Annotated in this window: 59 protein-coding genes (2 of these 59 only partly in view); 35 read left to right on the forward strand and 24 right to left on the reverse strand. The window is 36.5% G+C overall.

Going from position 1 to position 57,671, the window contains the following annotated elements; translation table 11 throughout:
- From ACFQU5_RS11295 to ACFQU5_RS11310, 4 genes are all read left to right on the forward strand, one after another.
- Positions 1–286, forward strand: the 3' portion of a protein-coding gene (locus tag ACFQU5_RS11295) for a hypothetical protein (RefSeq protein ID WP_390287797.1). 260 nt of this gene lie to the left of the window's left edge; only the last 286 of its 546 coding nucleotides appear in the window; its start codon lies beyond the left edge, outside the window; its stop codon occupies positions 284–286.
- A gap of 106 nt (positions 287–392) precedes the next feature.
- Entirely contained in the window at positions 393–947 is a 555-nt protein-coding gene (locus tag ACFQU5_RS11300) for a GNAT family N-acetyltransferase (RefSeq protein WP_390287799.1), read from the forward strand.
- Between the two features lie 228 nt (positions 948–1,175).
- Complete coding sequence (locus tag ACFQU5_RS11305; protein WP_390287801.1) at positions 1,176–2,180, forward strand: acyltransferase family protein; 1,005 nt, start codon at positions 1,176–1,178, stop codon at positions 2,178–2,180.
- A gap of 161 nt (positions 2,181–2,341) precedes the next feature.
- Positions 2,342–2,959 (forward strand): CarD family transcriptional regulator, encoded by a 618-nt coding sequence (locus tag ACFQU5_RS11310; RefSeq protein ID WP_390287803.1) that lies wholly within the window; start codon positions 2,342–2,344, stop codon positions 2,957–2,959.
- A gap of 48 nt (positions 2,960–3,007) precedes the next feature.
- Here the strand turns inward: ACFQU5_RS11310 and ACFQU5_RS11315 are convergent, their stop codons facing one another.
- Positions 3,008–3,691 (reverse strand): VOC family protein, encoded by a 684-nt coding sequence (locus ACFQU5_RS11315; protein WP_390287805.1) that lies wholly within the window; start codon positions 3,689–3,691, stop codon positions 3,008–3,010.
- A gap of 419 nt (positions 3,692–4,110) precedes the next feature.
- On the opposite strand from ACFQU5_RS11315, the gene ACFQU5_RS11320 reads away from it, so the two are divergent.
- A complete protein-coding gene (locus ACFQU5_RS11320) occupies positions 4,111–4,674 on the forward strand; it encodes a DNA-3-methyladenine glycosylase I (protein ID WP_390287807.1) in 564 nt (187 codons plus the stop codon).
- Positions 4,675–5,061: 387 nt separating this feature from the next.
- Here ACFQU5_RS11320 and ACFQU5_RS11325 read toward each other — a convergent pair whose 3' ends face one another.
- On the reverse strand, positions 5,062–5,607 hold the full coding sequence (locus ACFQU5_RS11325; protein WP_390287809.1) for a metal-dependent hydrolase: 546 nt from the start codon (positions 5,605–5,607) through the stop codon (positions 5,062–5,064).
- A 251-nt stretch (positions 5,608–5,858) separates the two neighbouring features.
- Here ACFQU5_RS11325 and ACFQU5_RS11330 point away from each other — a divergent pair, with 251 nt between their 5' ends.
- The 3 genes from ACFQU5_RS11330 to ACFQU5_RS11340 all read left to right on the forward strand — a co-directional run bounded on the left by ACFQU5_RS11330 (position 5,859) and on the right by ACFQU5_RS11340 (position 8,252).
- Positions 5,859–6,641, forward strand: a complete 783-nt coding sequence (locus tag ACFQU5_RS11330; protein ID WP_390287811.1) for a DUF817 domain-containing protein — start codon at positions 5,859–5,861, stop codon at positions 6,639–6,641.
- 108 nt (positions 6,642–6,749) lie between these two features.
- A complete protein-coding gene (locus ACFQU5_RS11335) occupies positions 6,750–7,352 on the forward strand; it encodes a hypothetical protein (protein WP_390287813.1) in 603 nt (200 codons plus the stop codon).
- A 123-nt stretch (positions 7,353–7,475) separates the two neighbouring features.
- Complete coding sequence (locus ACFQU5_RS11340) at positions 7,476–8,252, forward strand: class I SAM-dependent methyltransferase (RefSeq protein WP_390287815.1); 777 nt, start codon at positions 7,476–7,478, stop codon at positions 8,250–8,252.
- A gap of 67 nt (positions 8,253–8,319) precedes the next feature.
- On the opposite strand, the gene ACFQU5_RS11345 is transcribed toward ACFQU5_RS11340, so the two are convergent.
- The 4 genes from ACFQU5_RS11345 to ACFQU5_RS11360 all read right to left on the reverse strand — a co-directional run bounded on the left by ACFQU5_RS11345 (position 8,320) and on the right by ACFQU5_RS11360 (position 14,536).
- Positions 8,320–10,128, reverse strand: a complete 1,809-nt coding sequence (locus ACFQU5_RS11345) for a prolyl oligopeptidase family serine peptidase (protein WP_390287817.1) — start codon at positions 10,126–10,128, stop codon at positions 8,320–8,322.
- A gap of 158 nt (positions 10,129–10,286) precedes the next feature.
- Complete coding sequence (locus ACFQU5_RS11350) at positions 10,287–10,616, reverse strand: hypothetical protein (RefSeq protein ID WP_390287819.1); 330 nt, start codon at positions 10,614–10,616, stop codon at positions 10,287–10,289.
- 332 nt (positions 10,617–10,948) lie between these two features.
- Positions 10,949–13,345, reverse strand: coding sequence for a sensor domain-containing protein (locus ACFQU5_RS11355; RefSeq protein WP_390287821.1), 2,397 nt, complete (start codon positions 13,343–13,345; stop codon positions 10,949–10,951).
- Positions 13,346–13,357: 12 nt separating this feature from the next.
- Positions 13,358–14,536 (reverse strand): beta-ketoacyl synthase N-terminal-like domain-containing protein, encoded by a 1,179-nt coding sequence (locus tag ACFQU5_RS11360; protein WP_390287823.1) that lies wholly within the window; start codon positions 14,534–14,536, stop codon positions 13,358–13,360.
- Between the two features lie 626 nt (positions 14,537–15,162).
- On the opposite strand from ACFQU5_RS11360, the gene ACFQU5_RS11365 reads away from it, so the two are divergent.
- The 7 genes from ACFQU5_RS11365 to ACFQU5_RS11395 all read left to right on the forward strand — a co-directional run bounded on the left by ACFQU5_RS11365 (position 15,163) and on the right by ACFQU5_RS11395 (position 21,255).
- Positions 15,163–15,312: a hypothetical protein gene (locus ACFQU5_RS11365; RefSeq protein WP_390287825.1), complete on the forward strand. Its 150-nt coding sequence runs from the start codon at positions 15,163–15,165 to the stop codon at positions 15,310–15,312.
- A gap of 321 nt (positions 15,313–15,633) precedes the next feature.
- Positions 15,634–16,764, forward strand: coding sequence for an NADH-dependent flavin oxidoreductase (locus ACFQU5_RS11370; protein ID WP_390287827.1), 1,131 nt, complete (start codon positions 15,634–15,636; stop codon positions 16,762–16,764).
- 48 nt (positions 16,765–16,812) lie between these two features.
- The gene (locus tag ACFQU5_RS11375; protein ID WP_390287829.1) at positions 16,813–17,562 is read left to right on the forward strand and encodes a YqjF family protein; all 750 of its coding nucleotides are present in this window, start codon (positions 16,813–16,815) and stop codon (positions 17,560–17,562) included.
- A gap of 408 nt (positions 17,563–17,970) precedes the next feature.
- Positions 17,971–18,528: an isochorismatase family protein gene (locus ACFQU5_RS11380; RefSeq protein ID WP_390287831.1), complete on the forward strand. Its 558-nt coding sequence runs from the start codon at positions 17,971–17,973 to the stop codon at positions 18,526–18,528.
- A gap of 64 nt (positions 18,529–18,592) precedes the next feature.
- The gene (locus ACFQU5_RS11385; protein ID WP_390287952.1) at positions 18,593–19,180 is read left to right on the forward strand and encodes a nucleotidyltransferase family protein; all 588 of its coding nucleotides are present in this window, start codon (positions 18,593–18,595) and stop codon (positions 19,178–19,180) included.
- Between the two features lie 210 nt (positions 19,181–19,390).
- Positions 19,391–20,263 (forward strand): YitT family protein, encoded by an 873-nt coding sequence (locus ACFQU5_RS11390; RefSeq protein WP_390287833.1) that lies wholly within the window; start codon positions 19,391–19,393, stop codon positions 20,261–20,263.
- 131 nt (positions 20,264–20,394) lie between these two features.
- Positions 20,395–21,255, forward strand: coding sequence for a GNAT family N-acetyltransferase (locus tag ACFQU5_RS11395; protein ID WP_390287834.1), 861 nt, complete (start codon positions 20,395–20,397; stop codon positions 21,253–21,255).
- On the opposite strand, the gene ACFQU5_RS11400 is transcribed toward ACFQU5_RS11395, so the two are convergent.
- Positions 21,248–22,213, reverse strand: a complete 966-nt coding sequence (locus tag ACFQU5_RS11400) for an NAD(P)-dependent alcohol dehydrogenase (protein WP_390287836.1) — start codon at positions 22,211–22,213, stop codon at positions 21,248–21,250. The genes ACFQU5_RS11395 and ACFQU5_RS11400 overlap by 8 nt on opposite strands.
- A gap of 169 nt (positions 22,214–22,382) precedes the next feature.
- On the opposite strand from ACFQU5_RS11400, the gene ACFQU5_RS11405 reads away from it, so the two are divergent.
- Both ACFQU5_RS11405 and ACFQU5_RS11410 read left to right on the forward strand, forming a co-directional pair.
- Positions 22,383–22,850: a GNAT family N-acetyltransferase gene (locus tag ACFQU5_RS11405; RefSeq protein ID WP_390287838.1), complete on the forward strand. Its 468-nt coding sequence runs from the start codon at positions 22,383–22,385 to the stop codon at positions 22,848–22,850.
- 35 nt (positions 22,851–22,885) lie between these two features.
- On the forward strand, positions 22,886–23,602 hold the full coding sequence (locus ACFQU5_RS11410) for an AAA family ATPase (RefSeq protein WP_390287840.1): 717 nt from the start codon (positions 22,886–22,888) through the stop codon (positions 23,600–23,602).
- A 60-nt stretch (positions 23,603–23,662) separates the two neighbouring features.
- On the opposite strand, the gene ACFQU5_RS11415 is transcribed toward ACFQU5_RS11410, so the two are convergent.
- On the reverse strand, positions 23,663–23,842 hold the full coding sequence (locus ACFQU5_RS11415; protein ID WP_390287842.1) for a hypothetical protein: 180 nt from the start codon (positions 23,840–23,842) through the stop codon (positions 23,663–23,665).
- Positions 23,843–23,873: 31 nt separating this feature from the next.
- A complete protein-coding gene (locus tag ACFQU5_RS11420; RefSeq protein WP_390287844.1) occupies positions 23,874–24,080 on the reverse strand; it encodes a hypothetical protein in 207 nt (68 codons plus the stop codon).
- 176 nt (positions 24,081–24,256) lie between these two features.
- Between ACFQU5_RS11420 and ACFQU5_RS11425 the strand changes: the two genes are divergently transcribed.
- Both ACFQU5_RS11425 and ACFQU5_RS11430 read left to right on the forward strand, forming a co-directional pair.
- Positions 24,257–24,541 carry a VOC family protein gene (locus ACFQU5_RS11425; protein WP_390287846.1) on the forward strand — a complete coding sequence of 95 codons (285 nt, stop codon included), beginning with the start codon at positions 24,257–24,259 and terminating at the stop codon, positions 24,539–24,541.
- Positions 24,542–24,628: 87 nt separating this feature from the next.
- Positions 24,629–25,021, forward strand: a complete 393-nt coding sequence (locus ACFQU5_RS11430) for a VOC family protein (protein ID WP_390287848.1) — start codon at positions 24,629–24,631, stop codon at positions 25,019–25,021.
- Positions 25,022–25,062: 41 nt separating this feature from the next.
- Here the strand turns inward: ACFQU5_RS11430 and ACFQU5_RS11435 are convergent, their stop codons facing one another.
- Positions 25,063–25,242: a small acid-soluble spore protein H gene (locus tag ACFQU5_RS11435; protein WP_390287849.1), complete on the reverse strand. Its 180-nt coding sequence runs from the start codon at positions 25,240–25,242 to the stop codon at positions 25,063–25,065.
- A gap of 284 nt (positions 25,243–25,526) precedes the next feature.
- Between ACFQU5_RS11435 and ACFQU5_RS11440 the strand changes: the two genes are divergently transcribed.
- Positions 25,527–25,730 carry a hypothetical protein gene (locus ACFQU5_RS11440; protein WP_390287851.1) on the forward strand — a complete coding sequence of 68 codons (204 nt, stop codon included), beginning with the start codon at positions 25,527–25,529 and terminating at the stop codon, positions 25,728–25,730.
- A 76-nt stretch (positions 25,731–25,806) separates the two neighbouring features.
- Here the strand turns inward: ACFQU5_RS11440 and ACFQU5_RS11445 are convergent, their stop codons facing one another.
- Entirely contained in the window at positions 25,807–26,361 is a 555-nt protein-coding gene (locus tag ACFQU5_RS11445) for a GNAT family N-acetyltransferase (protein WP_390287853.1), read from the reverse strand.
- 278 nt (positions 26,362–26,639) lie between these two features.
- Here ACFQU5_RS11445 and ACFQU5_RS11450 point away from each other — a divergent pair, with 278 nt between their 5' ends.
- Complete coding sequence (locus tag ACFQU5_RS11450) at positions 26,640–26,894, forward strand: hypothetical protein (protein WP_390287855.1); 255 nt, start codon at positions 26,640–26,642, stop codon at positions 26,892–26,894.
- A 178-nt stretch (positions 26,895–27,072) separates the two neighbouring features.
- Here ACFQU5_RS11450 and ACFQU5_RS11455 read toward each other — a convergent pair whose 3' ends face one another.
- Entirely contained in the window at positions 27,073–29,070 is a 1,998-nt protein-coding gene (locus tag ACFQU5_RS11455) for a methyl-accepting chemotaxis protein (protein ID WP_390287857.1), read from the reverse strand.
- Positions 29,071–29,362: 292 nt separating this feature from the next.
- Between ACFQU5_RS11455 and ACFQU5_RS11460 the strand changes: the two genes are divergently transcribed.
- The 5 genes from ACFQU5_RS11460 (at position 29,363) to cyoE (ending at position 33,367) form a co-directional block, all read left to right on the forward strand.
- Positions 29,363–30,007 carry an HAD hydrolase-like protein gene (locus ACFQU5_RS11460; protein WP_390287859.1) on the forward strand — a complete coding sequence of 215 codons (645 nt, stop codon included), beginning with the start codon at positions 29,363–29,365 and terminating at the stop codon, positions 30,005–30,007.
- A 101-nt stretch (positions 30,008–30,108) separates the two neighbouring features.
- Positions 30,109–30,474, forward strand: a complete 366-nt coding sequence (locus ACFQU5_RS11465) for a VOC family protein (RefSeq protein ID WP_390287860.1) — start codon at positions 30,109–30,111, stop codon at positions 30,472–30,474.
- Between the two features lie 224 nt (positions 30,475–30,698).
- Positions 30,699–31,136, forward strand: a complete 438-nt coding sequence (gene aac(6') / locus ACFQU5_RS11470; RefSeq protein ID WP_390287862.1) for an aminoglycoside 6'-N-acetyltransferase — start codon at positions 30,699–30,701, stop codon at positions 31,134–31,136.
- Positions 31,137–31,207: 71 nt separating this feature from the next.
- Entirely contained in the window at positions 31,208–32,281 is a 1,074-nt protein-coding gene (locus tag ACFQU5_RS11475; protein ID WP_390287864.1) for an AbrB family transcriptional regulator, read from the forward strand.
- 201 nt (positions 32,282–32,482) lie between these two features.
- Positions 32,483–33,367, forward strand: coding sequence for a heme o synthase (gene cyoE, locus ACFQU5_RS11480; protein ID WP_390287866.1), 885 nt, complete (start codon positions 32,483–32,485; stop codon positions 33,365–33,367).
- 698 nt (positions 33,368–34,065) lie between these two features.
- On the opposite strand, the gene ACFQU5_RS11485 is transcribed toward cyoE, so the two are convergent.
- Together ACFQU5_RS11485 and ACFQU5_RS11490 are read right to left on the reverse strand one after the other, a co-directional pair.
- Positions 34,066–34,320, reverse strand: coding sequence for a hypothetical protein (locus ACFQU5_RS11485; RefSeq protein WP_390287868.1), 255 nt, complete (start codon positions 34,318–34,320; stop codon positions 34,066–34,068).
- A 273-nt stretch (positions 34,321–34,593) separates the two neighbouring features.
- Complete coding sequence (locus tag ACFQU5_RS11490; protein ID WP_390287870.1) at positions 34,594–35,976, reverse strand: dipeptidase; 1,383 nt, start codon at positions 35,974–35,976, stop codon at positions 34,594–34,596.
- A 258-nt stretch (positions 35,977–36,234) separates the two neighbouring features.
- Between ACFQU5_RS11490 and ACFQU5_RS11495 the strand changes: the two genes are divergently transcribed.
- Positions 36,235–36,780, forward strand: coding sequence for an RNA polymerase sigma factor (locus ACFQU5_RS11495; protein WP_390287872.1), 546 nt, complete (start codon positions 36,235–36,237; stop codon positions 36,778–36,780).
- A gap of 112 nt (positions 36,781–36,892) precedes the next feature.
- On the opposite strand, the gene ACFQU5_RS11500 is transcribed toward ACFQU5_RS11495, so the two are convergent.
- Both ACFQU5_RS11500 and spx read right to left on the reverse strand, forming a co-directional pair.
- The gene (locus ACFQU5_RS11500; protein ID WP_390287874.1) at positions 36,893–37,351 is read right to left on the reverse strand and encodes a MarR family winged helix-turn-helix transcriptional regulator; all 459 of its coding nucleotides are present in this window, start codon (positions 37,349–37,351) and stop codon (positions 36,893–36,895) included.
- Between the two features lie 75 nt (positions 37,352–37,426).
- On the reverse strand, positions 37,427–37,831 hold the full coding sequence (spx, locus tag ACFQU5_RS11505; RefSeq protein WP_390287876.1) for a transcriptional regulator Spx: 405 nt from the start codon (positions 37,829–37,831) through the stop codon (positions 37,427–37,429).
- Between the two features lie 339 nt (positions 37,832–38,170).
- On the opposite strand from spx, the gene ACFQU5_RS11510 reads away from it, so the two are divergent.
- Complete coding sequence (locus ACFQU5_RS11510; protein ID WP_390287878.1) at positions 38,171–39,133, forward strand: nuclease-related domain-containing protein; 963 nt, start codon at positions 38,171–38,173, stop codon at positions 39,131–39,133.
- Between the two features lie 268 nt (positions 39,134–39,401).
- Here ACFQU5_RS11510 and ACFQU5_RS11515 read toward each other — a convergent pair whose 3' ends face one another.
- From ACFQU5_RS11515 to ACFQU5_RS11525, 3 genes are all read right to left on the reverse strand, one after another.
- On the reverse strand, positions 39,402–40,970 hold the full coding sequence (locus ACFQU5_RS11515; protein WP_390287880.1) for an ABC-F family ATP-binding cassette domain-containing protein: 1,569 nt from the start codon (positions 40,968–40,970) through the stop codon (positions 39,402–39,404).
- 142 nt (positions 40,971–41,112) lie between these two features.
- Positions 41,113–41,301, reverse strand: a complete 189-nt coding sequence (locus ACFQU5_RS11520; protein WP_390287882.1) for an SE1832 family protein — start codon at positions 41,299–41,301, stop codon at positions 41,113–41,115.
- A 179-nt stretch (positions 41,302–41,480) separates the two neighbouring features.
- A complete protein-coding gene (locus tag ACFQU5_RS11525; protein ID WP_390287884.1) occupies positions 41,481–42,530 on the reverse strand; it encodes a PseG/SpsG family protein in 1,050 nt (349 codons plus the stop codon).
- Positions 42,531–42,682: 152 nt separating this feature from the next.
- Between ACFQU5_RS11525 and ACFQU5_RS11530 the strand changes: the two genes are divergently transcribed.
- The 3 genes from ACFQU5_RS11530 to ACFQU5_RS11540 all read left to right on the forward strand — a co-directional run bounded on the left by ACFQU5_RS11530 (position 42,683) and on the right by ACFQU5_RS11540 (position 46,132).
- Complete coding sequence (locus tag ACFQU5_RS11530) at positions 42,683–43,489, forward strand: NAD-dependent epimerase/dehydratase family protein (RefSeq protein ID WP_390287886.1); 807 nt, start codon at positions 42,683–42,685, stop codon at positions 43,487–43,489.
- Positions 43,490–43,662: 173 nt separating this feature from the next.
- The gene (locus ACFQU5_RS11535; protein ID WP_390287888.1) at positions 43,663–45,501 is read left to right on the forward strand and encodes a cation:proton antiporter; all 1,839 of its coding nucleotides are present in this window, start codon (positions 43,663–43,665) and stop codon (positions 45,499–45,501) included.
- Positions 45,502–45,589: 88 nt separating this feature from the next.
- Complete coding sequence (locus ACFQU5_RS11540) at positions 45,590–46,132, forward strand: NADPH-dependent FMN reductase (RefSeq protein ID WP_390287890.1); 543 nt, start codon at positions 45,590–45,592, stop codon at positions 46,130–46,132.
- 52 nt (positions 46,133–46,184) lie between these two features.
- Here ACFQU5_RS11540 and ACFQU5_RS11545 read toward each other — a convergent pair whose 3' ends face one another.
- The 3 genes from ACFQU5_RS11545 to ACFQU5_RS11555 form a co-directional block, all read right to left on the reverse strand.
- Positions 46,185–47,591 (reverse strand): MATE family efflux transporter, encoded by a 1,407-nt coding sequence (locus tag ACFQU5_RS11545; RefSeq protein WP_390287892.1) that lies wholly within the window; start codon positions 47,589–47,591, stop codon positions 46,185–46,187.
- Positions 47,592–48,112: 521 nt separating this feature from the next.
- Positions 48,113–49,330, reverse strand: coding sequence for an MFS transporter (locus tag ACFQU5_RS11550; protein ID WP_390287894.1), 1,218 nt, complete (start codon positions 49,328–49,330; stop codon positions 48,113–48,115).
- Positions 49,331–49,783: 453 nt separating this feature from the next.
- Positions 49,784–51,241 (reverse strand): S8 family peptidase, encoded by a 1,458-nt coding sequence (locus ACFQU5_RS11555; protein WP_390287896.1) that lies wholly within the window; start codon positions 51,239–51,241, stop codon positions 49,784–49,786.
- Positions 51,242–51,979: 738 nt separating this feature from the next.
- On the opposite strand from ACFQU5_RS11555, the gene ACFQU5_RS11560 reads away from it, so the two are divergent.
- Both ACFQU5_RS11560 and ACFQU5_RS11565 read left to right on the forward strand, forming a co-directional pair.
- On the forward strand, positions 51,980–53,434 hold the full coding sequence (locus ACFQU5_RS11560; RefSeq protein WP_390287898.1) for a protein adenylyltransferase SelO: 1,455 nt from the start codon (positions 51,980–51,982) through the stop codon (positions 53,432–53,434).
- Positions 53,435–53,538: 104 nt separating this feature from the next.
- Complete coding sequence (locus ACFQU5_RS11565) at positions 53,539–53,811, forward strand: DUF1292 domain-containing protein (protein ID WP_390287900.1); 273 nt, start codon at positions 53,539–53,541, stop codon at positions 53,809–53,811.
- A gap of 719 nt (positions 53,812–54,530) precedes the next feature.
- Here the strand turns inward: ACFQU5_RS11565 and ACFQU5_RS11570 are convergent.
- Complete coding sequence (locus ACFQU5_RS11570; RefSeq protein WP_390287954.1) at positions 54,531–55,343, reverse strand: ZIP family metal transporter; 813 nt, start codon at positions 55,341–55,343, stop codon at positions 54,531–54,533.
- A gap of 118 nt (positions 55,344–55,461) precedes the next feature.
- Positions 55,462–55,929: a staygreen family protein gene (locus ACFQU5_RS11575; RefSeq protein WP_390287902.1), complete on the reverse strand. Its 468-nt coding sequence runs from the start codon at positions 55,927–55,929 to the stop codon at positions 55,462–55,464.
- Between the two features lie 216 nt (positions 55,930–56,145).
- On the opposite strand from ACFQU5_RS11575, the gene ACFQU5_RS11580 reads away from it, so the two are divergent.
- Together ACFQU5_RS11580 and ACFQU5_RS11585 are read left to right on the forward strand one after the other, a co-directional pair.
- Entirely contained in the window at positions 56,146–56,472 is a 327-nt protein-coding gene (locus ACFQU5_RS11580) for a metal-sensing transcriptional repressor (protein ID WP_390287904.1), read from the forward strand.
- 219 nt (positions 56,473–56,691) lie between these two features.
- A protein-coding gene (locus ACFQU5_RS11585; protein WP_390287906.1) for a heavy metal translocating P-type ATPase crosses the window boundary here: on the forward strand, positions 56,692–57,671 show its 5' end (the start). 1,465 nt of this gene lie beyond the right edge of the window; 980 of the gene's 2,445 nt are visible here — the first part of the coding sequence; its start codon is at positions 56,692–56,694; the stop codon falls past the right edge of the window.

The raw sequence follows: 57,671 nt of genomic DNA on the forward strand, positions 1-57,671 counted from the left end.
TTTAAGTATGCTTTTTATGGGGGCTATGATGGGGGCAATGCTAAGTTTAATGACTACGAGTTATGGAACGCTAAGTATTATGTTTTTTACAATAATTTATATTCTCAGTGTACTATTGGCAGTAGGTCTCTGGGATAAGAAAGAGCATACAAATATTTGGAGTGTAATCCCAAAACGTTTATCCCTTTTAGCAACAGTAGCTGTGATAGCGTTAGTAGCCTCTTCAGTAATTGGTACATTTGGAACTGAAACGAATGAAGTGGAAATGGAGCATCATCATCATTAAATATTAGAAAGCAATCTCTTAAATTAAAGGAGATTGCTTTTTTGTTGTTGAAATAAATAGGGGGGGTATTAAAAAGCTATTAATAGAAAGACAGAGGAGTATAGAAATGGTAACAGTTAATGAATTTCCAGTACTAGAAACAGAAAGATTAATTCTAAGAAAGATTAATGATACGGACGTGGGCAGTATTTTCAAGTACCTATCAGATCCTGAAGTCATGAAGTACTATGGATTAGAGCCATTTAAATCGATTGATGATGCTCAAGGTGAAATTGCGTGGTATCACTCGATTTTGAAAGAGCAAACAGGAATCAGATGGGGGATCACTTTAAAAGGAACCGACGAAATTATTGGCAGTTGCGGCTTTCTGAACACAGTTTCCAATCATTATCGAACAGATATAGGTTTTGAACTAAGTAAGGAATTTTGGGGGCAAGGGATTGCAAGTGAAGCCATAAATGCTATTATTCAATATGCATTTGAACACATGAATATCCAGCGTATTCAAGCATTAATTGAACCTCTTAATAGTGCATCACAAAGGATGGTTGAAAAAGCAGGTTTCCTTCAAGAAGGACTGTTAAGAAAATACGAGTATACTTGTGGGAAGTTTGATGACCTATATATGTATGGGTTATTAAAAGAAGACTATGATAAATAGATAAGTAAAACATTAGTCTAATAGATTAATGTTTTTTTAATATAATGAAATTATATAAGATTTTAAAAAACGGTGATGTGGAAATTCTTCAAGTAACCATCCCTTTAGGCCTATGTTCAAAGATGAGGCTATAGCAACGTTTCATGACAGAACTTATCGGGAATGAAAAAATTGGCATCTAGAATTTTATTATTCTATGTTAAAATAGTTGCTTGAAAGGAAGTCATCATGAATAGAACAGCATATTTTGATAACGCAAAAGCAATATTAATCTACTTAGTCGTATTAGGACATTTAATGTCAGGTTATTTGAAGGAAAACCATTATATAGATACCTTGTATTTAGTCATTTATTTATTTCATATGCCGGCATTTATTTTAATCTCGGGACATTTTTCCAGAACCATTAAAAGCAAGAAAGATTTGAAGAAAATAGGAAAAACATTACTGCTTCCATACATTATTTTCCAGCTCTTGTACACCTTATATTATAAAAATGTTTTTGGTGACAGCGTAGTGTTTGAGATTTTCGAGCCCCGCTATGCATTATGGTTTTTGCTAAGTATGGCGATATGGAAATTTCTTTTATGGGCTTTTAGCGGTCACAAGATCATGGTATTGGTATCGATCGCACTCTCATTGTTTATTGGATACATAAGTGAAGTAAATGAATGGTTATCTCTAGCGAGGACATTTTTCTTCTTCCCGTTCTTTTTACTGGGGTATCACTTGAACCGGGAAAACTTCATGAAACTGAAAAACAAATGGAATATGGGTGTAGCCTATATTATTGGAATAGTGCTCGTAGTATTTGTTAATCAGTTCGGAGATGTACGATGGAAAGAATGGTTCTTCGGGCGAATTCCGTATGAGGATATTAGCTATGGAATAGTAGAATCTGGTGCATTAAGCAGATTAGTCGTATATGGGATTATGTTTATTGCTACCTATATCTTCTTATCGCTAGTTCCTAAAAATACCCAATTTTATACAGACATTGGTGGTAAAACATTGGCAGTATATCTCTTGCACTTATTTATTATCAGAGCTTTTAAAGAAACAACCATTTATGAATGGATCGAAGAAACAGGCAACTATATTGCCCTGTTCGGTATCGCATTTTTCATTGTATATATCTTATCAAGCAAATGGGTATGGAAGATTACTTCGCCACTAATTACTGGTAATATAATAAATTACTCTAAAAAATTCACAACTAAAAATTTAGTTTAAAATTATTTAATCAATTTAGGAGTGTTAACCAATAAAAAAGGTTAACACTTCTTTTAATTACGCTAATCTTTAGAAGATGTTTAACAGTATTATGATATTTGAGATGATAAAATAGTAAGATAGTAGGAACCGTTTAATTTTAGAGGTATTTCGTGTAGTTGATGAATATACTGTCTAATGGAGTTGCGATTGGGATGATCACAACCTTCAAAACATATAAGTTAAAGTCATTGGATAAAAAAGGGCACACGATAAAAATGGTATTTACAAGGGGGAAAACGATGTTCTCAATTGGCGATAAAGTCTTTTATGGTGCACATGGGGTATGCGTAGTTCAAGATATCCAAGAGCTGACATTTTCAGGACAAAAGAAAACGTACTATATATTGCATTCCCATCATGATGTATCCATTAGGTTATATCATCCTGTTGAAGCAAAGGATTCAAAACTATCACAGATTACAACAAAAGAGGCAGCGGAAATTATTTTGGAGACGTTTAAAAATCCACCGGATGTTTGGTATAGCCGAATGAATGAGCGGACGCAACATTATCAAAAAGTAATAGAATCAAAGAATCATATACAGATCGCCCAAATGATTAATACCATTTTAAGAAAAAAATATGAATTAAATAAAGAGGATAAAGATCTGCCCAGCCATGATTTGAAGATTTTAGAACAAGTTACATCACTATTTTCCGAAGAATTGGCACTAAGTTTTAATTTAACGGCTAAACAAGTCATGGAGAAGGTAGAAGAGATAATCTTAGCAAATTAATAATTCGAATAAAACGGGCATTTCTTCAAAGCGAAGAAATGCCCATTTTTAAATTTTTTGGTAATGGAAGATACCATTCTTATCGATTGATAAGTGAAGCTGGTCATTCACAACAATACTAATTCGACTCACCACAGCATTCTTTGTGGAGAAATACCAATTACGCTTTGCCGGTCCCAGCAAGATATAAGCATTACTATTCCATTGCCCCATAAAATTAAGAGAGGTTTCATCTAACTTAGCGTTATTGAGTACAGGAATCTCGAGAGTTAGTAGTTTTTGTCCAACACCCAATAAATCGTCAGTAGTTAAATTGATCTCACCAATACTTAGTATTTCATCTGCCGTGAACTGATCTGCGTGAACTATAGGGTTAATAGATTGACGGGCAATCAATTCAACGACATTTCCTTCTGGATCATAAAAATAGAAGGAATGTGCATCAATACTTTCAAAATACACTTCATCTTGACCTTTGTCTTTTAACAATGAAGTATGACGCTGAATCCATTCCTTTGCTTCCTTAAAAAGGTTGCTTGGGATGTTGAATGCAAAATGATACTGCTTTTGTTCAGTTGGAAGAGCCAATTTAAATGCTAGAACGCTTTCCCCAATCTTGATTTCCAAACCTGTTGTAGATTTCACTAACCTTTGAAATCCCAGCTTGATACAGTAAAATCTCTCCATTCCATCTAAATCGTGAGCATATAAAGTAACTTTATTTATCTTCATGTGGTCACTCTCCAAAACTTATTTGTAACTAGCATATCGCAACTATTAACTTTTGCATTTTGTACAAAAGTCTTAGATTTGAATTGCTGAAAAAACAAATTGGTTCATATTACTATGGTATTATTTAGGATATATAAAAGTGTGTGTGTATATCGAAGTATGAAACTGAATCAGTTCATTATAGTAGTGAAAATATAGAGGACAGGTAATAAAATGGAGGATTTAGGAGTGTTTTAAGATGGGAGACTTATTAGGGCTATTTTGTATTTTTTGCCGTTAATATATAGTAGCAATTATGATTAGATGATTCGTCACATAAAAATAAATAGCAAAATTCAAGTAGAACAAAACAAGGAAATTATTAACCTGCTTCAACAAATAGAAAATAAGAAAGAATGAATGAATGGAGGCTAACTAGGATGAATCGGTGTGGCTGGGTAACAAAAGAGACGTTATATATGGAATATCATGATAAAGAATGGGGCGTTCCCGTTTATGATGATCGGAAGTTGTTTGAAATGCTTTGCTTGGAAGGAGCACAGGCAGGTTTAAGTTGGTGGACGATTTTGCAAAAAAGAGAAAACTATCGGGAAGCCTTCGATCAGTTCGATGCTGAAAAAATTGTTCATTATACTGAAGAAAAATTACAAACCTTGAAGGAAAATACCGGAATTGTCCGAAATAAGTTGAAAATACAAAGTGTTGTAACAAATGCACAAACCTTTTTACGAATTCAAAAGGAATACGGTTCTTTCTCCAATTACATATGGAGTTTTGTTGATCATAAACCTATTATCAATGAATGGAAGTCCATGAAAGAAGTGCCTGTGACAACTGAAATTAGTGATGTAATGAGTAAAAAGCTAAAAAAAGAAGGATTCAAATTTGTTGGGAGTACGATATGTTACTCATACATGCAAGCAGTAGGGATGGTGAACGACCACATCTTACAATGCTTCTGTCATCCATCTCATTCAAAATAAACCGTTCAGGAGTGGGAGTAGTGGGGATATCCTTATACGATTAATTCATTCTATTATGCCGATTTTACTTTTGAAGGGGAATTTGCTTTGCCTAGATTAATATTCTATTTGATAATGATTATTGCCCTTTTTAATGCCGGAATGGTCACGCAAAAGTATATTCAATCAAGGAAAGTCAAAAAGGATGGAGGGTGAAGTGTTTGGTGAAAAACATATTATCGGACATTTAGTGATCATACAAAGGCGTTGATCTAACGATTAAGCGCTTTTTTGTTCTCAAAAATTATAGTCGGTATGATAGTAAACTCTATTTCTGTTTAAACAATCGCTTGAATGATAAGAAGAGTACATTACAGTCTCAAAGCCAAGTGTAATGTACTCTTATTATTAGTTTAAATACTGGAAAGCGACATCTAGAAGCATAAGAGCAATCAAGAGCATACAACCAATATTAGCAATGGTGTCGCCGATGCCACCACCTCTAAAGTTTGCTATGCGAAAGCCTTTCTTAGTGAAAGGATAGAGAAGGGGAATTCCTCTTCTAGTCATCATATCTAGTAGCAAATGACTCCACATCCCTGCACTTAAACCAATGATAAAGGAATCAGATATCACGTGTACCCAGCCAGTCAATTGCATTGAAAAGTAGTAAAGTATGGCTGAAAAAGCAAAGATGACAAGCGGAGTATGGACGACGCTTCGATGTCCGAGTGTCTTACTAATTATAAAAGAAGCAATTTTAAGCTTTCTGCCGATATAGCTATTGCGATGATCGATGTCAGGAAGAAGTGACCCCAATAAAGCCCCACAAACTACCGCCCCAATACTAACGATTGCATCAATCAGTCCGTTTTGTGAGACAGTTGGAACTATATATTTCGATGCAGCTATACCTGCTGTTAAACCACCCATTAAATGTGCAGGTTTATTCATGATGTTGCCTCCTTTTACCCTTACTCTATAAAGGTTTCTATTTATTGTAGTAGAAAAACCGTTTGTTGAAATGAGTTTTGTCGTATTTCCAAAATTGAAAATTTGGAAAAAAGGGCTATGAAGAAAAAAAATCACGTGCGGAACCTTTTTAACAATAACTAAGTCATATTATTCAATAAGAAAATATTGTAAAACGATAAAATGTGGATTGGTAACAGGTTGATTAATTTGAAATATGGAGGCGCATTTTCATGAGAGCGATAAAACAACTCGTCCGCTTTGGATGGGAGCAGGCCCAATCCTGTTTGTTTCCCGTCGTTATTTTTGCATCTTTGGCAATTACCCAAATCCTGCCTCTGCCATTCTTGCCGCGCTATGACTGGTTACTCATTATTTGTCTGCTAATGCAATGGTGGATGGTCAGGTCAGGTCTTGAAACGAGGGATGAATTAAAGGTTATCACTTTGTTTCATCTTATTGGGCTTGCACTAGAGCTTTTCAAGGTGCATATGGGTTCTTGGTCATATCCAGAGGAAGGATATACCAAAATTTTCGGGGTGCCATTGTATAGTGGGTTTATGTATGCAAGTGTAGCTAGTTACCTTTGCCAGGCATGGCGGAGGCTTAAGGTTGAACTCGTTAAGTGGCCACCTTTTTTCATCGTTGTCCCTTTAGCGGCTGCGATTTATTTGAATTTTTTCACACATCATTACTGGATCGACATTCGTTGGTGGCTATCTGGACTTGTGATTATTGTCTTTTGTCGGTCATGGGTTATATACGAACTTAACGGAACGCAATATCGCATGCCAATCGCATTGTCTTTTGTTCTCATTGGATTCTTTATATGGATTGCCGAAAATATCGCGACCTACTTTGGAGCATGGCAATACCCCAATCAAACCGAAGCATGGAGTCTTGTTCATCTAGGGAAGGTGAGCTCATGGCTTTTACTTGTCATTGTCAGCTTCCTTATCGTTGCGACTTTAAAGCTCACTAAAAAGAGGATTCCAAACAAAAACCCACAAATTTAATAAAGATAATTAAGTGTTGACCCGAAAAGGATATATACGCTCTTTTATTGAATGTATTGAAAGTGAAGCTGATTGACTCTAAAGAATATTTGAAAAGAGGTGCTATATATGCTAGAAATACAATTTAACCCTCATGAAAATAAAATGAGTGTTTTCAATTATTCAAACGAAGATTATGGACGCGTGACTATAAGGCATTTCAAAAAAAATGACAAGGAAAAGGGTGGGTTTGGTTGTAGGTTTCTACCAGAAAAAGGGCGGATTCAGTGCAGAGGAAAGTCAATTTCGCAGGGACTTGATGAAGTCGACACGCTAGCCGTAACTTCTAAAGGGATTCTACTCCAACATTTTAGTAGTTTGGATGAGGAAGGGAAATTTACTAAAAGTAAAAATAAAATAATTTCAAAAAGAGAAATTGCCGAATTCGTATTTAAAGATTTATACAGTTTACATAGTCCCAATAGTAGTCTTCTTAAACAGGAAGAGATATTAGGAGAGTTTGTGGCTTTAATCTTTGCTTTTATCGATAAAGAATACCGTGAAAGCGAAGAAAAATGGAATTATGGTCAATATCTATTCGGAAAAAGGGGAGTAGAATTTGAACAATCAGAAGGGACGGAAATACTCCTTGCCAAATGTGTTGTTCTCATCGATTTTTTAAATCTAAGCAAGGAAGAAATGGCAGATTATTTACTGGAGTTTATTTCCTGATAATAGCATTTGGCAAATTCCTAATAATATAAACTTATATGACTTTATAATTTTCCTTATATTTTTCTTATGAGGGTTTTGTCGTAAAATATAACAAAGGGGATATGGAGAGGAGGGTGTAAAATGGGGATTAATTTTCATAGTGAGGAAAATAAAAAATCTTATACAACTAGAATCGCTGACAGCTCATGGAGAGAAGCAATAAAAGACCATGTTCCACTAGAGACGATTTTTAATGCTTTAGATATAGGGTGTGGCGGTGGAATATATAGTAAGGCGCTATCAGATTTGGGAGTGACTCATGTTGTAGGTGTAGATTTCTCGGAGGCGATACTTGAAGGCGCTAGAAAAAACTGTACAGATTACCCCAACATTTCATTTCAGCAAGGGAATGCCGTTTCAACCGGTTTAGAGAGTAACGGTTTTAATTTAGTGCTTGAAAGAGCCTTGATTCATCATTTAAAAGATGTAACTCCCTGTTTCAAAGAAGCATACAGGTTATTGAAGCCTGATGGATATTTTATTGTGCAAGATCGAACACCTGCGGATTGTTTAGTTGCAGGGGATAATAGCCATATAAGAGGTTATTTCTTTGAGCTCTTTCCAAAACTAATTGAAAAAGAAACGAACCGTAGACATAGTAGCCAAACGGTGATTGATGGACTTGCTGAAGTTGGGTTTAAGGATATAAAAGAAGTAAAGCTGTGGGAAATTCGGAATGTTTACTGCAATAAAGAACAAATATTAGAAGATTTGAGGGAAAGAACAGGAAGAAGTATCTTGCATGAATTGGACAATCAAGAATTAGAACAATTAATAAGTCATGTGGATCAGGCCATTTCAATAGAAAATAACCTTGTTGAGATGGATAGATGGACCATCTGGGTTGCTACTAAATAGTGAGTTTTCTAGAAAGATAAGGCCCTTAACGCTAGAGTAACGATAATCTTAGCATTAAGGGCATTTCTTATACTACTGGCTTCACTTCAGCAATATGTTGATTGAAGAATTCAATAATTTTTCCGTAAACAAGAATTTCGTTTTGCTTTTTGGAGAAGCCATGACCTTCATCTTCTAATACAATGTATTCCACTTCGCGCCCTTTTTCCTTCAGTGCAGCAACAATCTGGTCGGATTCCTTTTGCACAACGCGAGGGTCATTTGCTCCTTGAATCACGAGCATAGGTTTTGTCATCCCATCTAAATAAGTAATAGGGGAATCCTTTGTAAGTCTTTCTTTATCTTTTACAGGATCACCAACCCATTGTTCCATATATGGCTTCCAAAACTCTGGCACCGATGCGATAAAGGAGAAGAGATCGCTCGGACCAAAAATGTCCACTACTGCTTTAAAGTACTCTGCATGTCTACCATGGAGCAGAAGGGCCATATACCCACCATAGCTTCCGCCTAGCAGCATAATCTTTTCTCTGTCTGCATAGCCCTTTTCAATTAACCATTCTAAACCTTGGATGTTATCTAGACGAGGACCATGACCCCAGTCTCCTTCAACCAACTTGGAAAACTTGAGTCCATAGTTAGTAGAGCCACGGAAGTTTGGTGCGAATATTGAATATCCACTATAAATAAGAGATTGGAACATCGAACGGAAAGTTTTTCGTTCTAAAGCTTGTGGTCCACCGTGTGGCCAAAGCACAACATGTCCATTTGAATTTTCTTCTTTCGCTCTAAAGAATAGTGCTTCAATTTCCATTCCATCAAAAGAAGGGTAAGTCAACACTTCTGGTTCAACTAGTTCTTCATCACTTACACCTGGAACACGATAATGTGTCAACTCTTCCCAAGTTGTTCCTTTATCCTTTGATATGAAAAGGTTTCCAGGTGTTGTTGCGTTGCGGCCAAGAACGTAAAGGCTGCCACTTGAAGCAACAACTAATTTATCAATCACACTTGTCGGCGTATTTAAAGCTACTAGCTCGCCATTTTCTAGCTTGTATTCATATAAGCGGTCTTCTACACCATAAGATCCTACTAGATAGAGAGAGTTATCTTTCTTGGAATAAGTTAAGTTTGTGAAATCTTCTTTATCAAGCTGTAATTCGATTGAAATTTCCTTTGTTGAAAGGTTGAACTTTGCTAGATAAGTTAAGTCAGCGTTGTAGTCTGTTAAAAAAAAGATTTCTGAATCAGATGTATAGGCAATTCCTGTAACTGTATGCTGTTCTGTCGTTTCTGGAGTCAGCAAGAACTTCTCTTCGCCAATATGGACATAAGCGACGGAGTTAGTATTGCCATATTGCTTGATGGCAACAAAGGATTCTTCGTTTGGGCTCACTGTCTCGATAAATGTTGGTGCTTCTTCACCTTTAAGCAAGAGTTTTTCTTCTCCTGTTTCAATATTATAAACATAGTTATTAAAGTAAGTTGTATTGCCAAAGGTAGTTGCATAGTAGAGTCGTTTTCCATCCTCACTTAAATGTGAGAAGAAATGGCGTTCGCCTTCATGTGTGCGAAGAGGGTAGAATGTGCCACCTTGAGGAGATACCGCATAAATTTGCGCATTTTCATCTCCATCCTGGTCAAAGCCGGCAATAATGAATTCACCTGTTTTAGCATAAGAAAGAAATGCGGCACTTTGATTATTAAAGGTAAGAGGGTAAGGGAATTGATTTGGCAAATCCATTGCCCATAGGTTGAAATGTCCGTTGAGATTAGTACTGAATACTACCTGTTTTTCATCGGAGCTAACCGTGAAATTTGAAACAGTTAATGTTTGAAAAAATTGTTCTACACCAGGCTTAGCAAAATTAATCATAACAACTCTCCAATTCTATTAAGATATAATGATATTAACACAATATTCTGTTTTTTTAAAATAATGAAAAGGATAAATTGATTTTTATTGAGGTGCTAAACGATAGTGATATGAGGGGCATTTTTGTTAGTTATTAACCGCAAAAAAAAACTGAGGCTTTACACCTCAGTTTTTATCCACTCGATTGCAATACTTTTAAGATCTATATCTTCCTCATCATACCGAGAAAGGTGTCTCTTTAGATCGATGTTGCCAAGTTTCGATGCCAATGGGGCCTGTAAGTCACGTCGAAGCCCATCCTTAATGGACATATTCATGCAATCCTTAGCTATTGCTAAGATATCTTCTTCCGTATGACCAGTAGAAGAAGCGAATGAAAATCCAGCATCCATAAGATCAGGGATTCTTATATAAACGTGCAAATCTCCCTCATCTGTTTCATTATCCTCTACCGCAAAAATTACGGGGTATGTATAAATTTTTATCATTTTCATCACCTCAATAACTATAATAATATAGAATTGGCGCTTAGTAGGCTGGTAATTATAGGAGAGAATACCTATTAAGTTGTAGTGAGGTTGGAGCTAACAGGGGAACCTTTTTCAGGGAAGTAGCTTCTATAAATCCGAAATTAAGAATTAGCTGACAATTACCGAAATTTGCGTTAATATCTAGTTTACGTGAACTCACTAGACCTTGATAAAGTCGGAGGCATGTGAGAATAAAAATCTAAAGGCATTCAGAATGATTTCATTCTGAATGCCTTTTAATTTATTATAAAGTTATATTAATTTATAAAGGTTAACTATGCAATAATCATTTATTTAACAGATGCTAGCCATTTCTCTTCGAATTCTCTTGCAGGAAGCGGGCGACTAAAATAATACCCTTGACCGTAATCACAGCCTATTTCTTTCAAGAAGCAAGCTTCTTCCTGACCTTCGACTCCCTCAGCTATAACTCTTAAATCAAGTTGTTTTGCAATTGCAATGATTGTTTTAACAATGGCCTTATTCTCATCATCTTGATTCATGCCAATTACAAAGGATTTATCTATTTTCAAGGAATCCAATGGATACTTATTTAAATAGCTAAGGGATGAGTACCCTGTCCCAAAGTCATCCATTGAGAGGATGACACCCAGTTTTTTTATATTATTCAGCTTTTCTATCATCGAGTATTCATACATTGCAATGCTCTCGGTTATCTCTAGGATAATATTGTTCACATCACTGGCAGCGTCGGCTAAGGCATTTTTTACATCTTCAACAAACAATGGATCAAGTAATTGTCTCACTGAAACATTAATACTTATTTTTAATGGCTTGAATCCTTCACTCAGCCATTTTGCATTTTGCTGAATTGCCGTCTTTAACACCCATTGGCCAATTGGTATGATCATACCAGTTTCTTCTGCAACGGAAATAAATTCATCTGGCGGCACATGTCCTAAAAATTCGTTATTCCACCTTAAAAGAGACTCCATAGCAATAATTTCATTGGTTTTCAGATCGATTAATGGCTGATAGTAAAGTTCGAATTCATCATGCTCTAGTGCTGTTCGTAATTGTTTTTCAATCATCATTTTTCGATAGAATGTGCTTTGCATTTCTGAAGTGAATAATTGATGATTGTTTTTTCCTCTTTCTTTTACATAATACATAGCGGTATCGGCATGTTTTATCAATGTATTCGCATCATCTCCATCATCCGGGAAAATGCTGATACCAATACTTGGGGTGATAAAATACTCGCTTCCATCTATTAAAAACCCTTTTTTAAACTGTTCTAATAATTCATTTGCAAAGTCTTCACTTTCTGTCTTATCGTAATGTGGAAGGAGAATGGTAAATTCATCTCCTCCAAGGCGATAGATGTTGGCAGAATAGTGTCTTGAATTGAGTAAGTTCTCAATTCGGCTTGATACTTCAATTAATAAGCAATCACCAATATCATGCCCAAGTGTATCATTAATATATTTAAAACGGTCTAAATCGAGAAACATAATTGCACTCTGACTTATTCCTGTTTTAGCACTATCTATAAGATTTGTTAAATCCTCGTTGAACTTTCTTCTATTAGGTAACCCAGTTAAAGAATCATGGTAAGCTTGAAACTTGATTTCATCCTCATATTGTTTTCGTTCAGTAATATCCGTTGATACAGCGAGTATTGATGAGCCATCATTAAGATTGATTGGTACTTTGACGGTTTGTACCCAAATCTTCTCACCTGAAGCAGCTGTAACGGATTCTTCCCTAATCAAGACTTTTTCGGTCAACTTGAATAAATCATTCTCTTGATTAAAGGTGTGAATTTCTTCGATCTGATTCTTTCGTAAATCATTGTCGCTCTTTCCAAGCATTTCTTGAATATTCATTCCCATTAACTGTGCATAGGATTGATTCATAAGTGTATAACGACCTTTTTCGTCTTGAGCATAGATATAGTTTGGATTTAAATCAATAACTTGATATAGAAACTTCTTTTGTTCATTTAACTTCTTATTCATCTTATTCATAATTTCTAGATGCATTCTGCTAGTTAGGATCAATATAGAAAGGGCATAGACTAGCAACGCAATTGAACTTGGGTATAATTTTGTTGATGGGAACATATTTAAGGTGCCTATCACATATCCAATTGATGAAAAAATATTAAAATAAACTAGAAAAGAACGTTCACTTTTCTTCTTTACATTCAAACTGATCAATAAACAGGTAGTCACGCTAACTAGGAAGAGGATTATATTGAAATAGAAAGTCCAATAAAGTTCTCCGTAAACTGGGAAGTAGAATGTATTAGAGTCTATCTGTATAAGTTCTAAAGTACTGACTCCGTTATCACTCCAACCTACGATATATACTAGAAAAGCCAATCCATAGAATGCAAGGACAGTAGGAAGATTGACAAAATTTTGCCACTTCTTTTGTAAATGATCCGGCAAAATTTCTTGCACTATTGTATATCCTATATGAAAGATTGCCGGCGTTATCATAATGGAACCAAATCGCAGGAGCTTGAAGAAGAAGGTAATAATCTCTTCACTAAATAATTCATCTGCATATAAAAAGGCAATATCCAGTTGCCAAAATGTTACCATTATAAGAAGTAAAAACAATACTTTTGATAGTTTGTATTTTTTAAATAAAACTAATAGCGTAATCCCAACAAATAGGGGAATAAAAGACAATAAAATTAAAAAAGTAAAAAACATTCAGTGAGCCTCCTATGAATGGGTCAGTAGTAGACAAGCATTATTCCCGCTACTTCCATGAGTAGTAATGCATACGGACTCAACAGCTTGATATCTGGTTTCAAGAACAATTGGAATATCGTTAAAACCAACGCCCTTTGTTTTAATGGTAGGGGGTATAAAACCATACTCCATTGAAAGCAGCGACGAAATAATTTGAATTGCTCCCATCGAACCAAATGAATGTCCAATCATTCCCTTAATAGAAGTAATCGGTACAGTTGAACCAAATGTTTCTTTAAGAATGAAACTTTCAATCCTATCATTTACTTCTAAACCCAGTGCCTGACTGTTTACATAGCTTGGTACAGTATGTCTAATGGCTTCCTGGAAAACTTCAAGCATATGTCTACCTGATGTATCAGAGCTTAGTAGTTTTTGTCCCTCATTCCTCGAGATGACTTGTTCTATTTTCCCGTATATTCTCTGTCTACGTGCTTTTGCTGTTTGACTACGTTCCAGCACAATTACGCCAGCACCCTCCGATAAAACAAAACCACGATGCTCTGTTGAGAAGGGTACACCTGCATTCCCTATAGTTGCATCGATTGATAGTGCTCTTAATTTTTTAAAGCCATTGATTGTCCATTGGCCTATAGGAGCGTCTGAACCACCTACTATGCAAGCATCTACAGTACCACTTTCAAGTAGGAGTTTCCCCATTGAGACTGCATCTAAACTGGCAGTGCAGCCATTTGTTAAAGTAAAGGCTGGCCCGCACAAACCGACCGCTTCTGCCACAGATCCTGAAAGTGTATGTGTATCTGCATATGAAACCCCTTGAATAGGGGTTGTTTTTATATCAAAAAAATCCTTGGAGTATTGTTCGATTTCAAGAATAGCTCCAGCAGATGTTCCCATAATTACTGCAACACGGTGTGGTTCGAAATAATCCAAATTGGACATTTCCGATGCATCTATTGCAGCAGCAATCGCCATTCGAACGGAACGCGAGTGGCGTTTATAATTCTTTCCTTTTATCTCTAGAAAGTTATCCTCGATCAATCCGACAACAATATCAGCATTCGATGAATTTGTTTTGTTTAAAATACTCTGTGTACAAATGCCTTTTTCTAGTACATTTAAAAAACTCAATTTATCTAAAATGCCTGGTGCTTTAATTCCATAACCGGTAATTACGATATCGTCCAATAATACCACCTTCAAAATTCGACATCTTTCTATTATAAACAACAAAACTCGACATAGTCTATATTCAATAGGTCTTAAGTTTAAGAGGGTAATTTAAATGGGATGTCTAGTGCATTAGGCTTGTACTGCTATAAATTAACTATTTGTGAAAATATAATTAAATTTAACGGATATAGCATAAAAATGGTAAATCATCCACTTTTCTTGGCCTAAATGCTTTTCAGAAGACTAATCTACACAGCATTTTGGTTATTTGCTTCAAGGAGGGTTTATGCTTTTTTGTTGAAGTAATTTAATGGTGACTATTTGGATTATGAGATGGAGATGGAAGTGCAAACCAAACAGAACTTAGAAAATACATAAAAATTCGTCCTATAAAAATAGAGGATTATCAAACAATCTTTAAAATGGAGTATGAATGGCAATTTTTGTGAAGCAAATGGGTGGGAGAATAATAGAAGTAAAGATGAATTGTATAGCTGGTGGACTCGTTGTGTAAATAACTTATCTAACAAATTTATTCGACTGGGTATAGAGTATAATGGCAAATTAATTGGCTATGGAGATTTAGCCTGTATAAAAGAAAATACCACAGAAATAGGAATCGCTATCGGGGAGAGTTGCTTATGGGGAAAAGAGATCGGATCCAATTCAACTTTATGTTTGATGGCCCATGTTCTAAAAGAGTTAGGAAATACGGTTTTTTAATGCTGAAACGCATGAAGCCAATATCCGCTCAAGAAGAATGCTGGAAAAATTGGGATATAGGAAATTAGTAGAATTGGTTTGGGATTTTATATGGGCGTCGAGTGCCAGCTCATTCAATACAGACTTTGTATATAGTGTAAATTACTAAAGGTATAGACTTGTAAATAGCTGATAGGAAAGTGCCTTTATGATTGGCGAGCTGCGTGCCTGACCTTTCTTTACTTGGAGTATCTGTATGTTGTTAGACCCACGCCATTAAGCATACTTCCCAAGCATATCATTTACTAAAATTGGGTTTGTTTGTTTAGTATATAAATAAGGTCTATATTTTGGAAGTTAGTATGCGTTTTCTAGATAGATCTGCAGTCAGTTAAGGGGAGGAACAAAACATGAACGAAAGATATGAAAACTTATTAACAACATTTACATTACCGAATGGAGTGGAATTAAAAAATCGACTCGTTATGGCACCTATGACGCACTATTCTTCAAATGTGGATGGTACAGTGACAGATGCGGAAATTAAATACTATTCGCGTCGTTCAAGTGGTGTAAGTATGGTTATTACGGCGTGTACTCATGTTACACCGAATGGCCAAGGTTTTCATGGACAATTTGCATCCCATAGTGATGAGTTTATTCCAAGCCTAAAGCGTGTAGCAACAGCTATAAAAGAACAAGGAGCAAAAGCAGTTTTACAAATCTACCACGGAGGAAAAATGTCGCCTCCTGAGTTAGTTCCAAACGGCGTAATTGTGAGTGCAAGCGATGTGCCGGCAGTAAGTGGAGGAGAAGAAGGGAAAATACCGAAACCTTTAACGGAATCAGAGGCCGAAGAAATCATTGAAGCTTATGGTGAAGCGACTCGCCGAGCCATCCAAGCAGGTTACGATGGTGTTGAAATTCACGGAGCAAATGGCTATTTGATTCAACAATTTTTCTCGGGACATTCCAATAGACGTGACGACCGCTTTGGAGGAAGCTTAGAAAAACGGATGGCTTTTCCATTAGCCGTTGTAGATAAGGTGAAAAGTGTTGTAGAAAAGCACGGTGATGCTTCTTTTATTGTTGGATATCGTTTTTCTCCAGAAGAACCAGAAGAAAAGGGCATTACAATGGGGGATACCCTAACGTTAGTAGATGCTTTAGCTGAGAAAGGCTTGGATTACTTGCATGTTTCATTAGGTGAATTCTTCTCAACTGCTAGAAGAGGTGTTGAAGATCTATCAAAAACACGTATAGAGTATTTACTCGAGAAGATTAATGAGCGTGTCCCACTAATTGGGGTAGGTTCCATTTATAGTGCTGAAGATGCACGTAATGCATTTGCCACAGGTATACCTTTATTAGCCTTAGGTAGAGAATTAATCATCGATCCAGATTGGGTTCAAAAAGTAGCAAGTGGAAAAGAAGATGAAATCGTTACGAAGATTGATAAAGAGAAGCAAGAAGAGTTAGTTGTACCAGATCCACTATGGAACAAGATAGTGAATATACCTGGTTGGTTCCCTGGAATTTAGTTAACACTAGAAATATGACAATTAACTTAGGGTGGTGACACCAAGGAAATGAAAGAGCAAACGTTTGTTAAAGAAGGCAGCTTAACGGAGAAGCGAAAGTTAACTACCAATTTGCCATGGATGATGAAGCAGACTTGGAACGATGTCTTATTTGCACATTATCCAGTATCACGCAAGGTTTTAGAGAAATTGGTGCCAAGTGAGTTGACATTAGATACGTTTTATCAAACGGGCTGGGTTAGTGTTGTGCCGTACTTAACAAGCTCTATGCATTTAAGGGGGTTGCCGCCAGTGCCAGGAATGGCTGCTTTTCCAGGTTTTAATGTCCGAACTTACGTGACTTTAAATGGAAAGCCAGGAGTTTATTTTTTTAGTTTAACGGCCGCAAACTTTCTTGCGGCTTTCTCTGCTAGAACATTTTTCCGTTTACCATATTCCTACATGGATATGCAGCACAAGAAGGCGAAGGAATTAATCATATTCGAGAGTGAAAAAAAGTCAGGTATTCAGTTGCTGTGCAATTATAAGTCGATCTCTACACCATCAAAGGCAGACAAAGGATCATTGGAAGAATGGTTAGTGGAACGATATTGTCTCTATACCGTTAGTAAAAAAGGTGTTCCTTTCCGGGTGGATATTATGCATGAGCCGTGGTTGTTGGAGAAAGCTGATGCTGAATTCCATCGAAATACCTTGTTATCCAGCTTTAACATCGTGCCGGATCATAAAAAACCGATTTTACATTATGCCAAAAAGGCAGTAGTTAGAATCTGGCCAATAGTTCCAGCAAATGAATAAATGGAGGCTGGGACATAACCCGAAAACACCATTTTCCTAAAGTAGGAAAATTGTGTTTTCTTGATATAGCTAAAATTGATTTCCGTTGCGCCGGACGCGCATCCATGGCACGGCTCGACACGAGCGTCTCTCACACGTGCTATTCCCCCAGGAAGCTTCGCTCTGTAGCGAAAGGCATAGCCGTCAGCTACTCTCGCCCCTCCACTCCAATCAATTTATATGTATCAAATTCTTAATATAGATTTTTCCGTCATTCAAAGAATTTTGTAATTCTGTCCCGGCTCTTTTTTATGGAATTCAATAGTAGAGTATTAGGTAGTTTCCAAGAAAACACTGAAGTTTTAAAGGATTTCCAACTGACGTTAAAGAATATATTGGAGTTGAAACTTGCCATTAGGAGGAGATTACTTGAGACAAGCATTATTAGTGATTGATTCACAACAAGCATTAATCGATGGGGACCACGTAGAACCAGGAGTCGTTGAAAAAGAAAGATTAATAACAAATATTAACACAGTTATTCAAAAGGCGTTAGATGAGAATATTTCAATCATATTTGTTAGGGATGTTGATGTTGCAAATGGCGAGGGACCAGGTTTTGAAGTGCACAAGGAGATTAATGTGCCATCGCATGCAGTCACTTTTAACAAGGCTGCAACGAATTCATTTTATGGGACGCCCTTAAACGACTATCTAAAAGAGCAAAAGATTGAACATCTTGTCATGATGGGGTGTAAAACGGAATATTGCCTGGATACAGCTGTAAGAACGGCAACAGTGAATGGATTTGACGTGACACTAGTAGGGGATGGACATTCTACATCTGATTCGGATACATTAACTGGACGACAAATTATCGACCATCATAACCGGACTTTGCATGGGCATTACAATGTGGACAATTTTTCACTTGTACGAAATTCAGCTGAAGATTTGTTTACGCCTACACATAATAATTATCGATAAGCAAGTGTAATCTTTACTAATTAAGCTAAATCCCTACTGCCGATTTGGCAGTTTTTTAATGAGGATGCAAGTACATAAAGGGGCGGAAAAATTGTTGAATGAAAAAAAGATTCTTTCGATCATTCGAGAGGATCCATGGATGATGGAAATCTTGCAAACTGCTAAAACATTGGATTTGCCGGATTGGTGGATATGTGCCGGGTTTGTAAGGTCGAAAATTTGGGATACATTACATGGCTTTAGTAAACGTACACCAATTCCTGATGTGGACGTAATTTACTTTGATCCATCTAATCTTAATGAATTAAAGGAGAAGCAATATGAAGAGCTGCTCAAATCACTTTACCCTAACATTCCTTGGTCCGTAAAAAATGAAGCGAGAATGCATATAAGAAATAACAGTGCCCCTTATAAATCTGCAACTGATGCTATATCAAAATTTCCAGAAACAGCAACTGCATTAGGGATTAAGTTAGATAGCTATGACACTCTTCTTCTAACTGCACCCTGCGGAATTAGCGACGTTGTGAATATGGTGGTTAAGCCGACTCCCTATATATTAGAAGACAATGAGAGAGCAGCAATTTATGAAAAGCGTATTAGTCAAAAGAATTGGAAAGCAACTTGGGAGAAAATTGAGATTCATCATTAATAGCATTAATAATGCTATCTAACTGAATGATGAATCTGTGAAAATTGTAGTATCTATCACCGGTATTGGTGCGCACAATAAAAGTACTTGTATATAACATTTTAGGGCTGCTGTTTTGAGAAGAGGACAAGCTATTATATAATTATATTGGGAAATATAAGTGCAAACTGTACATAACCGAACGAAACTAGATTGGAAAGAGGAAACGAGATGAGCAAAGTGAAAAAGAAAAAGCCTAATCTAGTCAGGATTTTGACTAAATCGATTATGATTATTTTAGGTGGATTAATTGCGGCATATGGATTAGAGGCTGTATTAATTCCAAATGAAGTATCGGACGGTGGAGTAACGGGACTAAGTATCGTTGGCTCAAAATTGTTCGGATTACCTCTAGGGGTTTTAATTGGGATACTGAACATTCCATTTGTATGGTTAGGCTATAAGCAGATTGGGAAAAGCTTTGCCGTTTATTCAGTTGTTGGGATTGCTTCATTGGCAGTCGGGACAGTGCTGATGCATCATATTCCAACCATTATTCATGGGGATACTTTATTAGTCACAGTCGTGGGTGGGATTATCCTTGGATTTGGTATGGGGTTAGCGCTTCGTAATGGCGGTGCGTTAGATGGTATTGATATGTTAGCTGTCTTATTATCAAAAAAATTGCCTTTTGGGACTAGTGATTTAATATTATTTTTAAATTTATTTGTCTTCATTGTTGTATCCACAGTTTTCGGACTACAAGGGGCTTTTCTTTCAGGAATTGCTTACTTTATCGCTTCTAAAGTAATTCATATTGTGGAAGAAGGATTAAGTGGTTCTAAGACATTTAAAATTATTACCTTGGAACCTGAAGTGCTAGTAGAAACGATTCGTGATCGCCTAGGTCGAAGTGCTACTTATAATGAAGCATATGGCGGCTATACAAAGGAAAAGTTCATTGAAGTGACTTGTGTCATTAATCGTTTAGAAGAAAGTAAAATGAAAGAGATTATTCAAGAAATCGACCCTGGTGCTTTTGTTACCGTCTATGACGTAGCGGAAGTAAAAGGCGGTAACTTTAGAAAAAGAGATATTCATTAATTTAGGAAAGTGTTTCTGTAAAAAGAGACGCTTTTTTTATTTCAAAAGGGTTTTTTAATAAAGTAACGAATTTTTTATTAAAGGAATGGGGTGTGAATTAAATGACACGAGTAATTGAAGAGGTCGATGATTTGGATGAATTAGCAAAATTTCTGGTTGAATTAAATACTCAAAAATCATTTCATATTGGCTATTGCGGTGACAAAGCTGAAGAAGTTTATGAAACATTAAAAGAGGATTTCGTTCAAGAAAATGGTGAAGTTTCTTTTCAAGTTGCTAGAAATACTGATGGGGAAATTGATGCTGCTATTGGGTTGGACATTGATGGTGAAAGAGCGGAAGTATGGGGACCATATAATAAAACTTCATCCCTAACCTTACAACATCAATTGTGGGAACAGCTATTGAAAGAGTATCCAACAATTAGAGCTTTTAATTTCTTTTTAAATAGTGAAAACCTAAAACAGCAGGATTTTATGAATACTCTACAAGCTGTTAAGACTGGAGAGTATCTTATTTTAGAGGTGAAAAAGGAAACCTTTGAAGCTGTACAGGAATTAAAAAGTACAAAATTTACTCAAAGTGATTTTCCGGCATTTGAAACTTTGCATGAAACAGCATTTCCTAATACATATTATAATGCCAAAACAATTGTGAATCGCTTAAATGAGAAATGTATTTTAAATGTGCTGAAATCTAAAACGGGTGAAATGCTTGGGTATGCCTATTTTGAGGTGGATTTAGCAATGGAAGAGGCTACATTATATTATTTTGCTATTTCTCTCACTGCTCAAAATCAAGGATATGGAACGAAGTTAGTAAAGGAAGTTGTAACAGAAATATTTGCTTTTGCTTCTATAAGGGAAATAAAGTTGTGCGTAGATCGGAAAAATGCCCAAGCAAATCATGTTTATTTTAATGTAGGCTTTAAAGAAAAGAATGTATTGTATAGCTACAGACTTAATCTAAAAGACACGGACCCAATTAAATAGAAATGACCACTTTCCCTTGAGCGTGACCTTGTTCAAAATACTTAAATGCTTCTTTAAGTTCGCTTAATTTGTAAGTGCGATCAATTACGGGTTTAACTTTATTGGCATCAATAAGTTCTTTTATAAATAGTAAATCATTTTGATTCGCTTTCTGCAGCATGTTCTTCAGGTTCTTTTTGTTTGTTAAGGAAAGAAGAGGACCTAAGAACATGGCTTGGTACATTTGGGCTTCTGAACCACCAATCATTACGTAAGAACCATTTGGCTTTAATAAGCGATTATATACTGAAATTGGACTATTGCCGTTGACGGCAAGAATAAGATCAAAGCGAGCTTCTAATTTTGAAATATCTTCTTTAGTATAGTCAATAACATTATCTGCACCAAGTGAACGTGCAATCTCTATATTTCTTGTACTACAGACCGCAGTCACTTCGGCATTGTACGCTTTAGCAATTTGAATGGCAAAGGTACCAACACCTCCTGAAGCACCATTTATTAATACCTTCTGACCGGAAATAATTTTGCCTTTTTGCAAGGCCTGTAAAGCAGTAACGGCTGCCATCGGAACAGCGGCGGCTTCTTCAAAAGTAAGATTAGTCGGCTTATGAACTAATGCTTGTTCTGGGACAGCGACATATTCGGCAAATCCTCCCCAACCGAAAGCGGATAAGTCGCCGAACACAGTATCACCAGGTTGAAATTGTGTTACATTTTTACCAACCGTTTCAACTATACCTGCGATATCTCCACCGGGTATAGCAAATTTAGGTCTGAACAAACCAAATGCCATTCGAGCTAAAAATGGCTTTCCTGATAGAAGAACCAAGTTGCCATAATTTAATGATGCAGCTTTAACTTTTACCAAAACTTCATCATCTTTTTGGAATGGCTGATCAACTTCATCTAACTCCAGAACATCTGGTGTTCCGTATTTCTTTGTAATAATGGCTTTCATAGGAACCCTCCAAAATTTGATATTACTATAAGAAGATATTCCAAGCAGGGGATTTCAATACTAGACGGATAATAAAAAAGTAGGAAAATTTTTTTGAAAAATTTGGTTGATAAATTAGGCGGAAAAATATAAAATTAGAACAAGTGTTCTTGGTGTTGAGGTGTTTATGATGGAGCTTTGTTTTTATGATGAGAAGTATAAAGAGGCAATCGAACAGTATCAAATTACAGAGGATCAACTTAGATTTACCGGTTCACCAATGGAGTGTACTCAGCTTTCAAATGAAGATTCAGACCGATATGTCATATTGTCTATTGAAGGTGGCAACCTGGTTACGTACTTTAATCTACATCAAAATAAGGGAGTAGAACCTTATTCTAAAAACCCTAATGCAATCTTATTGAGAGCTTTTTCAACAGATTTTCGTTATTTAGGAAAAGGCTATGCAAAACAGGCATTAAAGTTATTGCCGGCTTTTATAAATCAGCATTTTAACCACATTAACGAAATTGTATTAGCTGTGAACCTTAAAAATGTACTCGCACAAAATCTATATGAAAAATGTGGTTACGTTGATGAAGGGGAGCGTAGAATGGGCAAGAAAGGTGAACTCATAATTATGAGCTATTATTTATAATAGTTTGTATAACGAAAGCCGAACGGAGGGTGATGATGTTTCTAAAAAGAATTGAGCTCCAAAGAGATCTTATTCCAACTTATAATGAATATCCTTTTTCAATTCCGACAATAAAAACGCTGGATCAATTAGAGATTCAAAATCAGGTAACGTTTTTTGTAGGAGAAAATGGTTCTGGAAAATCGACACTTTTAGAAGCAATAGCAGAAAAATGCGGGTTTAATACTGCTGGTGGAGGAAGGAACAATTTTTATGATGTTCACCGGTCCGAATCCGCATTAGGTGAGTTTATTAGACTTTCATGGTGGCCAAAAGTGACAAACGGTTTCTTTCTTCGTGCGGAGTCATTTTATAATTTTGCATCGCACTTAGATGAAGTAGCAGCTTTTAATGCTTATGGTGGGCGCTCTTTACACGAACAATCTCATGGGGAATCCTTTATGTCTTTATTTTCCAATCGATTTAACGGAAATGCCATTTATTTATTGGACGAACCAGAGGCAGCATTATCTCCTCAGAGGCAGCTTGCATTTTTAAGGATTTTATATGATTTAGTACAGGAGGGAGAGAGTCAATTTATTATTGCTACTCATTCGCCAATACTTTTAGGTTATCCTAATGCTACTATCTTTAATTTTGATGAAGATTCCATAGATGAAATTAAATATGAAGAAACAAGTCATTACCAAATCACAAGATACTTTTTAGAAAATCGTGAGAGATTTATAAATGAGATCTTTGATGATGAATAATATGCCAAAATAAATGCACCAAAAGTATCGAAAAGATACCTTAAGTGCATTTACCGTTAACTAGTTATTTCTGTTCTTTTTTTGTTTTTTATTGTTGTTGTTGTTGTTGTTGTGCTTAATTTCTTGTACATCTAACTCTTGAGCAATCTCTTGGTTGTTATTTTGGTTGTTATTTTGCTTATTCTTTTTTTGATTATTTTGGTCATTGTTATTTTTTTGTGCTTTGTTCTTTTTACTCATTATTAATTCCTCCAATGTTGTTTAGGTTAATTTATCTTTTATTTGATTGCTGGTTTTTATCATGATTCGTTGCATTGTTCTTATTTTTAACTTTTGAATCGAACTCTTCTGCAATCTCAGCAGTATTGTCTTCCGGGTTATCCCGATGACTTGTTGTATTTCGATGCAAATGTGCGTAGGTTTCGAAAGGGTTGTGGGTTCTCACATTCATTGTTTCTTTGCTGTTTTTATTCCCCATGGATTCACCTCCTAGATACTAATTTGCTCCGTAAAATTTGTTTTATTCTAAAAGATATCTTTACATGTGGTAACATTAATTTCCAATTTGTTAATGAAATTTGATAGGTTGTTCAAGGTATTTTTTACTTATTTGAGAAGTTAGATTAAGAAAAGTTCAATAAAGGAGGTAGTGAATTGGCAAAAGTAGTTGGATTTGAAATGAGTAGTCAAGATCCACAAAAAGCAGCAGCATTTTATTCAAACGTGTTTGGATGGGAAGTGGCGGAACCAAAGTGGGATTATTGGGCAGTGACGACTGGACAAGCAAAAAAACATGGAATCGATGGTGGCATTAGTAAAGGACCAAGTGATTATCCCCATGGAACAAGAATTCAATTAGAGGTAGAATCAATTGATGATGCCATTAAGAAAGGCGCTAGACAACGGAGCAATGATTGTTCGCAAGAGAATGGAATTTGAAGATTTTTATCTAGCTTATTTAGTTGACCCGGTTGGAAATGGGTTCGGACTATATCAAAAAATAAGCGATTTTTAGGAAGCTTTCAAATGGAAAAAGCAATCCCTATAAAAAATCAAATGAATGCTGTTTTTGTGCATGTGAGCAGCTTAAAAGTATCGGTAAAATGGTACAGTGAATTACTTGGATTGACTGTTGATTTAGAGAAAGTAAAATCACCTGTTTTTAATGTACCTGTAGTGGGTACTACTTCACTCACTTTGGATGACCACACCTTTGACGCAGACTTCAAGCATTTCCCAATTCCCAGTCCAATTTTCAATTTTTATACGCCGAATATTGAGGAAGCCTACCAGTACATAAAAGAAAAGGGCTATAAAGTAGTTCGAGAAATCGAATGGCATTATGAAATGGCTTGGTTTAATGTAGAAGATCCTGATGGAAATGTTGTGATGATTTGCAATGCAGGCAATAGTAAGTGAGAACATTGAAAACACCAATGTTCTCACATTCTTGCTTCTAATTAATGCTCCATTAAATTAGATAAAGGAACATCTTGTTCTTTTTGCGGATCATCGAGAGGATAGATTCTAGCAGTTCCTTTGTCCGCGTCTACATGTTGGATGTAGACCTTTTCTCCGTTGTACAATACATTTGCAATGACTGGTGATTCTGAAATTTCTTGGGCTCTTTGAGCATTCATCATTAAATCCTCCTATAATAGAATTTACTTCTTGCTGCCGACTATATTATTTACATTCCTCTAATAATTAAAACGGTTTAGACGTCAAAATAATATCTACTCTTGTGGGTCAAAAACTGAAATCCAATATTTGAGTTAAGCTTTCAATTGAAATGAAACATTCGCATCTTCTTGCCGTATATAAGATATCGGAAGTTCAAAAAAATATGCAATGTATGGTCATATTCCTTTTGAATTTTTCATAAATTATAATTGTTGCGGATTTTAATGAGGAGTGTAATGAAGTGTACCTTAATATAAAAAAACAAATCACAATTATTATTTCATCTCTCGCTATAATGATTACTATTGGATTATCGATTGATATGTATTTAACCCATAAAAAAATAATGGAAGCGTCTAATGCTTGCTATGATCGAAATGGAAACCCGATTGTACATAAAGAAGGGCTCATATCTAACTGGTCTTTTTCTTGTGATGGTCTATAAAAGATTGAAAAAATCACCTCTTTGTGTTGAGGTGATTTTACGTAAAAGTATATAAGATAAAAATTCATCTTTACATTTATTTTTTAGAAGTTTTGCTTTCCAACCACTCATGCTCTAGGATACCGTAGAAGTGAGAGTCTCTCCAGCCGTTATGGATTAGAAAGTCATCCCGAATCGTTCCTTCTCTTATCATGCCTGCCTTTTCCAGGACCTTCACAGAACCTATATTTCGGGGGTCACATGTTGCAGAAATTCGATGCAAATTTAATTGTTTAAAACCGAATTCTATTAATATCTTTGCAACTTCCGTAGCGTAACCAAATCCCCAATAATCTGGATGTACTACATATCCAATTTCACCTTTTCTATCTATAAAATCTTGTATATTGATTTCACCGGAACCGATTAGTTTATTTTCTAAGATTACTGCAAAAACAAAGCGCGATCTAGGGATCTCATTACTCTCTGAAATGACTTGCTGAACAAATTCCCACGAATCTTCTTCTGAATTTGGTCCCCAAGGTTGATACTTGCAAACATCAGGGAGAGCAGCATACGCATGCACATCTACCCAATCTGTTTCTTCCATTTCTCTTAAAGTGACTCTGTTACCTACTAAACTAGCCATCATCCGAAATCCCTCCCAAAAACATGTGTGTAAAGTTAGTGCAAGTCTATAAAAAATCTCAAAGCCCCTAAGGTTCTCCGTACAATAACTCAAAAGCACATAGCGAAATGTAAAGGATGTTTCTAACTACTTAGCGAAATAATTAGAGGGGGTGAATATACACCGTGCAACTGAATGCATTAAGCATAAATCACCAATACGCTTATCGAATACTAAACTGGAAATACGAATCGCCATATGATTTTTAAAATAGTGAATATAAAAAAGAAGCGCTGGATGAATTGCTTGATGGTACATACTATGCTTTAGTTGATATGGAAAATGAATTATTTGGATTTTTTTGCACTGGTCAATCGGCACAAGTTCCAGCTGGACATGCTGCTTTTGCTTATGAAGAAAATTTTATAGATATGGGGCTTCGAATGAATCCTCGTTTAGTAGGACAAGGAAGAGGAGTGGAGTTGTGTTCTTTCATAATTAAAGTAATAGAAAAGAAAAATCAAAATACCCATTCGTCTAACTGTTGCTACATTTAACAAAGAGCAATTCGTTTGTATATAAAATTAGGGTTTAAAAAAGAAAAAGAATTTCGAACGGACAGTGCAGAATTTATGACGATGGTAAGAAGGGTGGAATTGCCTTCTAAATAAAAAGATCGACCCAAAAGGGGCTGAAGACACTTTTGGGAGGAACTTATTTTTTATTTAATAGAGGTTATTTTATTTTAAACTTACTTATAGCGGTTGTTAGCTTTGTACTTAAGTTATTTAATTGTTCAGAGGCATTTGCCACAGATTGGATTGCTGTCAGCTGTTCATCGCTCGAAGCACTTACTTCTTCACAAGCAGCGGCAGTGGATTGAGCTGTCAGTGACATTTCTTCAATTGTTTGAACTACTTGATCTTTATAACTTACAATTCCGTCGATCTGTGAAATTACATTCTTAAATGTGCCTTCCATATTTTCTATTAGAGTAGAAAGATCTTTGAAGAGGGAACTTGTATCTTCTACAACAATGCCTTGAGTTTGGAAGGTTTTTTGCATTTCCGTCATTTGGGTTGCCACTTGTTGAGATTCGGATTGTAATTCCAGAATTGTCGTTTTCACCTGTTCAGTTGCTTTTGCTGATTGTTCGGCAAGCTTTCTAACTTCTTCTGCTACAACAGCGAAACCTTTTCCATGCTCACCAGCTCGGGCAGCTTCGATACTTGCGTTTAGTGCAAGTAAATTTGTTTGAGCCGAAATTTCAGATATCGTACTCATCACAGTGTCGATTGCACCAACTTTAATTTCTAACCCATTGATTGCTTGTGCCATATTCGTTAATTCGTATTTTGAGTGATCGAAGGAACCTAATAAATTTTTCATTTTGTCATGACCCATGACGTTTAATTGATCCGCTTCAACTGTAATCTCATGTAATGAATTAGTCTGAACCTTCATATCATTGATTTTATCGCCAAGTTGCCCTGTAGTTTCAGTTACCATATCTGCATTTTCAGATGAAGTGGTTGCTCCGATTGCGATGTCATTTACAGCATTTGACACTTCAACACTTGAAGCACTTGTTTCTTCTGCAAGTGCACTTAAATGATGTGAACGTTCTTCTACATTATTCGATGAGTCTTGCACAACTGTAATAATATTTTTCATATTCTCGATCATTGAATTGAAGTGCTGGGTTAGCTTACCGATTTCATCCTGTGACTTTACTTCAATATGAACGGATAAATCACCCTGAGATACTTCTTCCATTAAAGTACCGAGATTATTAATAGGTTTTAAAACGTTTGTAATAAACAGGAACAAAACAATAAATGTAACAACAATAATGGCAATAGCAATGAAAACAATTACTTGTTGAATACTATTAGCTAAGTCGTTTAAATTATCTGTATAATACACTGCAGCTACTGTCCAGTTTAACTCAGGTACTTTATTGTAGACGACTACAGATTGTTGACCGTTAATTGTTGTAGTTTCTAGGTTGTTTTTACTTTCTGTGTCAGCTTGTATTGCTTGAACGAACTTTTCTGATCTGAGGTTTTCGCCTATTTTTGAAGGATGAACAATCGCAGCTCCTTCGTTATCTAAAACTACTGGATATCCTTTATATCCTAATTCAGTAGATGAAAGCGTTTCTGTAAGTTGGTCTAATAAGATATCAACACCTAAAACACCAATTACTTCATTTCCATCTTTGACAGCTATAGAACCGGTTACCGCATACTCACCCGTAACACTATCAAGGTATGGGGAAGACCAAACAAATTGATCTGGATTTTGGATGGCATTTGTATACCAAGGACGAGTTGTCATATCTAATGCATCTATTCCTTCAAAATGAGGTTCAATAATGGTGTAATTACCATCAGTAAAGTAAATACCTGAGGCTGATTCATAAATGGATAAGTATTGGGCTAGATCTGCACGGTAAAGTTGATCAGCACTATCATCATATGTAAGTGAGTTGGTATAAAAGTTTTTTACATCAGGTGATGCGGCTAGTTTTAATATACTTTTCTCATAGGTAGATAAAAATGTCGTAATGTTTTCGGAAAGTCCATCCACCACTACTTCACTCTGTTCAATTACACTATCTTCCGTCTTCGTAGTAATTAAAAGTGAGCTTACTGTTCCTAAAGTACCAAGCCCTAGTACAATAATTATTAAAACAATGGCTAGTATTCGCCATCTAATAGATTTCTTCAAAGTAATCCCTCCAAGTATAGTAAAATTATAATGACAATATAATATCAAATACTTATTTGTGAGTATGTTAAAAATTTATGCAATTTAGTATTTTTTTATTATTTGCAAAATATATTTTTAATATAATTACAATATTTTTAATATATTTACTTTTTATTACAAAATACTGATATAAAAGATTCAATAATAGATTTGCTAAGCTATTATATGTAGGAGTGATGGATTAATAAGAAAGGTACTAAAAGTATTAAAATTTTTCGTGATAAGCAATATTCACAATGGGAGGTAAGCAATGAATCAAGCAATTATATTTGATATGGATGGTACTCTATTTCAAACGAATAAAATACTGGAGCCGGCATTAGAAGCAACCTTTGACGTGTTAAGGGAAAATGGTTTGTGGGATGATGTAACGCCGATCAACAAATATCGTGAAATCATGGGAGTGCCTTTATCCGTTGTTTGGGAAACGCTATGTCCCGATTTTTCCCAAGATGACAGGGAGCAGAGTAATGAGCTATTTCAAGAGAAACTTAACGAGATGATTCGCAGGAAAAAAGGGGCTCTCTATCCACATGTGGTAATGACTCTCCAATCGCTAAGCACCAAATATTTCCTTTTCGTTGCAAGTAATGGGTACGAAGAGTATTTACAAACAATTGTTGATACATATGATTTGCATCACTATTTTAAAAATATCTACAGTATTCAATTAATACCATCAGGGAATAAATCGGAATTGGTAAAGAAGGTTGTAGAAGAGAATGATCTTGCCAAAGCATGGGTAGTGGGAGATCGATTGTCTGATTTTAAAGCTGCTAAAGATAATGCTTTGACTTCTATAGGGGTAAATTTTGATTTTGCTCAATTGGATGAATTAAAGCAAGCTGACATCGTCATTAACGATATGAAAGAATTAACTACTCTCATTCCATAGAAAATGTAAGTTTCTAACTAATCGTGTTATTTATCTAACTATAGTTTGGAGATAATGACGGAGTGGTAAAATGTGAATAAAAAAAGGTTGGAGGAACTAGTTTGATAAGCGCAAATCCATACATTTTTGTAGAGAACTGTCTTGAAATCATCGAATATTATCGAAATATATTAAATGGTGAAATTCGAAATGTTCAACAAACGGAGGAAGGCAAGTGTCTATATGCAGAACTTGTTGTAGGCAATAGTATAATCCATTTTTCGGATGATTTTGGGAAAACGAAACAAGGCGATAATGTTCGAGTAAGTCTTGCTTGTGAAAGTGAAGAAGAAATTACAAGAGTTTATAACGATTTAAGTGTATCGGGGAATGTGACTGTGGAACTCCAAGATACGCAGTGGGGGGCATTACATGCCAATTTAGTGGACCAGGTTGGTGTTGGGTGGCTTTTGAGTTACCAAAAATAGGTTCCGTAATTTTGAATGGAGAAGGGCAAACCTAAATTTTATGATTGTATTCTTTAATCAAATCGCATAATCTTTGGAACTCTGTACATTCTAAGCGTGGTCAGAGCACAACTGATTCATCCTTCAACAAAAACCGGTTTCTATTGTGGAAATCGGTTTTTGTAATTGCTTAAATTTGGTAAATAGTTGATAATTTCAGTAAATAAGAAGGGGATGAGTGGGGAATGATCAAACAAGCAAATTTGGACAATGCTAGAGTAGTTTCCGAATTAGCGTTATTACTCTGGACAGAAAATACAATTGAAGAATTCATGAGTGAAATGGAAGAACTACTTGCTTCTGACCGTGCTGCAGTTTTCATTGCTTATGAAGAGGGTATAGCAATTGGATTTGCACAATGTCAACTACGAACAGATTATGTGGAAGGAACTGAATCAAGTCTAGTTGGGTATTTAGAAGGGTTATTTGTAAAACCAGCTTATCGCAGGAAGGGATATGCCAAGCAACTTGTTGCACACTGTGAACAATGGGCAAAAAACAAGGGTTGTACGGAATTTGCAAGTGACTGTGAATTACATAATGAAGAAAGTTTAGCTGTACATTTAAACTTGGGATTCAAAGAGGTAAATCGTATTATTTGCTTTACAAAGAGATTAATATAAACTCTTTGCTCAATAAATCATAATTTATGGTAATCTATTTAGGAACACGAAATAGAAATGAGGGTTCCCTATTGCATGTAAAATCAATTAGTTTAGTTGTAATTATTAGTGTTATTGGGGCAGTATTGTTCGATATGCTAGGTTTACCGGTTCCATGGATGCTCGGTCCTTTGTTTGCTGTGTTAATTAGTCAATTTTTTATTAAGATAGAACTTTTCTGGCCTGTTCAATTTCGAAATATAGGGTTAGTGGTCATCGGTGTTTCCATTGGTCAAACCTTTCAATTAAATGTTTTTTCAGGAATGGGCTGGTTAATTTTTCTTATGTTTCTTATCAATATTGCTTTGGTCGTAATTAGTATTGCTATGGCGATAGGAGTTCATAAAATCGGGAATGTTTCTTTGAAAACTGCGTTAACCTGCACGGTCCCAGGTGGTTTAGGGCAAATTGTTGTTTTTGCCGAGGAGGAAAAGGATATTAATCTCGCAGTGGTTACCTATTTTCATGTGGTGCGTGTAGTAAGTATCGTCATTTTCATTCCGTTTATTTTATCTGGGCATGTGGTTCAATCGGGAGTTGCGGATAGTTTATTAGATATAGAGCTGCTGCCGTTAGTCATTCTATTATTAGTGGCAGGCGGAACTGTATGGATCGGGAAAAAGATTAAATTACCAGTACCATACTTTTTAACACCCATATTATTTGTTATTGTACTAACTCTATTTTCTGTAGAGACACCTCATGTTCCGAGCATTTTGTTACATATAGCGCAATTATTAATGGGTGCGTATATTGGTTTACTACTAAAGCCAAATATGATTAAACTCGGAAAAAGGGTTATCCTATTGGGGATAGGGAGTTCTTTATTATTAATTGCCATCACATTTGGGCAAGGGTTCTTATTAGTACATTTCTTGGGATACTCTTTATCAACAAGCTTCTTAAGTACAGCAGCAGGTGGACTCGATCAGATGAGTTTACTAGCGACTGCTATCGGAGCAGACGTATCGGCGGTAACTGTGTTTCAGATTTTCAGGATTTTATTTGTCTTTCTATTTGTATTACCCTTATTGAAAATGGCTTGCACATATATTGATAAAAAACAAGGGAAAGAAATAAATGATAGCCAAAAGGTGCTCCAATAACGGAACATCTTTTTTGTTTTTATTCTAGGGCTTTTTTAGACTGCTGGTAAAACAATGGAGAATTCTGGTTTTTCACCTTTTTTGTCAATGAATATTCATATTAAAGTAAGCGATGTGATTGTTGAAAGGCATTATTCAGTGGTATGATAGAATATAGTGCTTCTTTGAATAGTTGCCTAATAATGAGGGGAAAGACATACTATGCAAAACTATCTTGATCTCTGGGCCAAGGCGGTTAAGACAGGAATTATTAAATCCAATTTAATTCCTATGATTGCCGCACTTATGCTCGCTTTATATACGTACAAATTAAATTTTATAGACCATATACCACATATCATATTTGCCTTTGTAGGTTCTGCTTTCATTATCGCAGCTTCCGGTATTTTTAATAACTTGTATGACCGCGATATTGATGCAATTATGCAACGTACAAAATCTAGACCTACAGTTACAGGAGAATTGAGTGCTCGTACAGTACTAATTGTCGGTATAATCCTATTAATTGCAGGGCTGGCGATCCTTTCTTTAACAACATGGCTGGCTGCCTTTCTTGGTTTCCTTGGTGTGTTCTTTTATGTTGTCCCTTACACGATGTGGACAAAACGAAGAACGATATGGAATACAGAAGTAGGAAGTATCTCAGGTGCAATGCCTCCGCTAATCGGTTGGGCAACGGTAGCACCAAGCATTTGGTACCCTGCAGCATGGGCATTGTTTATCATCATGGTAATCTGGCAAATGCCGCATTTCTACGCGATCGCCATTCGGAAAAAGGATGACTATGCAGCAGCGAATATTCCCATGTTACCAGTAAAAAAGAGTATGAGAAGAACTTACTTGCAAACGAATATTTATTTAGTCATTATGATGCTGACAAGTTTCTTATTCGTTCCTTTGAGTTGGGGGTTAACACTCGTTTCGCTGATTTTAGGTGGAATATGGTTGTGGCTAAGTATTGTAGGATACCGCCAAATGGATGAGAAAAAGTGGGCAAATAAAATGTTTGCTTACTCATTAATTTATATGATGGCTGTATTTGCAACGGTAATTATCTACTCAAGTGTCGGAATGATTTTTCAATAAAATGAAATGGTGTCCCATCAATATTTGGGGCGCCTTTTCTATTATGTGGATATATACTTCAGTATCGTGGGAATAAACTCTATGAATAAGGAGTGGATAGTGGATTGATTTTTACTAAAGTTCAATTGCATCCAGGCAAGTTTACATGTTGATAAAGTGTAGGTTGAAAATGAGAATGCTAACAATGAGTTGAATGTTAAAGGTGTATAATTATTAAAAGTTAGAATGAGAGAATACTGTTACATATCAGTAAAGAATACAAATGAAACACTTGTTTTTTTGAAAGGCCTTTCAATAAAGCGGTTTCATGGAGTGAGCAGAGAGGAATATTAGTATTTATAAGAAAATTGAAAGGTGTTATACAACAAAATATTTCGAAATTGTGAACAGAAATGTGATAAAAATGTGACATGTAACGATGGTGGATATTCAATTGCTACCTGAGATGATAAGATAAAAACATCATAAAGAGGTCAACCTTTGACAGCCTCTTATGAGAAATCGCTCCTTTAGTAAAAGTGGTAAGTAAAAGCTCATATGAACCTCGTAAAAGCTTGTTCGACAAGATATATAACCTCCCCTATGTTTATATATAAAAAATGCTTTTTAAAGGGTCAGTCCAAAAAGCACCGTGCTTGTAGCACGGTGCTTTTTTCTGTTTTAATTTAAAAAAATAATTAATTTAGGTTTAATTTTTATTAGAATGCGGTAAATGAATAGAAACCAAATAAAAGTGAAACAGTTGCTAAAGCATAATAGAAGATACTATATTTTTTCTTATTTTGATCTTTAGATTCATATTGTCCCATCGCAAAGAAGAGGGGACCCATCAACATATATGCCCATGGCAACAAGTTGGGGCTACCTACAGCGAACGTATAAATGCCGATCAATACAAGTAAAAGCCCCACAACCGGTTGCATAAGAACTACAAGGTTTCTTTTATCTTCCATACATATCACACTCCTGTTCAAAAAAATAGCATACTGCTAGAAATATGCTTATTAATGTATATATTAATTAAATTCTAGAAATATTTAGAAAATTCCTTTTTGTTACAAAAAAGAAATATTCTTAATAAATTATAAGAGAGTTTCATATACAGTTTTCATATAAAATAGCACTGCTCAATTATATTTAGTCAGGTAGTGTCGCATGTTGCAGCTTCTAATTCACAAAAAAAACCTAAAAGTTCTTATAAGAACCTTTAGGTTTGATAAAAATGATTAAAATTCCAAATTTGAAACTTCGTATAAATAATCGCCTAAAACACGTAGGCCTTTATCAAAGTTTTCTAAGTGGAAATGTTCGTTAGGAGCATGGAAGTTCTCGCTGTTTAAGCCGAATCCCATTAATACAACAGGTAATTCAAGTATTTCATCAAACGCAGCAACAATAGGAATTGAACCGCCGCCACGTGTAAAGGCAGTTGGAACGTTATAGATACGCTCATACGAACGACCTGCCGCTTGAATTAATGGGTGATCGAATGGTGTTAAGAAAGGAGCACCTTTATCAAACTCAGATACAGTTACTTCCACACCTTTTGGTTTATGCTTTTCGATATGTGCTTTAAGTAGTCCGACGATTTCATTTGGATCTTGGTCAGGCACTAAACGGCAAGTAATTTTTGCACCGGCTTCAGCGGGAAGTACGGTTTTGATTCCTTCTCCAGAGAACCCACCAAAAACACCGTTAATCTCTAATGTAGGACGAGCCCATGTTTGCTCTAAATAGGAGAAACCTTCTTCACCGAATAAATCATTTACTCCAATTTCCTGTTTCAATGCTTCTTCATCAAAGTTTAGTTCACGATAAGCTTGACGCTCTTCCTCAGATAACGGAAGAACTTTGTCATAGAAGCCTTCCACTTGGATTGTTCCGTGTTCATCACGGAATGAAGCTAAAATGTCAGCTAATGCATGAATGGCGTTTTGTACACCTCCACCATATAGGCCGGAGTGAAGATCACCTTTAGCACCGCGTACATCAATTTGCACGCCAGTAAGTCCGCGTAAAGCGTAACATACAGCAGGTTTTCCAGGAGCGTATAGACCTGTATCAGATATTAAAATTAAATCCGCAGCAAGTTTTGTTTTGTGCTCTTCAACATAGGCAGGCAGGTTAGGGCTACCGATTTCTTCCTCACCTTCGTAAATGAATTTCACGTTTACAGGAAGTGTTCCTTCTGTTGCGAATAATGCTTCAATCATTTTTAAGTGCATATAAACTTGACCTTTGTCGTCAGAAGCACCGCGAGCAAATAATTTATTATCTCGTATTACAGGGTTGAAAGGTTCAGATTCCCATAGATGAAGAGGATCCACTGGTTGTACATCATAATGGCCATAGAATAATATCGTTGGTTTACCTTCTGCGTGCAGCCATTCCCCGTAGACAACCGGGTGACCAGCAGTTTGGTCTACTGTTACGTTTTCGATATTTAGCTGTCTAAGTTTTTCCGCTAACCATTCGGCAGCCGTTTGAATGTCTTGTTTGTGTTCTGAAAGGGAACTGATACTTGGAATACGAAGAAACTCATTTAGTTCCTCTAAGTGTTTTTCACGATGTTCTGTAAAATAAGCATCTAAAATTTGCGATTGACTCAACATAAACCCTCATTTCCAATTTAATTAGATAGTAGAAATAGTATAGCATATTGGTGCCTGGTACTAAAACAATTCGGAATAGTGCGGATGCCAGGCACACAAACAAGTCTAAACTGATTCAGAATAATTAGAACTTTTATTATGTAACTAACACCTTACAGGAATGTAATGTAATTGAAAGCAAATCCGATAGAGTGTAATACGATTTTTTGGGAAAATGTAAAACAGAAGGTAGTTCGATATTGGAGGATATAAAAAATGATTAGTTGTTTAAATGGAATTTATGAGGAATATAATCGATATATATATCACTTATGTTTAAAATTAACTCGCAACACAGCAGAGGCTGAGGATTTGATGCAAGAAGTCTGGGTTAAGGTTGTTCGTAATGAAGAGCAAGTAGAGAAGGTTGACCATGTTAAAGCTTGGCTTACGACCATTACCATGAATACATTCCGCGACCGCTATCGCAAGAATGTAAGAAGAAGCAAATATATGATGAGTCAACCTGAAACATTAGACGTACCGATTCTAGATTTGGTTCCCAGTAATGAAATTTCTACAGAAGAAAAAGTAGAAAAAGAGGTTGTAACGAAAATAGTTCAAGAGAAAATGCAAGAATTGGACGGAATCTATCAAAAAACATTATGGTATTTTTATGTGGATCAATATTCATTAGCCGAGATTTCAACATTAATGAAGGTATCTATTGGAACGGTAAAATCCCGTCTATTCCGTGCAAAAGCTAGATTGAAAGAAATTCTGCTTTCAGATTCATCGTTGCAGGATGTCGTGATGGCATAATGGAAAGACTTTCCTTTTAGGAGAGTCTTTTTTTGCATTAAAAAAAGCAAGGTTGCAAAATGCACCTTGCTCTATTGGAGTGAATATATGAAGCAGTGTAATACTGCATGCATTATTCTTCCTCTATTATTTTATTTAGCCCATTTCCAGTTACAAGACATTTTTCAAAAATTGTATGTAACATTCTGATTTCATCATTTGTGAGCATGCCGAACATTGTGTTAACCATTGCTGAAACTTGTGCCCGGGATTCTTGCAATATTTTTTCGCCTTCGGGTGTAATGGCAATTTGTGAAGCGCGGCGGTCAGCATTACTTTGTGTTTTTTCAATAAAGCCGCCATTGATCAGCTTTGAAGTTAAAACAGTAACACCACCTGTCGTCACTCTTAAGCGTTCAGCAATCGCAGAAGGGCGTTTTGGACCTTCTTTTGCCAGCAAATCTAAGAGTAATATATGAGATTTTGAAAATCCTAAAATATTTTGTTGGTTCCACTCATTTGCCCATTTTCGCTCCAATGAAGAGACGACCTCAAAAAGAGAAGAAAGGGATTCATGTCGTTGGTTATCCATTTTGTTCAGCTCCACTTACCTAATTCATTTCGCAGGTCTTGTACTTTACGAAATTCGCTTTCACCAGCACATTGATTATACTTGTGCAGCGATTTGTTGCATAGCATTTAACTCGTAAGCACGGACTTTGCGTGGAATGAATCGACGAATATCCATTTCGTTGTAGCCAACTTGAATACGTTTCTCATCAAGTAAAATTGGACTACGCAGCATACGTGGATATTGTTGAATAATATTATACAAATCTTGAATTGATAATTGATCAATATCAATATTTAAGTTTTTAAAGTCATTTGAATTTGTTGCAATGATCTCATCTGTACCATCTTCAGTCATTCTCAGAATATTTTTAAATTCTGCTAATGTAAGAGGTTGTGATGTAATGCGTTTTTCAGTAAAGTTAATTTCATTTTCTTTTAACCATTTGATAGCTTTTCGTGAAGAAGAACAGCTAGATTGAGTATATATTGTAACTGTCATAAAATCTCCCCGCTTTCATGTATTTTAAAGTTTCGAAAATTTACTGGTAAGATATTTTTGTTTATATTTATATCTTACTAGTAAGTTAATTGTAAGTCAATAGTGATTTTCATTTTCATAAGTGGGCTTGTTACATTAATTAATAACCGTTTTTCTATAAATATATACGTCTCTGAGAAAAAAAAGTTTCAAATAATTGCATTATTTTAATTGCAAATGCTAATTTGAAATATTTGTTTTGAATTATCTCGAGTGTTGAAAAATCAAATTTCGTATTTTGATAGTCTTTGATGGGGTTAGTAGAATACGAGGAGAGGAGATTGAAAGGGGAGGATGCAATTGTGGAAGAGGGAAGAGCATGAGTCCATTCCATTATTGGAGGCTTTGATAAGAAGACTGCCGATAGAAGAGGCGAGATTTTTTGAAGAAAAGTTGGGACGAGAAAAGTCTGGATTCTATGGGGAACAACGGCTAGATAAGGAGTGGCTGGATTTCAGGATACAATCGAGATACCTGCTGTTGAACGGACTCAAATTTGAAAATGAAGCAGGGTTTACGCACCAGATAGATACGGTATTCATTTGTCCAAATTTTATTTTTGTGTTGGAAGCTAAGAATATCACTGGCCGCATAGATATTGATGATGAAACCAACCAGTGTATACGAACTCGAAGTGATGGAAGTATTGAAGGGTTTACCAATCCGATTGATCAGGTGAGGCGACATGGTGGTTATGTTAGGGGGTATTTACGTGAAATCGGTGTTTCAGTGCCTGTAGTGTGTGGTGTTGTCTTTTGTAATCCACATTCCATTATTGGGAAAGTGAATGCCCGTGATGTGCTGGTATTCCAGGTGAGTGGGCTGAGGTATAAAGTGGAGCGATTATTTGCTCAATTCCCACACCCTGTAATTGACCAGAGTCAGATGAGAATTATTGCAGAAAAATTGATTGCTAGCAGAAAAATGGATGCATGGAAACCTAGATACGATAAGAGTAAGTTGCGTAAAGGAGTTTTATGTAGTCGATATAACTATCGTTATTTAATGCAATACAGGTATGGGAAGTGGGTGTGCACACGGTGTGGAAACGTAGATTGTCAGGCCTTTTATGAAGCATTGCATGATTACCGGTTATTGTGGGGGGAGAGGATTAGTAATAATGAATTTAGGGAGTTTGTTGGGATAAGATCAGAAAAAACAGCTTATCGCTTATTGAGGAAGCTTAATTTGAATAGCGAGGGGAATTTTAAAAATCGGAGGTACCTTGTTCCTGTGGATTTTCTTAAAATGTCCGGTAAATAATAAAAAGTGTCTGGTAAATCGAGAAATGTGTCCGGTAAAAATTAAAAAGTGTCCGGTAAACTTAATAATCTGTCCGGTAAACAAATTCTTTATGCTGCCCTATATCGAAAATTTTTAACAGTCTATCGTATTTTTTTGACCTCGATTTGAAAACTGCCAAACTTAATTTTTCTGCCCAATTTCCAGCTCCCAAAAAAAACAGATTTTCATCAACCGCAAGTAAAAACGGATCGAGCAATAAGCTCAATCCGCTGCAAATCATTCAATCCTATAAATCTGTTTCCCCAGTTGTAAACCAGTCTTGCACGTTCCATACTTTTGTTGCTAGGCCTTCGTAAAATTCTGGTTCGTGGGATACTAAGACAATTGTGCCTTTGAATTCTTTCATAGCGCGCTTTAACTCTGCTTTTGCGTCGACGTCCAAGTGGTTTGTTGGTTCGTCAAAGATTAGCCAGTTTGTTTCATCCATCATCAGTTTGCATAGGCGCACTTTTGCTTGTTCGCCCCCGGACAATGAATTTAACGGACGCGTAATATGATCTGTTTTTAGACCGGCACGTGCTAAAGCGGCACGGACCTGTGCTTGTTCCATTGATGGGAAGGCATTCCACACATCGTCAATCGGTGTAATTTTATCTGCTTTTACCTCTTGTTCAAAATAAGAAGGTTCCAAATAGTCGCCAAGAATGACGCTTCCATCAAGTGGTCTCACTTTTCCGAGCATCGTTTTAAGAAGGGTCGATTTCCCGACACCATTCATACCAACAAGGGCAATTTTTTCTCCACGCTCTATCATAAATGTAAGGGGAGGCAGTAATGGTTTTTCTTTATCGTACCCAATCACAAGATTTTCAGCCTCTACAACATAACGGCTTGGAGTACGCGCTTCTTTAAAGCTGAATTCAGGTTTCACAGCTGTTTCGGGACGATCAATACGTTCTAGGCGGTCCAGCTGTTTTGCACGAGATTTCGCACGGCCTGTTGTAGAGTAGCGTGCTTTATTTTTTGCAATGAAATCCTCTTGCTTTTTAATGAATTCTTGTTGTTTTTCATAAGCATCGATATGCTGGCGTTTGTTAATTTCTGCAAGCTCTAAAAACTTCTCGTAAGTTGCTGTGTAGCGTGTCAGTTTAGAGAACTCAAGCTGGAAGATTACATCCACAGTTTCATTCATAAACTCGGTATCATGGGAAATTAGTAAAAAGGCATGTGGATAGTTTTTTAGATAGTTTTTCAACCAAGTAACATGCTCTTCATCCAAATAGTTCGTCGGTTCATCCAGTAGCAATACTTTTGGTTTTTCCAATAATAGCTTAGCTAATAAAACCTTGGTACGCTGACCACCGGAAAGGGCAGCCACATCTCGCTCCAGACCAATTGCATCCAAACCAAGCCCACGGGCAACCTCTTCTATTTTAATATCTAATGTATAAAAATCCCCAGCATCCAAGGCATCTTGTACTTCTGCCATTTGCTCAAGCAATTCTTCTAATTCCTCGGGTGTTGCGTCACCCATTTTATTTGCAATTTCATTTAACTCTTCTTCTTTTTTATAAAGAGGAAGGAAGGCATCACGTAATGCATCGCGCATTGTGCGGCCTGCACTTAAAACTGTATGTTGGTCCAAGTAGCCGTAATGTGTACCTGGAAGCCACTCTACACGGCCTGTATCATGGATTGTTTGACCAGTAATGATGCCCATTAATGTAGATTTTCCTACGCCGTTTGCACCAACTAATCCTATATGATCGCCTTCAACAAGGCGGAATGAAACATCCTTAAAAAGGGTGCGATCACCAAAGGAATGACCTAAATTTTCAACTGTTAATATTGCCATACCAAATTCCTCCGATAAAAAAATTCTCGCTTAATGTGTGTTACTTAATTCTTTGAGTAAAAACTCGACTAAAAAAGCCTATGTTTATGCCATATGGTTAAAAATAAACCTAACCATCCATATCCGTAAAAAAACTCGCGGGTTACGACAACGCCGCGAGCTGTTTGTTCAGTTCTGCAAGTTGTTTTTCCATGTTGGAAAGGCGCTCTTCTGCTTTTGAAACAGAATCTGCATGACCTGTACTTTCAAGCTTTTCTATATCGCCTTGAAGATTAATATAATCCATTTTTAACTCTGCGATTTGCTGTTGAAGCTCCGATTTAGTAGCCATAATTGTCGCTCCTTATTGTATAAGTACTAAAAACTTATGAACATTGTATCATAGAAAGTTGCTTCTTTTCATTAATAATAAAAATCCAGCCTTAACAAAAAATCCATCAGATAACTTCTATACAAAAAAACACTTTAAACGAATATATACTCGTCCAAAGTGCTTTCATCATAACAGCTTTACAATGACACCATATTGTGGCGTTCATAGGCAAAATCTAAAAGAAGGGACTTAATCACATCGTTGTTATCTTGGATTTCAAGCTCAAATTGTTTCCGTACTGCCCGTTCGCGTCTTGCTTCATGTAATAGCATTTCCATCACGGCATTTTGAATATTGGATTGTTTCATTTTGCGACCTAAGCCGAGATGAATAAATCCGTTATGCTCTCTAGGGAATGCATTATTTAGTTCGCGTTCATTTTGTGCAGCTGTAATGCAAGGAATACCAACTGTAGCCACTTTATATGGGGTATAGTTTGCATTGCAAATGATAATATCGGCTTCAGGCAAAAGTTTTTCTAAGGCATGGTCATCCTTTAAAATCTTGGTATTACGTCGGCTAAGAACCATCATCTGCAAATCCTCGACAGAGTGCTTATACTCGCGATCAATGGCAACCGTCACGCGTAAAGGAATTTGTAATTGTGTTAAATGACGCAAAGTACGATAGGTTAGATTATTTTCATCGCCATCTTCATAGGCAACAACAATGTGCGGCGGGCTGGATAGTTCATTTGAAACTCGTTCATTCGCAATTGTTTTAAGAGATTCCCTTACAGCGAAGGCGAAGCTTCCCGATAATATATTTTGTGCAGTATTCTCCCTGACTTCCTCGAAAAGAGCAACAATATTGCAATCTGCTAGAATGGATCCTTCACCAAAATCATCAAAATGAACAATGGTTTTACAAAATGGTCTTAGCTGTTCAATTTGTTCAACTAGTGTATCTTTACCATCCTGAATGATTAAATCGGGCTCAAGATTACGAATTTGTGTTTTCAGCTCAGTATAGTTATCAAATAGAATAGGAGAAAGTTGTTCGTCAGTGAAAATCTCGATAGCTTCTTGTCCATCCTGTTTTAAAAAAATATAGACACTCTCTTCCTCTTTTAAAAGTTTTGCTACGATTGCTACACGTTCAAGTGGATAAAATCCTTTGATTGCACTATGCTCAACGATAAAGGCGATTTTCTTATTTAATGAAGGTACACTTAGTTCATTCTGCATATAATCCCATCCTTTCCCAACTATTAATTAAATTATGGTGAAAAATTAGAAAGTATGTGTGAAAATTAACAATAGAGTTATTGCAAAGAGGTAACATAGATTTTCAAGTTTATGCGCTAACATAGAGAAAGATGATAGGAAGTGAAAGAAAAATGGAAATGCGCTCAGCTATTGTCGTTGGGGGGACGGGTTTAGTAGGCTCGAAACTAGTAAAATTACTATGTGATAGTGAAGAATATGTTTCTGTCACTGTCATTGCTCGAAGAAAACTAGCATTCGAGCATCCTAAACTAAATGTGAAAATCCGATCTTTTAATCAAATAGAAGAAACTGATATTGAGGTTGCTCATGAAATATTTTGCTGTTTAGGTACGACAATCAAAAAAGCAGGTTCTCGTGAGGAATTTGAAAAAGTAGATGTGGAATATCCGCTGCAAATAGCTTCACTAGCCAAAAAGTGTGGCATCATGCATTTCATTATCATTTCGGCAATGGGGGCAAACGAGAAGTCGGGAGTATACTACAACCGAGTGAAAGGGAAACTCGAAAAAGAGTTGATTGCTTTACAGCTGCCGCAAGTTTCCATTGTAAGGCCGTCCTTATTAGTAGGAGACCGCAATGAGTTTCGGCTTGGCGAGAAGGTGGGGGAATGGGTGTTAAATGTTTTAAACCCTTTACTTATTGGCCCAATGAAAAAATACCGTTCGATTAAAGCCACTCAGCTCGCATTAGCTATGAAGGTAATTGCATTATCCGGAAAAAAATCACCAGTGACAATCTATGATTCGGCAGAGCTTTCAAGCTTGAAGATGCCTAGAGCTAAAGAAGCAGATTTGGTTTCTCGGGAACAACTTTTTAATTGGGATAAATATAAAGAAGAGCTAACTCCAATAGACGAAGAAGTGGTATTTAACCGTGATAAGATCCAGGAGTTGCAAGTGAAAAATGAAACTAAATAATAAAATCGTTATGATGGATTGAAAGAACGTCCTCCGCAAATACTAATGGTGCGGGAGGACTTTTTTTATTTCCATAAGAGTTTCCTAATCAAAAGTCACAATAGAATTCTCCCATTTTAGGCATGTTAAATACTGCTTATGTGATTACTAATTCGTTTTAAAGGGGAAGTACAATGCTTGATTCACTACTATTTCAAATCGTTGCCATTGTTGTACTTGGAATGTTGTCACAATGGCTGGCTTGGCGGTTTAGACTTCCGGCTATTGTGGTGATGTCACTTGTCGGATTAATAGTGGGACCATTTCTGGGATTGTTTAATCCTAAAGAAAGCTTTGGGGATATTTTTAATCCAATTATCTCACTGGCAGTAGCAATTATTTTATTTGAAGGTAGCTTAGGTTTAGACATTCGGGAAATGAAAGATTCCAGACGTGCGATTTTCAAAATATCCACAATCGGTTCCTTAATTGCATGGATTACTGGATCCTTTGCAGCATATTTTTTAGCTGGCATTTCATTAGATGTCGCGTTTATCATGGGTGGTATATTCATCGTAACTGGCCCTACCGTGATTATGCCGTTGTTAAGACAAGCAAAATTAAAAGAAAGACCTGCAACTATTCTAAAGTGGGAAGGCATTGTGGTAGACCCATTTGGTGCTCTTGTTGCCTTATTTGCTTTGCAAATTGTGTTATGGACAAATGATACGATTACCGGCAACTCACTATTACTGTTCTTTGGTGCTTCCATTCTTTCTGCCATTCTTGGAGCAGGGGCAGGATTTGTACTCGGAAGACTATTGGAACATGGCTATATTCCTGAATTTTTAAAATCACCCATTGTTTTAGTAAGTGTACTTCTGGTATTTGTGTTAACCGATACGATTATGCATGAGACGGGATTGCTCGCTGTTACGGCAATGGGAATCATAATGGCGAATATGCATCTAACTTGCTTGAGGGACTTACTGCATTTTAAAGAAAATATATCGGTTCTTATGATTTCGGGTTTATTCATCATGCTGACTGCTTCTTTGTCCGTTGATACGTTAATGGACATTTTGAGTTGGGATATGTTGCTATTTGTATTAGCTATGCTATTTATCGTACGCCCCGTGTCGATTTGGCTTTCAACAATCGGGGTAGATTTAACAAAGCAGGAACGAATTCTGATCGGTTGGATTGCTCCGAGAGGGATTGTTGCACTTACGGTTTCCGGTTTTTTTGCAAGTGTTTTAAAAGAAGAGGGCTTTAAAGATGCAGATATAATTACGGCCTTAACTCTCGCTCTAGTGTTTGCAACGGTATTGGCACATGGCTTTTCAATTAGTTGGCTTGCAAAAAAGTTGAATCTTCGAGCAACTGATGAAGCGGGCGTAATGATTGTCGGTGCAGGGCCATTTAGTGCAGTGTTGGGAGAGGCTCTACAAAGCTTTAATAAGCCAGTGTTAATCATAGACCGCTCATGGGGTTCCTTAAGCCAAGCCCGGCAGCTGAGCTTAAGAACCGAAGTGGGAGATATTCTAAGTGAAAATACGGAATACCTTGTGGATTTAACTCCATATGAAATCTTGATAGCAGCAACGGAAGATGATGCATATAATGCATTGATTTGCCAACACTTCGTACCTGAATTGGGGCGTGAGCATATTTTTCAAACACCTAGCCATACGGGAGATCCAAGTGGCTATAGTAAATCAATTGGTGGTAAGAGACTGTTTGACGAGGAATATGATATCCACGTTTTAGATCGTTTGATTGAAGAAGGGTATCTCATTCGAAAAACGCAACTAACGGATCAATATACGCTAGGTGACTTTATAAAAGATAATGATCATAAGACAGTCCCCTTATTCGCAGTGGATAGTGAAAATAATTTAGTCTTTTTAGCAAACGCCAAAAAGCGTTCCTTTGATGTTGGCACAACAATCGTGAGCCTATCCTCACCAACTCGAATGATGGAGAAGGCAATGGAAAAGGCGACAATTATCGAAAATCCGCCAAAAGACTGAATTTTAATTAATCTAAACCGGTTCCCTATCCCACTTCATCCGCATCTGTTAAAATAACGGGTGGAAATAAAAAGGTGGAGGATACAAAATGAAAATACTACTCGTTGATGGCACTGTATTTGGAAAGAAAACAGGTGCGATTTTGCGACAAATTGAACAATATATTAAAGAATATAATGGGGATTTAGAGCTTGAAACCTTATATTTCGCTGATTTAAAGCATCAAATTTTAGACGGAAGTCCGCTTAACGAAGATATGCAGAAAATGATTCAGAAATTTGAAGAAGCGGACGGATATATTATTTCAACACCCATTTATCAAGCATCGATTCCTGGTGTGCTGAAAAATGCTTTTGATATGATTGATCCGAAGGCTATGCGATATAAGCCAGTTTCTATGGTAGCCAATGGCGGTACATATCAACATCATTTGGTTGTAGAAAATCAGCTAAGACCGATCTTAGATTACTTCCGTTGTTTAGTAACACCGAACTATGTCTATACACATTCATCTCACTTCGATGAAAACGATATGATTATAGACGAAGCAATCCAAGAGCGACTACGCGAATTAGCCTATGTATTCGTACAATATTGTAAATTAAGTGAAACGTTGCCGAGTAAAAACTAAAAAAAATGGATCTCGCATTAGTAGGAGATCCATTTTTATTTTTATTTTGCTCTTAGGGAAGTACAGGTGTTTCTTTAAGCTCAATTTCAATTTCTTCCTCAGGTGAAGATGGAGAAACAAGAGCATGGTGCTCCCATTTACGACTTTTCCATCTAAATAGCATGATAATTGCTCGAGTCCATTCATCTGCTGCAATTGCAAGCCAAACTCCAACCAAGCCCAAATCGAAAACGAAAACCAATAAATAACCTAATGGTACACTCATACAAACCATTGACAAGAACCCGATTATTACTGGGAATCTTGCATCCCCGGAAGCCCGCAACGAGTTAATGATCGTGATGTTAACCGTGCGTCCAGTTTCTAATAGCAGACTTAATAGCAGCACTGAAGCACCAAATTTAATAACCTCTGGATTGTCTGTAAATAGACTCATTAAAGGGGCACGGAATATTGTTACAAGAGCTGCAACGACAGTGGTAAAAATAAGTGCTGCTTTCACACTGAACCACAGCTGTTTATAAGCAGCATCTTTTTCTCCTGAACCGACCAAACGACCGGTAATAATTGAAGTCCCCATTCCGATGGCAATAGCAAACAAATACGTAAACATGGAGATGTTATTTGCATATTGTCTTGCGGCTAATGCTTCTGCACCAAGATATGTCACATAATATAAGAAGATAATTTGACATAGCTGGTACAAAATTTGCTCTAGGGCACTGGGTATTCCAATAGATAAGATTTTTTTCACATATTCTTTTGAAAAGGTGATGTAGTACTCGAATTTTATTTTTATTTCTAAAGCTTGATAGAGCAGCCATAAGAACACGAATACCGCAAGTAAACGGCTGACTACAGAAGAAATCGCGGCACCTTGCACACCAAGCTCTGGTGCACCAAAATTACCGAAAATCAAAACATAGTTCGCAGCTACGTGGAATACGTTCATTCCTAGAGAAACATACATTGTTTGCTTCGTCCACCCATGCACGCGGATGATTGCTGCTAGTGAATTAATGATTGCCTGAAGGAAGATTCCTCCACCTACAATAATTAAATAGCTCTGTGCATGCTCAAGCACTGCACCTTGTAAATTCATCATCTTCATTAATTGATTTGATGACAAAATAAAAACGACCGACATGACAAGTCCGACGCATAGGTTTAAAGTAACCGCTAATGCTGAAATTTTAGCTGCTTCAAAATATCGACGTGATCCAAGATACTGGGAGACAACAATCGCAGCACCATTTCCGACTACTTCTAATATTAAGATTGCTATATGTATATATTGATTGGCTGTACCTACACCTGAAACCGCATCATCTGAAACGGCACTTAACATAAAGGTATCGGCTAGCCCCATTAACATAAATAAGAAAACTTCTAAAAAAATTGGCCAAGTTAAATGGAATAAGCTGAGTTTTTCAGCAGGCTTTTTAAGGGTTTCACTCATTCATTTTCCTCTTTCTTTTGAGATTTCTGCTTAGAAAAACTTCATCTCGATTAGAATTGGCCGAAATGTATTTTTCTAACATCGAGCAATATCTTATCACAAAAGTGGTAAAATAAATATAAATTTATTATTTAATTTATGTAAACGTTTTATAGTAGGAAAAATGTATCTTTTTTAAGTAAATACATAGAAAGAGGGAAATGGTGGGATGGAACTTCTAATATAGGGATGCATTATTTTTTTTGTTATCGGAAAGTTTTATTTGATTTTCTTCTTTTTATAGGTGTTTTAATCGTAAAAGACAAGTATGTGTTTGAGTAGTCAATATAGTAATGCAGGAAGATCATTAAAAACTATAATTTTGAGAGAAAATTTTTACGTGCCTCTGAATATATTTTATCGTCACAATCATCACAACCAAAATAAACCATTCATATTCTTTTTATAAAGCTGATATTTCCTAGTACCTTCAATTATTTTGAATTTTTTTCTGCAACTAATACACACTGTTTCATAGTAAATCATGATTGTCCCCTCGATTCTCGAATAATTATACTAGCTCGTTCTGAAAAAATAACAAAGCATAGATAAGACGAAAGTAAAATACTAAATACACCAAAACTAATGGCCGCTAATTTCAATGTAAATACTTCAGCAAAAGCTCCTAGAAGTAAGGTAAACAGTACTTGAATTACACTTTGGAAAATTGAATCAATACTACCGAATCGGCCCATTATTTCTGGGGGTACATTATTTTGATAAAATGTTGTATAACCAGTATTGGCAAATGCCATGAAGAAACCAAGTAAAATAAATGAGATTGCAGCGGTTAACACGTTAAACGAAGTGTAAAACGCTGTATAGAATGTGGTTGTTAAAAACAAACCTATTCCTAAATATTGTCTAAGTGATAGTTTATTGGTCAACGTTGCTGCAACTACCCCACCTAAAATTGAGCCGATTCCTGCTATACTAACTAAAAAACCATAAATGGTATCTGAAAGAGATAAATCCTTTTTAATAAAGGTAACTTCTTGAGAATCTAGGGCAAATAACAACATTTGTGTAATTTGAAATACTACAAAAACCTTAAAAAACACGGTATTTGTTTTAATAAAGGAAAAAGTTATTTTTAAATCATCTTTTATTATTTTGAAGTTAATATGTTTTAAAGTTTGCGGATTATTCGCTTCTAAATTAGGTAATCTAGAAATCGCAAGTGCACAAATGAAAAATGAAAAACTATTAATCCATATTGTCCAAGTAGTATCTATACTCATAATTAATATACCTGCTAAAGCAGGACCAATCAGAAATGCGCTTGATCTAAATGTACCCATTATTGCGTTAAATTGCTTACGTTCTTCTAGAGGAACATATTTTGTAATATAAAAAATACTACTTGGACCAAAGAAACAGCCAGCTACATTAGTCAAAAATAATAATGTGTAGATTATCCAAATTGAGTCCATAAAAGGCATGAAAAATACAGTGATACCTCTAAATATGTCTGTAACAATCATTAAATTTCGTTTATTAGTTCTATCAATTATTGACCCTGCTATAATATTTGTTAAACTACGGGCAATCGGTCCAATGATAAAAATCCCCGCGACGGCTAATGCAGAATTCGTTAAGTTAAGGACTAATAGATTTAGGGCAACTAAATAAATCCAGTTTCCAAGGTAGGTTAACCCAAATCCGCCAAGTATCAGGACATATTTCTTCAATATATACATATAAGTTTCTCCTTCTAACAAAAGGATTTTTTTAGGGGTTATACTATTTTTTTCCCGAAATTTGTTTGATGGAAGAATATTCAACTCATATTTATAGTTAAATTATAGATTATATTCCAAATATTCTCAATTTAAAAGAAGAAAGTAGAACAAGAAAAACAAGAGACCTGTGTTAGATATTCTATGAACAATATCATACACCGTTCCGCTTTATACCTGAATACAAGACGAATGTAAGCAACTCAAACGAAAATTCACCTCTAAATTTTCAATGTATAAAAATTAATATCGCAATCAACCGTCATCATCTAGGTTACATCCTGGCATGGTGGAGGTAATTTTTTGTCTGCCACTTAAATGAACTCTCCAATATTCTCCATTTTTAATTTCCTTAGATAACGGAGTAAAAAGAAACTCGACCCCGAAGAGGCCGAGCGTTTTTTTAACAGTTTTTTATCGAATTTGGAACGAAGTTGTAGCTGAACTGCTTGTGTAATTGAGTTTCGTTGTTTCTGCCTTCACTTTATATGTCCCTTTTGTCGTATATCTTGTGGTTGACATGTTGCATGTAATCATACCATTCGAATCTGTCTGCGCTTTTACACTGGTTGTTCCGCCTGTTGGCGAAGTAATCGTAAGGGTTACAGTTGCATTGGAAAGGGCACTTCCATTGGTATCCACCGCTTTTGTGTAAATGGAGACTGTTTCCCCGGCAAGATATGATGTTTTATTGGTAGTTAGTGTTGTGTTGATCTTTAGTGACACTGGTGTTGTGTTATTCGTCGAAACGATAGGTGCCTGAATTAAACCAAAACCAAAGTATGCATCTTTTCCAACAACCCCTATATCCAACGTACCTTTTTCTAATTTTGAACGTAATTCTGCAGCTGAAAGCGTTGGATTAGCTTGTTTTAATAATGCTAAATTACCCGAAACATAAGGGGCAGCCATTGATGTACCACTCATATAAACATACTGATTTCCAATATAAGTACTTAAGATGCGTTCCCCTGGAGCCGCTACATCCACTGCAGTGCCTGTTGATGAAAAGGAAGCTCTTGAATCTAAGTTGTTGGTTGCAGCAACCGCAATCGTTGAATCATAATAAGCAGGGTAATTGATTGTATCCCCCGCACCATCGACTGTTCCACTATTGCCGGCGGCAGCCACTACTAAAATTCCTTGGTTGTAAGCACGATCTACTGTTTCTTTCAAAGTTAATGACCCGGTTGGCGTCCCTAAACTCAAATTGATGATATTCATTTTATTATTGATGGACCAATCAATTCCTGCAATAATATCGGATAGGTAACCGCTGCCATTGGCATCCAAGGCTTTTACTGCATAAAGGCTTGCATCCGGCGCAACGCCAACAGTTCCAATGGTGTTATTTTTGGCCCCAATGATTCCTGCGGCATGTGTGCCATGACCGTTATCATCTTGATAAGAAGGAGTATAACTAGTGAAGGAGACTCCGCCTGCAATCGATAAATCGTCATGAGCGGCGATTCCAGTATCAACAACGGCAACTTTTATTCCTTTCCCTGTTATACCGCCTGACCATGTTTTGGGAGCATTAATGCGCGGAATCCCCCAGTCTTGGGTTTGGGTTGAGATTTTTACAGTGGCATCTCTTTCCACGGCAATAACATTTGGATTTTTTTGCAGACCTTTAATTGCAGTTGAAGGAACTGTTACTGCTAAAGCCGGAACCGCCTTATACTCGCGATGAATTTGACCTTTGGCATTGGATATTAATCGCTTATCCGCTTTTTCTTTAAATAACACAATGACTCGTTCTTTGTTAGTGTTTGCATTCCCTTTTTCCAGGACATCTGCATCTGATCCAGGGGGAGAGAGAAGAGAAAATGATAGAATGAATACTAGCAATAGGGTGATATGTTTTCTCAAAAAAATGCCTCCTTTTAAGTAGTTATACAATAAGTTATTTGGTACTTATTGTATTTCTCCATTACCCAAAATTATAGTAAATATCATTCTATTTCTCCGTTTTTTTTAATTTTTTAAAAGAATATTAATAGTTTAAGGGCTTCTTTAGTTTTATTAATGGCAAAAGAGCAGTCATCACTACTGACTGCTCTTTTGCCATGCATAAAATACTTCATTTGGCGAATACCGTGGTTACATCAATTATTAATGAATGGGCTTTTGAATTGTTGACGGTTTTCGCCACTTCGCCCTGCAAAAATTACAATGGTTTCAAAAAGTTATTTGTCCGGAATTATGTTACTTTTAGTAAATGCAATTTTGTTTATTGTTTGCTTGGGTATCTTATATGGGTTGACGCTGTTTTTTTATTGTGATGATTGCAGTGGTTCTTAGGCTTTGGATTGTTTTTAGTAAAGCTTGGAGCAGTCCAAAAAAGGAACAAATCGTACTTACAGTATCGGCAGCAGTTTTTATTTCGGATTAACGATATTATTTGTATATATGTATGCGAGAATTGAGCCATATTATCCAGGAGAAGATACTTTCATGAGAGTGCTGGTTTATCTCTTGCAAGTATTGTTGCAGCAATTGCTTGTGTTACCTGCTTTGTAATAACAGGTTTTTCAAACAGGAATTCGTGATAAGTATAATACAACTACCTAGGCTAGAAATAGTCAATAAAAGAGAGAAGAGGATACTATGGGATTTGGATGGAATTTTGATAATAGTTATGCAAGGCTTTCGGACACTTTTTATGCAAGTGTCGGTTTGCATCCGGTAAGTAACCCGAAAATCGTGATATTTAATGAACCACTTGCTAAAGAATTAGGTTTAAGTAGTGATGAGCTGCAAAGTGAAGAAGGGGTGCAAATCCTGGCCGGAAATAAAGCTCCAGCAGGATCATTTCCTATGGCCCAAGCCTATGCTGGACATCAATTTGGTTACTTCACGATGCTTGGAGATGGTCGAGCAGTTCTTTATGGAGAGCAAATCACCCCAGAGAACGAACGATTTGATATCCAATTAAAGGGTGCAGGAAGAACGCCTTTTTCTCGCGGTGGAGATGGCCGAGCAGCACTTGGACCAATGCTTAGAGAATATATTATCAGTGAAGCGATGCATGGATTAGGGATTCCAACTACTCGTAGTTTAGCTGTTGTTTCCACAGGGCAGAAAATCATTCGAGAAACTGATTTACCTGGTGCAATATTAACACGTGTTGCTTCCAGTCATATTCGCGTGGGGACTTTCCAATTCGTTGCTAATTGGGGTAGTTATGAAGATCTACAATCGTTGGCAAGTTATACAATCATCCGTCACTATACAGATATTCCAAATAGTGATAACCAATACCTATATTTACTTCAAGAAGTCATTCGGAAACAAGCCGAGTTAATTGCCAAGTGGCAGCTTGTAGGCTTTATTCATGGTGTCATGAATACAGATAATATGGCCATTAGTGGAGAATCAATTGATTTTGGACCTTGTGCTTTCATGGATACCTATAACCCAGAAACCGTATTTAGTTCCATTGATACAAAGGGCCGTTATGCATATGGCAATCAACCAAAAATGGGCCTATGGAATTTAGCTCGTTTTGCAGAAACGCTTGTTCCTTTATTGGATGACGATGAGGAAAAAGCGATCGAAATAGCCCAAGGTCAAATTTCTCAATATATGGATCAATATGAGAAGAACTGGCTTGATGGAATGAGAGCAAAATTAGGATTGTTTGATGAAGAAGAGCAAGACAAAGAGCTGGCAGATGAACTGCTCGACATCATGCAAAAAAATCGAGCTGACTATACAAATACGTTCCGGGCATTAACAATTGGCCAATATGAAAATTCTCCGCTTCACGGGAAAGAAGAGTTTGATAAATGGCTACAAAAGTGGGAGCAGAGACGTAGTAGACAAGAACAAACTGTTGAAGAATCAACAGAGTTAATGAAAACTAGCAACCCATCTGTCATACCACGTAATCACCGGGTAGAAGAGGCCTTGGATGCAGCAGTAAATGATGGGGATTTGAGCGTGTTGGAGCGTTTATTGGAAGCTTTAGCCGATCCATATGATTATTCAGCTGATTATGAAGAGTATTGTACATTGCCGGAAACATCAAAACGTCCATATCGGACATTTTGTGGAACTTAAGGGTATAATAGGGTGTAGGGAAGTTTGTTTTATAGGGTGAATGATTCCCCCTACATTGGAAGTCAACTAAACACTCAAGCATGAAATTAAAGGAGACTACGCTCATGGAAAAACACGAAGTAGGAGAAGTTTTTACAATTACCGACGAGAACGATGAGGAATTAGAAGTTGAAGTTCTTGCTTCAATCAATATGGAAGGTACCGAATATGTAGCAGTTGGTTTTGTAGAAGATATTAAAGAAGAAACAGAAGAAGATATTGATGTTTTCTTTTTAAAAGTAGATGCTGATGGCGACTTCAGCGCGATCGAAAGCGATGAAGAATTCGATAAAGTGTCAGCGGCCTTCGATGAAATCATGGATGAAGAGGAAGCTTAAAATCACCTAACAGCAGGCGTCTCCAATTTAACTTGGAGGCGTTTTTTATTGTTGCGTTTCTATATGGCAAGTTTCGGAAGTAGTTTTAGAGTGGAGGTATTACTCATCTGGTGGGAAAAAACATTTTTAGGGTGAATTCTAGGTTGGAATGTACTGGTTTGGGGGAAGTCGCTCGTAAAGAGGTGAAAGTCGCCCGTAAAATGAGAAGCCGCTCGTAAAGAGGAGAAAGTCGCACGTAAACAAGAGAAAGTCGCTCGGAAAATGGGAAGCCGCTCGTAACGGTGAAAAAGTCGCTCGTAAAGAGGAGAAAGTCGCACGTAAACATGAGAAAGTCGCTCGTAAAATGATAAGCCGCTCGTAAAGTTGAAAAAGTCGCTCGTAAAGAGGTGAAAGTCGCCCGTAAACATGAGAAAGTCGCTCGTAAAATGATAAGCCGCTCGTAAAGTTGAAAAAGTCGCACGTAAAGAGGTGAAAGTCGCCCGTAAACATGAGAAAGTCGCCCGTAAATCGGGAAGCCGCTCGTAAAGTTGAAAAAGCAACCCGTAACGATGAAAAAGCCGCTCAAAAAAAGGAGAAACCGGCTCGTAAAAGGCCATTACAAAGGATAATTGATTCAAAGTAAAAAATGAATTAACGGTCCAATCAAGATTCATTCTATAAATATAAAATGCTTGGGACTATTTAAATCTCCCCAAGCATTTTTTCTAAGGATTTTTTTATCAACCCAATGATACGTCTAGAATCATCATCAATGTAAATCCAATCATTAAGCTCATCACGGCAAGGTCTTTATTTCCTTCCTCTTGTGAGCTTGGAATGACCTCTTCAGCAACAACAAAGATCATTGCACCTGCTGCAAATGCCAAGGCGAAGGGCAACAGCGGTTCAATATATGCCACAGCCATGAAGCCGATGATTGCAGAAATGGGCTCAACCATACCAGAGAACTGACCAAAGAGAAAGCTCTTTTTTCTTGTAAGTCCATCTCGAAGTAAAGGCATTGACACTGCAGCGCCTTCAGGAATATTTTGAATACCAATCCCGATGGCTAAAGCCAGAGCGCCTGCAAGTGAGGCAGAAGGCGAGCCAAGGGCAACTGCACCAAAAGAAACACCGATGGCTAAGCCTTCTGGGATATTATGCAATGTAATCGCAAGAACGAGCAAAGTACTTCTTTTTCGCTTTTTTGGATGTATCCCTTCTGCACTATTTAGCGGTGCATTCGGATGAAGATGGGGAAGCAGCTTATCAATTAGGTAAATAAATTCTCCACCTAGCAAAAATCCAATAGCAACTGGAAGCCAAGCAGGTAGACTTCCACCTTCAGCCATCTCTAAAGCAGGGGATAAAAGAGACCAAAAGCTTGCGGCAATCATAACACCACCAGCAAAGCCAAGCATACTATCCAAAAACTTTTGATTAAATGTCTTGGTTGTAAACACCAAAGCAGCACCTAATGCCGTCATTCCCCAAGTAAATAAGGTGGCAATTGTTACTTGAAGAAGTGGATCAAGCTCTAAAATAAATTCCATCACTGGCTCTTACCCCTTTGCATACTTTCAATAATGTTTCCTTAGAGAAAATTTTAAGCGGAACGTTCTGGAAAATCAATGGGAGGAAGCTGAATTTAATCTATAAAACCACGAAACATTATATTTCATATTGAAACTGATTCAAATATTGTTTTGGTGTCCCATAATCAACTAACTTTCTAAATTGGGGGTAACTAGATCTAAAAAAGATATAGATTGGTGCATCAAGGAGTAATGGGTAGTTTGACAAAAATAATCTGTCCCCAAAAACAATGGCTTTGAGGGCTTCATCTAAATGTTTGATAAATTGATTGTAACGTTTGTTTGCTTCTTCCTCTGTATACTCTCCGCCATCTACGTAGACTTTACCCATCAAGCAGTACTGCCAATCATTTTGCCACTGTGCAACGACTTCATCACGTAATGCCAAATTAATTGCTTCATAATTAAAATCAATTCCAATATCCAAGAACAATTGACCCGTCTCATCTGAGTGAGTGAGCGTATATTTTCTTTCCTTTATTGGCTCTATTGGACTTGCTGGTAAAATAAATCTCACCATTAAATCTTGGGGAATGAAATCCATCTTCTCTTTAGCCTCCTAAAATCATGTAACTGTAACTCAAAAAGATTCATTAGCTAATATATGGTCAACCTACTTGGAAGGTTAGTCAATTAGGTGACTTAACTAAAAATGAGTCATGCAAAAGATTTTCATACATATACTAAATGGATTTGAAAGTTTCCTACGTAATCAATATACCCCATAAGGGTAATTTCGATCGTATAGAGAATGGAGTTGATGAACCTGGATAAAGTGAGTGTAGAATTAACGGAAACGCAACAGTGCAGGAAAAGTCACCATCCAGAACATATAAAGAAAGACTTAACAAATCGGCTGAATCGAATTGAAGGCCAAATCCGCGGCATCAAGGGGATGGTTGAGCGAGATGTTTATTGTGATGATATCATTACACAACTTTCGGCAACTCAATCGGCACTAAACAGTGTTGCGAAAGTTCTTTTGCAAGGGCATTTAAAAGGTTGTGTAGTAGACAGAATAACGGCTGGTGATTACGAGGTCCTAGATGAACTTTTAGTTACAATCCAAAAATTAATGAGAAAGTAATTGTGATTAATTTTTTACCATGATTATACCCCTATTTCTTATGAAAAGGGGAATTGGCCAATGAAAAAGGAAGTTACACTTTCACAGATTAAAGAAGCGATTAATGATCAAGCATTTGATGTTAAATAAAATTGCATCAAAGTAGAGTGATCCAGGATAGCACTCTCTTTGTCATAAAGTTATACCCCTAAATTGGTATAAAGAGGTAGGTGAAACATAGTGACGAGTGAGCTGAAAGAAACAAGCTTGCAAATAACGGGAATGACTTGTGCGGCCTGTGCAACGCGAATTGAAAAAGGTCTAAACAAAATTGCCGGTGTAAATGAAGCCAATGTCAATTTAGCCTTGGAAAAATCGATAATAAAGTTTGACCCGGAGAAGGTTAGTGCAGTGGAATTCGAAAAGAAGATTGAAGCATTAGGCTATGGCGTGGTGAAAGATAAAAAGGAATTTGCGATAACGGGAATGACTTGTGCGGCCTGTGCAACGCGAATTGAAAAAGGTCTTAATAAAATCGACGGTGTAACGTTGGCCAACGTCAATTTAGCCCTTGAGAATGCAACAGTGGAGTTTCATCCAAATCAAGTTTCAATGTCCGATATCATAAGCCGTGTAGAAAAATTGGGCTACGGGGCACATATTAAAGAAAATGAGCAGGAAGGGTTCGATTATCGTGAAGAAGTGATTCGAAAACAGCAGAGCAAATTTATCATTTCTGCGATTCTTTCTTTACCTCTTTTATGGACGATGGTCGGTCATTTTTCATTTACTTCATTTATTTATGTACCGGAAATCCTAATGAGTCCATGGGTGCAAATGGCTTTGGCCACACCTGTTCAATTCGTCATAGGCGCGCAGTTTTATGTCAGTGCCTATAAGGCATTACGCGACCAAAGTGCGAACATGGATGTTCTTGTCGTGATGGGTACGTCAGCTGCTTATTTTTATAGTGTGTATCAAGCGGTTACAACAAATGGGCAGCCTCAACACCCCCATCTCTATTTTGAAACAAGTGCAGTTTTAATTACACTCATTCTTTTGGGAAAACTTTTCGAAGCTAAAGCAAAAGGGCGTTCATCTGAAGCTATTAGGAAATTAATGGGATTGCAGGCAAAAACAGCATTAGTTGTTCGAAATGGACTAGAAAAAGAAATTCTTATAGAAGATGTAGTAGCCGGCGATGTTATTTTAATAAAACC

The sequence above is a fragment of the Ureibacillus sp. GCM10028918 genome, from assembly GCF_042666115.1.
GTDB lineage: Bacteria > Bacillota > Bacilli > Bacillales_A > Planococcaceae > Ureibacillus.

Excerpts from the sequence above, each read along its gene's own strand:
- ACFQU5_RS11300 (WP_390287799.1), top strand. The coding sequence starts at position 393 with ATGGTAACAGTTAATGAATTTCCAGTACTAGAAACAGAAAGATTAATT.
- ACFQU5_RS11305 (WP_390287801.1), top strand. The coding sequence starts at position 1,176 with ATGAATAGAACAGCATATTTTGATAACGCAAAAGCAATATTAATCTAC.
- ACFQU5_RS11310 (WP_390287803.1), top strand. The coding sequence starts at position 2,342 with ATGAATATACTGTCTAATGGAGTTGCGATTGGGATGATCACAACCTTC.
- ACFQU5_RS11315 (WP_390287805.1), bottom strand. The coding sequence starts at position 3,691 with ATGAAGATAAATAAAGTTACTTTATATGCTCACGATTTAGATGGAATG.
- ACFQU5_RS11320 (WP_390287807.1), top strand. The coding sequence starts at position 4,111 with ATGAATCGGTGTGGCTGGGTAACAAAAGAGACGTTATATATGGAATAT.
- ACFQU5_RS11325 (WP_390287809.1), bottom strand. The coding sequence starts at position 5,607 with ATGAATAAACCTGCACATTTAATGGGTGGTTTAACAGCAGGTATAGCT.
- ACFQU5_RS11330 (WP_390287811.1), top strand. The coding sequence starts at position 5,859 with ATGAGAGCGATAAAACAACTCGTCCGCTTTGGATGGGAGCAGGCCCAA.
- ACFQU5_RS11335 (WP_390287813.1), top strand. The coding sequence starts at position 6,750 with ATGCTAGAAATACAATTTAACCCTCATGAAAATAAAATGAGTGTTTTC.
- ACFQU5_RS11340 (WP_390287815.1), top strand. The coding sequence starts at position 7,476 with ATGGGGATTAATTTTCATAGTGAGGAAAATAAAAAATCTTATACAACT.
- ACFQU5_RS11345 (WP_390287817.1), bottom strand. The coding sequence starts at position 10,128 with ATGATTAATTTTGCTAAGCCTGGTGTAGAACAATTTTTTCAAACATTA.
- ACFQU5_RS11350 (WP_390287819.1), bottom strand. The coding sequence starts at position 10,616 with ATGATAAAAATTTATACATACCCCGTAATTTTTGCGGTAGAGGATAAT.
- ACFQU5_RS11355 (WP_390287821.1), bottom strand. The coding sequence starts at position 13,345 with ATGTTTTTTACTTTTTTAATTTTATTGTCTTTTATTCCCCTATTTGTT.
- ACFQU5_RS11365 (WP_390287825.1), top strand. The coding sequence starts at position 15,163 with ATGGGGAAAAGAGATCGGATCCAATTCAACTTTATGTTTGATGGCCCA.
- ACFQU5_RS11370 (WP_390287827.1), top strand. The coding sequence starts at position 15,634 with ATGAACGAAAGATATGAAAACTTATTAACAACATTTACATTACCGAAT.
- ACFQU5_RS11375 (WP_390287829.1), top strand. The coding sequence starts at position 16,813 with ATGAAAGAGCAAACGTTTGTTAAAGAAGGCAGCTTAACGGAGAAGCGA.
- ACFQU5_RS11385 (WP_390287952.1), top strand. The coding sequence starts at position 18,593 with ATGCAAGTACATAAAGGGGCGGAAAAATTGTTGAATGAAAAAAAGATT.
- ACFQU5_RS11390 (WP_390287833.1), top strand. The coding sequence starts at position 19,391 with ATGAGCAAAGTGAAAAAGAAAAAGCCTAATCTAGTCAGGATTTTGACT.
- ACFQU5_RS11400 (WP_390287836.1), bottom strand. The coding sequence starts at position 22,213 with ATGAAAGCCATTATTACAAAGAAATACGGAACACCAGATGTTCTGGAG.
- ACFQU5_RS11405 (WP_390287838.1), top strand. The coding sequence starts at position 22,383 with ATGGAGCTTTGTTTTTATGATGAGAAGTATAAAGAGGCAATCGAACAG.
- ACFQU5_RS11410 (WP_390287840.1), top strand. The coding sequence starts at position 22,886 with ATGTTTCTAAAAAGAATTGAGCTCCAAAGAGATCTTATTCCAACTTAT.
- ACFQU5_RS11415 (WP_390287842.1), bottom strand. The coding sequence starts at position 23,842 with ATGAGTAAAAAGAACAAAGCACAAAAAAATAACAATGACCAAAATAAT.
- ACFQU5_RS11420 (WP_390287844.1), bottom strand. The coding sequence starts at position 24,080 with ATGGGGAATAAAAACAGCAAAGAAACAATGAATGTGAGAACCCACAAC.
- ACFQU5_RS11430 (WP_390287848.1), top strand. The coding sequence starts at position 24,629 with ATGGAAAAAGCAATCCCTATAAAAAATCAAATGAATGCTGTTTTTGTG.
- ACFQU5_RS11435 (WP_390287849.1), bottom strand. The coding sequence starts at position 25,242 with ATGAATGCTCAAAGAGCCCAAGAAATTTCAGAATCACCAGTCATTGCA.
- ACFQU5_RS11445 (WP_390287853.1), bottom strand. The coding sequence starts at position 26,361 with ATGATGGCTAGTTTAGTAGGTAACAGAGTCACTTTAAGAGAAATGGAA.
- ACFQU5_RS11460 (WP_390287859.1), top strand. The coding sequence starts at position 29,363 with ATGAATCAAGCAATTATATTTGATATGGATGGTACTCTATTTCAAACG.
- cyoE (WP_390287866.1), top strand. The coding sequence starts at position 32,483 with ATGCAAAACTATCTTGATCTCTGGGCCAAGGCGGTTAAGACAGGAATT.
- ACFQU5_RS11485 (WP_390287868.1), bottom strand. The coding sequence starts at position 34,320 with ATGGAAGATAAAAGAAACCTTGTAGTTCTTATGCAACCGGTTGTGGGG.
- ACFQU5_RS11495 (WP_390287872.1), top strand. The coding sequence starts at position 36,235 with ATGATTAGTTGTTTAAATGGAATTTATGAGGAATATAATCGATATATA.
- ACFQU5_RS11500 (WP_390287874.1), bottom strand. The coding sequence starts at position 37,351 with ATGGATAACCAACGACATGAATCCCTTTCTTCTCTTTTTGAGGTCGTC.
- spx (WP_390287876.1), bottom strand. The coding sequence starts at position 37,831 with ATGACAGTTACAATATATACTCAATCTAGCTGTTCTTCTTCACGAAAA.
- ACFQU5_RS11515 (WP_390287880.1), bottom strand. The coding sequence starts at position 40,970 with ATGGCAATATTAACAGTTGAAAATTTAGGTCATTCCTTTGGTGATCGC.
- ACFQU5_RS11520 (WP_390287882.1), bottom strand. The coding sequence starts at position 41,301 with ATGGCTACTAAATCGGAGCTTCAACAGCAAATCGCAGAGTTAAAAATG.
- ACFQU5_RS11525 (WP_390287884.1), bottom strand. The coding sequence starts at position 42,530 with ATGCAGAATGAACTAAGTGTACCTTCATTAAATAAGAAAATCGCCTTT.
- ACFQU5_RS11530 (WP_390287886.1), top strand. The coding sequence starts at position 42,683 with ATGGAAATGCGCTCAGCTATTGTCGTTGGGGGGACGGGTTTAGTAGGC.
- ACFQU5_RS11535 (WP_390287888.1), top strand. The coding sequence starts at position 43,663 with ATGCTTGATTCACTACTATTTCAAATCGTTGCCATTGTTGTACTTGGA.
- ACFQU5_RS11540 (WP_390287890.1), top strand. The coding sequence starts at position 45,590 with ATGAAAATACTACTCGTTGATGGCACTGTATTTGGAAAGAAAACAGGT.
- ACFQU5_RS11545 (WP_390287892.1), bottom strand. The coding sequence starts at position 47,591 with ATGAGTGAAACCCTTAAAAAGCCTGCTGAAAAACTCAGCTTATTCCAT.
- ACFQU5_RS11550 (WP_390287894.1), bottom strand. The coding sequence starts at position 49,330 with ATGTATATATTGAAGAAATATGTCCTGATACTTGGCGGATTTGGGTTA.
- ACFQU5_RS11560 (WP_390287898.1), top strand. The coding sequence starts at position 51,980 with ATGGGATTTGGATGGAATTTTGATAATAGTTATGCAAGGCTTTCGGAC.
- ACFQU5_RS11565 (WP_390287900.1), top strand. The coding sequence starts at position 53,539 with ATGGAAAAACACGAAGTAGGAGAAGTTTTTACAATTACCGACGAGAAC.
- ACFQU5_RS11570 (WP_390287954.1), bottom strand. The coding sequence starts at position 55,343 with ATGGAATTTATTTTAGAGCTTGATCCACTTCTTCAAGTAACAATTGCC.
- ACFQU5_RS11575 (WP_390287902.1), bottom strand. The coding sequence starts at position 55,929 with ATGGATTTCATTCCCCAAGATTTAATGGTGAGATTTATTTTACCAGCA.
- ACFQU5_RS11580 (WP_390287904.1), top strand. The coding sequence starts at position 56,146 with ATGAACCTGGATAAAGTGAGTGTAGAATTAACGGAAACGCAACAGTGC.